Origin of the sequence: Aeromonas sp. QDB56, from assembly GCF_027705505.1 — a bacterium.
In the GTDB taxonomy this organism is placed as follows: Bacteria; Pseudomonadota; Gammaproteobacteria; order Enterobacterales; family Aeromonadaceae; genus Aeromonas; species Aeromonas caviae.
This window is the reverse complement of record NZ_JAPDBZ010000024.1, coordinates 1-40,704: the sequence shown is the minus strand read 5'-3', so window position 1 is coordinate 40,704 and position 40,704 is coordinate 1. Positions and strand designations below refer to the sequence as shown.

The 40,704-nt window shown below is 62.8% G+C and carries 33 protein-coding genes, 2 tRNA genes, 1 pseudogene and 1 other annotated feature; of the genes and pseudogenes, 16 read left to right on the top strand and 20 right to left on the bottom strand.

The window, feature by feature from the left end:
• The 6 genes and pseudogenes from OKB81_RS06135 to OKB81_RS06110 all read right to left on the bottom strand — a co-directional run.
• A pseudogene (locus tag OKB81_RS06135) lies at positions 1-130 on the bottom strand (IS5/IS1182 family transposase); the annotation flags it as partial.
• Positions 131-959: 829 nt separating this feature from the next.
• Entirely contained in the window at positions 960-1,382 is a 423-nt protein-coding gene (locus OKB81_RS06130; RefSeq protein ID WP_270667807.1) for a YybH family protein, read from the bottom strand.
• 124 nt (positions 1,383-1,506) lie between these two features.
• Complete coding sequence (thrC, locus tag OKB81_RS06125; RefSeq protein ID WP_104454503.1) at positions 1,507-2,781, bottom strand: threonine synthase; 1,275 nt, start codon at positions 2,779-2,781, stop codon at positions 1,507-1,509.
• Entirely contained in the window at positions 2,778-3,758 is a 981-nt protein-coding gene (gene thrB, locus OKB81_RS06120; protein WP_010673589.1) for a homoserine kinase, read from the bottom strand. The genes thrC and thrB overlap by 4 nt, the downstream gene beginning before the upstream one ends.
• Positions 3,759-3,771: 13 nt before the next feature.
• Complete coding sequence (gene thrA / locus OKB81_RS06115; RefSeq protein ID WP_216944492.1) at positions 3,772-6,231, bottom strand: bifunctional aspartate kinase/homoserine dehydrogenase I; 2,460 nt, start codon at positions 6,229-6,231, stop codon at positions 3,772-3,774.
• A gap of 57 nt (positions 6,232-6,288) precedes the next feature.
• Positions 6,289-6,422: a sequence feature (Thr leader region), on the bottom strand.
• A gap of 69 nt (positions 6,423-6,491) precedes the next feature.
• Positions 6,492-7,199, bottom strand: coding sequence for a tRNA/rRNA methyltransferase (locus OKB81_RS06110; protein WP_039039357.1), 708 nt, complete (start codon positions 7,197-7,199; stop codon positions 6,492-6,494).
• Positions 7,200-7,394: 195 nt separating this feature from the next.
• Here OKB81_RS06110 and aceK point away from each other — a divergent pair, with 195 nt between their 5' ends.
• The gene (gene aceK, locus OKB81_RS06105) at positions 7,395-9,122 is read left to right on the top strand and encodes a bifunctional isocitrate dehydrogenase kinase/phosphatase (RefSeq protein ID WP_104454506.1); all 1,728 of its coding nucleotides are present in this window, start codon (positions 7,395-7,397) and stop codon (positions 9,120-9,122) included.
• 102 nt (positions 9,123-9,224) lie between these two features.
• On the opposite strand, the gene OKB81_RS06100 is transcribed toward aceK, so the two are convergent.
• Entirely contained in the window at positions 9,225-9,614 is a 390-nt protein-coding gene (locus OKB81_RS06100; RefSeq protein ID WP_039039356.1) for an META domain-containing protein, read from the bottom strand.
• 166 nt (positions 9,615-9,780) lie between these two features.
• On the opposite strand from OKB81_RS06100, the gene OKB81_RS06095 reads away from it, so the two are divergent.
• Positions 9,781-10,257, top strand: coding sequence for a hypothetical protein (locus OKB81_RS06095; protein WP_270667814.1), 477 nt, complete (start codon positions 9,781-9,783; stop codon positions 10,255-10,257).
• Positions 10,258-10,260: 3 nt separating this feature from the next.
• On the opposite strand, the gene OKB81_RS06090 is transcribed toward OKB81_RS06095, so the two are convergent.
• Positions 10,261-10,740: a putative 4-hydroxy-4-methyl-2-oxoglutarate aldolase gene (locus OKB81_RS06090; RefSeq protein ID WP_048208766.1), complete on the bottom strand. Its 480-nt coding sequence runs from the start codon at positions 10,738-10,740 to the stop codon at positions 10,261-10,263.
• Between the two features lie 107 nt (positions 10,741-10,847).
• On the bottom strand, positions 10,848-11,246 hold the full coding sequence (locus tag OKB81_RS06085) for a DUF3293 domain-containing protein (protein ID WP_082180751.1): 399 nt from the start codon (positions 11,244-11,246) through the stop codon (positions 10,848-10,850).
• A 385-nt stretch (positions 11,247-11,631) separates the two neighbouring features.
• On the opposite strand from OKB81_RS06085, the gene arcA reads away from it, so the two are divergent.
• The gene (gene arcA / locus OKB81_RS06080) at positions 11,632-12,351 is read left to right on the top strand and encodes a two-component system response regulator ArcA (RefSeq protein ID WP_010673581.1); all 720 of its coding nucleotides are present in this window, start codon (positions 11,632-11,634) and stop codon (positions 12,349-12,351) included.
• 147 nt (positions 12,352-12,498) lie between these two features.
• On the opposite strand, the gene OKB81_RS06075 is transcribed toward arcA, so the two are convergent.
• Together OKB81_RS06075 and OKB81_RS06070 are read right to left on the bottom strand one after the other, a co-directional pair.
• Positions 12,499-12,573, bottom strand: a tRNA-Gly gene (locus OKB81_RS06075).
• Between the two features lie 94 nt (positions 12,574-12,667).
• Positions 12,668-12,741, bottom strand: a tRNA-Gly gene (locus OKB81_RS06070).
• A 201-nt stretch (positions 12,742-12,942) separates the two neighbouring features.
• On the opposite strand from OKB81_RS06070, the gene cydD reads away from it, so the two are divergent.
• The 4 genes from cydD to OKB81_RS06050 all read left to right on the top strand — a co-directional run bounded on the left by cydD (position 12,943) and on the right by OKB81_RS06050 (position 17,330).
• Positions 12,943-14,718, top strand: a complete 1,776-nt coding sequence (cydD, locus tag OKB81_RS06065) for a heme ABC transporter permease/ATP-binding protein CydD (protein ID WP_270663006.1) — start codon at positions 12,943-12,945, stop codon at positions 14,716-14,718.
• Complete coding sequence (cydC, locus tag OKB81_RS06060; RefSeq protein ID WP_270666143.1) at positions 14,711-16,456, top strand: heme ABC transporter ATP-binding protein/permease CydC; 1,746 nt, start codon at positions 14,711-14,713, stop codon at positions 16,454-16,456. The genes cydD and cydC overlap by 8 nt, the downstream gene beginning before the upstream one ends.
• A 107-nt stretch (positions 16,457-16,563) precedes the next feature.
• Positions 16,564-16,935: an Rcs stress response system protein RcsF gene (rcsF, locus tag OKB81_RS06055; protein ID WP_010673578.1), complete on the top strand. Its 372-nt coding sequence runs from the start codon at positions 16,564-16,566 to the stop codon at positions 16,933-16,935.
• A gap of 8 nt (positions 16,936-16,943) precedes the next feature.
• The gene (locus OKB81_RS06050; protein WP_010673577.1) at positions 16,944-17,330 is read left to right on the top strand and encodes a DUF488 domain-containing protein; all 387 of its coding nucleotides are present in this window, start codon (positions 16,944-16,946) and stop codon (positions 17,328-17,330) included.
• Between the two features lie 70 nt (positions 17,331-17,400).
• Here OKB81_RS06050 and OKB81_RS06045 read toward each other — a convergent pair whose 3' ends face one another.
• Complete coding sequence (locus OKB81_RS06045) at positions 17,401-18,396, bottom strand: NAD-dependent epimerase/dehydratase family protein (protein WP_270667819.1); 996 nt, start codon at positions 18,394-18,396, stop codon at positions 17,401-17,403.
• A 316-nt stretch (positions 18,397-18,712) separates the two neighbouring features.
• On the opposite strand from OKB81_RS06045, the gene tsaA reads away from it, so the two are divergent.
• Positions 18,713-19,417, top strand: coding sequence for a tRNA (N6-threonylcarbamoyladenosine(37)-N6)-methyltransferase TrmO (gene tsaA / locus OKB81_RS06040; protein WP_041214760.1), 705 nt, complete (start codon positions 18,713-18,715; stop codon positions 19,415-19,417).
• A gap of 71 nt (positions 19,418-19,488) precedes the next feature.
• Here the strand turns inward: tsaA and OKB81_RS06035 are convergent, their stop codons facing one another.
• The 3 genes from OKB81_RS06035 to OKB81_RS06025 are packed head-to-tail and all read right to left on the bottom strand — an operon-like array spanning position 19,489 to position 22,675.
• Positions 19,489-20,610 (bottom strand): beta-ketoacyl-ACP synthase III, encoded by a 1,122-nt coding sequence (locus OKB81_RS06035; protein ID WP_039039348.1) that lies wholly within the window; start codon positions 20,608-20,610, stop codon positions 19,489-19,491.
• Positions 20,611-20,665: 55 nt separating this feature from the next.
• Positions 20,666-21,829 (bottom strand): vWA domain-containing protein, encoded by a 1,164-nt coding sequence (locus OKB81_RS06030; RefSeq protein WP_270666150.1) that lies wholly within the window; start codon positions 21,827-21,829, stop codon positions 20,666-20,668.
• Positions 21,830-21,832: 3 nt separating this feature from the next.
• Positions 21,833-22,675: an AAA family ATPase gene (locus OKB81_RS06025; protein ID WP_049636619.1), complete on the bottom strand. Its 843-nt coding sequence runs from the start codon at positions 22,673-22,675 to the stop codon at positions 21,833-21,835.
• A gap of 163 nt (positions 22,676-22,838) precedes the next feature.
• Between OKB81_RS06025 and cysK the strand changes: the two genes are divergently transcribed.
• The 5 genes from cysK to OKB81_RS06000 all read left to right on the top strand — a co-directional run bounded on the left by cysK (position 22,839) and on the right by OKB81_RS06000 (position 27,634).
• A complete protein-coding gene (gene cysK, locus OKB81_RS06020) occupies positions 22,839-23,807 on the top strand; it encodes a cysteine synthase A (RefSeq protein WP_010673571.1) in 969 nt (322 codons plus the stop codon).
• A 443-nt stretch (positions 23,808-24,250) separates the two neighbouring features.
• Complete coding sequence (locus OKB81_RS06015) at positions 24,251-24,508, top strand: HPr family phosphocarrier protein (RefSeq protein ID WP_005303128.1); 258 nt, start codon at positions 24,251-24,253, stop codon at positions 24,506-24,508.
• Positions 24,509-24,552: 44 nt separating this feature from the next.
• Positions 24,553-26,280: a phosphoenolpyruvate-protein phosphotransferase PtsI gene (ptsI, locus tag OKB81_RS06010; protein WP_041213301.1), complete on the top strand. Its 1,728-nt coding sequence runs from the start codon at positions 24,553-24,555 to the stop codon at positions 26,278-26,280.
• A gap of 43 nt (positions 26,281-26,323) precedes the next feature.
• Positions 26,324-26,833 carry a PTS glucose transporter subunit IIA gene (crr, locus tag OKB81_RS06005; protein WP_010673569.1) on the top strand — a complete coding sequence of 170 codons (510 nt, stop codon included), beginning with the start codon at positions 26,324-26,326 and terminating at the stop codon, positions 26,831-26,833.
• 255 nt (positions 26,834-27,088) lie between these two features.
• A complete protein-coding gene (locus OKB81_RS06000; protein ID WP_270666151.1) occupies positions 27,089-27,634 on the top strand; it encodes a cytochrome b in 546 nt (181 codons plus the stop codon).
• A gap of 299 nt (positions 27,635-27,933) precedes the next feature.
• Here OKB81_RS06000 and OKB81_RS05995 read toward each other — a convergent pair whose 3' ends face one another.
• From OKB81_RS05995 to OKB81_RS05985, 3 genes are all read right to left on the bottom strand, one after another.
• The gene (locus tag OKB81_RS05995) at positions 27,934-31,689 is read right to left on the bottom strand and encodes an AAA family ATPase (protein ID WP_270805152.1); all 3,756 of its coding nucleotides are present in this window, start codon (positions 31,687-31,689) and stop codon (positions 27,934-27,936) included.
• Complete coding sequence (locus OKB81_RS05990; protein WP_270664952.1) at positions 31,686-32,912, bottom strand: exonuclease SbcCD subunit D C-terminal domain-containing protein; 1,227 nt, start codon at positions 32,910-32,912, stop codon at positions 31,686-31,688. Before OKB81_RS05990 ends, OKB81_RS05995 begins: the two co-directional genes overlap by 4 nt.
• 110 nt (positions 32,913-33,022) lie before the next feature.
• Positions 33,023-33,451, bottom strand: a complete 429-nt coding sequence (locus OKB81_RS05985; protein ID WP_010673565.1) for a GNAT family N-acetyltransferase — start codon at positions 33,449-33,451, stop codon at positions 33,023-33,025.
• Between the two features lie 179 nt (positions 33,452-33,630).
• Between OKB81_RS05985 and rdgC the strand changes: the two genes are divergently transcribed.
• Entirely contained in the window at positions 33,631-34,542 is a 912-nt protein-coding gene (gene rdgC / locus OKB81_RS05980; protein WP_010673564.1) for a recombination-associated protein RdgC, read from the top strand.
• Positions 34,543-34,698: 156 nt separating this feature from the next.
• Here the strand turns inward: rdgC and OKB81_RS05975 are convergent, their stop codons facing one another.
• Positions 34,699-35,316 (bottom strand): arylesterase, encoded by a 618-nt coding sequence (locus OKB81_RS05975; RefSeq protein WP_270664956.1) that lies wholly within the window; start codon positions 35,314-35,316, stop codon positions 34,699-34,701.
• A gap of 112 nt (positions 35,317-35,428) precedes the next feature.
• Here OKB81_RS05975 and ggt point away from each other — a divergent pair, with 112 nt between their 5' ends.
• Both ggt and ybaL read left to right on the top strand, forming a co-directional pair.
• A complete protein-coding gene (gene ggt / locus OKB81_RS05970) occupies positions 35,429-37,210 on the top strand; it encodes a gamma-glutamyltransferase (protein WP_254231628.1) in 1,782 nt (593 codons plus the stop codon).
• Between the two features lie 374 nt (positions 37,211-37,584).
• On the top strand, positions 37,585-39,216 hold the full coding sequence (gene ybaL / locus OKB81_RS05965) for a YbaL family putative K(+) efflux transporter (RefSeq protein ID WP_201996264.1): 1,632 nt from the start codon (positions 37,585-37,587) through the stop codon (positions 39,214-39,216).
• Between the two features lie 98 nt (positions 39,217-39,314).
• Here ybaL and OKB81_RS05960 read toward each other — a convergent pair whose 3' ends face one another.
• Positions 39,315-40,616 (bottom strand): sigma-54-dependent transcriptional regulator, encoded by a 1,302-nt coding sequence (locus OKB81_RS05960; RefSeq protein ID WP_270805150.1) that lies wholly within the window; start codon positions 40,614-40,616, stop codon positions 39,315-39,317.
• Positions 40,617-40,704 lie beyond the last annotated feature (88 nt).

The following is a 40,704-nucleotide window of genomic DNA, read 5'->3' as shown; positions in this document are numbered from 1 at the left end:
GCCCATGATGAGTCTGGCAATGCCACTGCTTGATAGTATGCTCGTCCATCCAGATGGTCAGCGACCCGCGTTGTACCAACGCTTGGTTATATTCTTTCCAGTTGGTGATGTTGTGTTTTGACTTGCCCATCGACTGTGCTCGGTGATTGATCCGGGAGATCAGATCACCACTTGGCTAGATAGTTCCCCGATTTGTGCAACAAGGCCGATCTCGACTATTTACAGCTTGGCAACGCAAGGTACAATTAAAATCGTACTTGGCGCCGCTCAACTGATCGATACTTGATCAACTAGCGCAAAGAATGATCATGCGTCGGCCCTGCCCGATCTCTGCCGCTGGAGAGTCCGATAGCATGATCATTGGCAGGGGGAAGACCAATAACAGGGCCAGGTAAAACATGATCCTGGCGATCATCAGGGGGGTTTTGAGGGACTGGGTCACTATTTTTCGGTACGGCCACATGATGGTTTGCTCCCTGCACTGTGGTGTTGTTGTTGTCGATAAGCCGCGCCGTCGAGGCATCTGCGGCTCTGCTCGTCCATGAACGGTGTCAAGCAGTACCCTGATTAGCAGCCACGGCAGACCGGGTCAACGGGCCACGGAGGGCCGGAAATGACCCACAGACAGGGTTGTGCTGCCAGGGGCGAACATAACAACCAGAGTGCAAACCAGATTCGTAAAAACGTCGCAGCAATCACTGTCAGCACACTTTCTTCCAGCAGGTTGTGAGGCACAACCAAAACGGGGAGTTGCGCCGTGGGCTGCGCTGTGATGCCCCCTCCCAGGCAGAGCGGTGCCCTGCGTGCGGCTCGGGTTCCCCGGCCTGGATGGCTTGGCTCTTGCTACTCAATCTGGCTACTCAATCTGACTAACCGGTCTGGCAGCACGGCCTTGATGCTGAGCCTTGATTACGCACGCTATACACGCACTCTGGCTGCACCGAGCCAGTGTGACTGCGCTAGTCGGTTGCAGGCCGATCGCCGGGCTGCTGCGCCCCCAGCAGCGTGGTGCCGTAGGAGTTGTCCACCGTGCAGCGCCACTGCCCGCCGGGCTCTTTGCGAAACACATAAGTGGCGCGCCGGGTCTCGTCGATCCACCCCTCCCCGACCGGGTAGCGCAGCCGGGTCTCCATGATCACCAGGGCATTGTCTGCCCCCTCGATCACCTCCATGGCCCCCTGGGTCACCTCAAGCTGACCGTCAAAGTAATCGGAGATGGCAGTGAAGGCGCGGCGGATGGCGGGAATGCCGCGCACTACCATGCCGGGTTTGACCACCAGGGCGGCGTCTTCGGCGTAGAAGGCCATCAGGGCGTCGAAGTCGCGCCGGGAGATGGCGGCGTCACAGGTCTCGATCAGGGTGCGCAGGGGATGCGGGCTCATGCCGTGCTCCTTGTTTCAGGGGGATCTGGGCGGGCTACCCGCCCAATACCGGACATCAATACCGGACATAAAAAATCCCCCGCTCTCGCGAAAAAGCGGGGGATCGTCAGCGTCTCATGACGGCTTAACCGAGCAGGAAGGCCTTGAGGCGGCCAAAGTCAGCGGGCAGATCGTGAGACAGGAGCGGCAGCGCGGCGTGCTTGGCGAGCGGGCCCGGCAGCGGTACATCCAGATTCAGGATCTCGTCTACCGACTCCTTGAACTTGGCCGGATGGGCGGTGCAGAGGAACACACCGACCTCGTCTTGCCCAAGCTGCTCGTTCAGCAGATCCCAGGCAATCGCCCCGTGGGGCTCGCACAGGTAATCCAGCTGATGCAGGCGCTGCAACGCATCCCGGGTCTGGGCATCGTCGCGCATCCCTGAGCCCAAGGTTTCCAGCGCCCAGCCCTTGCGACGGCACAGCTCTTCCACGCGCGGCCAGTTGTTGGGGCGGCTCACGTCCATGGCGTTCGACAGGGTCGCGACTGTCTGGTGCGGCTCCCACTGGCCGGTTTTCAGGTAGCGCGGCACGGTGTCGTTGGCGTTGGTGGCGGCGATAAAGCGCTTCACCGGCAGCCCCAGCGCCTTGGCGATGAGACCCGCGGTGAGGTTGCCAAAGTTGCCGGACGGCACGCTGATGACCGCCTTGGCGCGATCGGCTTTCGGCAACTGGGCCACGGCTTCGAAGTAGTAGCAAACCTGGGCCAGCAGGCGGCTGATGTTGATGGAGTTGGCGGAGTTGAGGCCGATGGCGGTCTTGAGCCCTTCATCGTCGAAGGCATCTTTGACCAGCGCCTGGCAGGCATCGAAGTCACCGTCGATGGCGAGGGTGCGGATGTTGCCGCCGAGGGTGCAGAAGAGCGCCTCCTGCAAGGGGCTTATCTTGCCCTTGGGGTAGAGGATCACCACTTCAATCCCCTCCAGGCCGTAGAAGGCGTGGGCCACGGCGGCGCCGGTGTCGCCGGAGGTGGCGGTGAGAATGGTGATCTTGTCATTGGTTCTGAACGCAGCCAGACACTGGGCCATGAAGCGGCCGCCGAAATCCTTGAACGCCAGGGTCGGGCCGTGGAACAGCTCGAGGGCATAGGTGCCATCTTTGAGCTTCACCAGGGGCGCCGGGAAGGTGAAAGCAGCATCGATAAGCTCGCTCACCTTGGCAGCCGGTACTTCGTCACCCAGCAGGTGGCTCAGGATGCGGGCCGAGCGCTCGGCCAGCGGCAGATCCAGCAGGGCATCCACGTCGGCCAGCGGCTCCAGGGTCTCTGGGAAGAACAGCCCCTGCTCGCGGCCCAGACCCTGACGCACCGCCTGCGCGAAGCTCACCTGTTCACTCTTGTCCTTGATGTTGTAAAGATTCATAGCTCGCTTCCTGTTACCCGTGCCCCGGCCATGTCCAGTTTGCAGACCCGGGCAAATCCATCTTCATTGCGCACGAAGTGCGCTTCCATCCACTCTTTCATGCGTTCGGCCTGGGCCAGATCCTTCATCACCACGAACACGGTGGGACCGGACCCCGAGATGCCGGTGGCCAGCGCCCCGTTCTGGGCCCCCTGGGCCCGCACCTCGTTGAAGCCTTCAATCAGGGCCGCGCGATAAGGCTCGGCGATCACGTCTTTCAGGACGCTGGCGGCCAGCCCTTCCTGGCGGCTGTAGCTGGCATGCACGAAGGCGGCAAGTCGGCGGCCATAGGTGAGGCAGTCCTGGCGACGATACTGGGCCGGCAGGATGGCGCGGGCGGCGGCGGTGGAGACCACGGTGCCCGGGTAGCAGACCACCCAGTACCACTCGTCAAACACCGGGATGCCCTGGCTGATGACGCCCCCCTCCTCCAGCACCAGCTGCATGCCGCCCAGATAACAGGGCGCCACGTTGTCGTAATGGACGGAGCCGGAGATCTTCCCTTCCATCTCCCCCATCAGCAGCAGCAGGTCGTGTTCATTCAGGGGCGCACCGTGGAAGGCGTTGAGTCCTTCCAGCGCCGCCACCACGCTGCAGGCGCTCGATCCCAGGCCCGAGCCCACCGGCAGGTTCTTCTCCAGCACCATTTCCAGCGGCTTGAGACCCAGGCCGCGCTTCTCAAGCGCCTCGCCATAGGCGACCCAGCAGTCGTGGAGGATGTTCTTTTTCGGGTCGTCCGGCAACTTGTGGGCGTAACGGCCAACGGAGGAGAGAGCGAAAGGCACCTCTGCCGATTTGACCTGGACGCGGTCACCCAGCAGGGAGCCATCCACGGGGGCGAGCGCCGCCCCCAGGACGTCAAAGCCCACGCTCAGGTTGGCGCTGGAGGCCGGGGCATAGGCCACCACGCTGCCGCCGATTTCTACATTCGGGTTCATCTCTGAACTCATGTTACAGCTCCTGCTTCCAGTTCTGGGTGCGCAGCACGTCGGCGAAGACACCGGCGGCGGTCACTTCGGTCCCTGCGCCATAGCCGCGCAGTACCAGGGGGATGGGCTGGTAATAGGTGGAGAAGAAGGCGAGCGCGTTCTCCCCGTCTTTTACCTTGAACAGGGGCTCGTCACCACCCACCGCCTTGATGGCCACCTTGCACTTGCCACCCTCGATGGAGCCGACGTAGCGCAGCACCTTGCCTTCACGCTGGGCCGCCGCGAACTGGTCGCGGAACCAGCCGTCGGCCTCGGGCAGGCGGGCCATGAAGGCTTCCACGTCGCCGCTCACATCAAAGCCCGGCGGCAGTGCCTGCTCCACCTCCACATCGGAGAGCTCCAGCGCCATGCCGGCCTCGCGGGCCAGGATCAGGAGCTTGCGAGCCACGTCCATGCCATTCAGGTCATCGCGGGGATCCGGCTCGGTGAAGCCGTTGCCGCGGGCGATCTGGGTAGCCTCAGAGAAGGCCATCCCCTCGTCCAGCTTGCCGAAGATGAAGGAGAGCGACCCGGACAGGATGCCGTCGAAGGCACGCAGCTTGTCACCGGCCTTGATGAGGTTTTGCAGGTTCTCGATGACCGGCAGGCCTGCGCCCACGTTGGTCTCGTACAGGAACTTGCGGCGGGTCTGACGGGCGGTGCGACGCAGCGCCTTGTAGTAATCCAGCGACCCGGTGTTGGCCTTCTTGTTCGGGGTGACCACGTGGAAACCGGCCCCCAGGAAATCGGCGTACTGGACGGCCACGGCTTCGCTCGAGGTGCAATCGACGATCACCGGGTTGATGAGGTGGCTCTCTTCCACCAGCTTCTTCACCGCCTCCAGGCTGAAACTGCCTTGTGCTTCCACCAGCTGTTCACGCCAGTTGGCGAGGGCCAGACCATCCTTGTTGACCGCCATCTGACGGCTGTTGGCGATGCCGACCACCCGCAGACCGGTGCCCTGCTCGGCCAGTACCGGCTGCTGGCGGGCAATCTGATCCACCAGGGCCGCACCGACGCCACCCACCCCGACCACGAAGAGATCGATGAACTGCTGGCTGCCAAAGAAGTTCTGGTGGCACGCCTTGATGGCTTCCGCCACCTTGCCGGAGCGCACGACCGCGGAGATGGAGCGCTCGCTCGACCCTTGCGCGATGGCGACGATGTTGATGGAGGCCTGGGCCAGGGAGGTGAAGAAGCGCGCCGCCATCCCCTTGGAGGTACGCATGCCATCGCCGATGAGGGAGATGATGGCCAGATCGGTCATGATCTCGAGCGGGTCCAGCAACTGGTTCTTGAACTCCAGCTCGAACTCGCGCTCCAGCACCTTGCGGGTCTTGTCGCTGTCGTAGCTGTGGATACAGAAGCTGACGCTGTACTCGGAGGACGACTGGGTGATCAGCACGATGCTGACCCCGGCGCGGGAGACGGCGGAGAAGATGCGACCGGCCATGCCCACCATGCCCTTCATGCCGGGACCGGAGACGTTGAACATGCACATGCCGGAGAGATCCGAGATGGCCTTCACCTTCAGATCGTCATCCCCCTGATCGACCCCGATGAGGGTACCCGGACCCTGGGGATTGAAGCTGTTCTTGATGAGGCAGGGAATGTGGAACTGGGCCACGGGGGCGATGGTCTTCGGGTGCAGCACCTTGGCACCGAAGTAGGAGAGCTCCATCGCCTCTTTATAGGAGAGGGTTTTGAGCAGGTAGGCGTCCGGTACCAGGCGAGGGTCGCAGTTGTAGCAGCCCTCCACGTCGGTCCAGATCTCGCAGCACTCGGCATCGACGCAGGCGGCCAAGACGGCGGCGGAATAGTCGGAGCCGTTGCGGCCCAGCAGCACGGTCTCGCCCTTGTCGCTGCCACCGGTGAAGCCCGGCATCAGGTAGAGACAGTCAGAGCGCAGGCCCTTGGCGGCGAAGCGCACCCGGGAGGCTTCGATGTCCACATGGGCTTCGAGGTAGCCGCCATCGGTGACCAGCAACTGCTCGGGCACGATGAGATCCAGCTCGAGGCCGCGCACCCGCAAGAGCTCGTGCATGAAGGCGATGGAGAGGTTCTCGCCACGGCTCAGGATGCGGGCCTGGACGTTGTCCGGGCACAGCCCCAGCAGACGGATACCCTGCATCAGCCGCTCGACCTGATCCAGCTCGGCGGTGAGACGGGTCTGCAGCGCCTTGTCATCCAGCGCAGGATAGGCGGCCTTCAAGCCGGCCAGCAGGCGGGAGAAGATGCCGTTGATCTCGAACAGGGTACTGCTTGCATCCATGCCGCGACTGGTCTGTTCCACCAGGGCGACCAGGTGATTGGTCACCTTGGCCGGTGCCGACAGCACCAGGGCCACCTGGGATTGGCCGTGGGTATTCACCGCGATATCGGCAACCCGCAAGAAACGCTCTGCGTCGGCCAGTGACGACCCGCCAAATTTCAACACTCTCATCGCTATCTCCCTGTATTCCCTGCAAATTGATCTGCTAATTGGTCTAAAAACAATCCAACAAAAAAGGCCCGTACTGGGTGGGTACGGGCCTTTTTCTGATTTCTGTGCTTGTTCGTCAGCGCATCAACCGGCCCCAGTGCCACCTGTGGTGGTACCGGTAATAATGGTGGTGGTGATGATGTTGGTGAATAGCTGCATGACGAACACTCTTGAACGAATCTGGTTGTTAGCAATACCGCGCCCGGCGAGGGGCTGTCAACCTAAACCTCCTTGCCAAACTTGCGGGCAAGGTCTTTGCAGAGCAGATGGAGCATATTGAGATCCCGCTGCGGCAGCATGGGCACTCGGTCCATCACCCATTGATGCAGTTTTTCATCCTGCGAAACTCCGAGTTCACCAAGCAATTCTGCTGTTTTTGATTTCAGCACGCGAACCTGCCCGGCACTCTCGAAATTTTCTGCTACGTCCTGCTCGTCGCTCACTTTCTGGTCATCGAGCAGCGGACTCAGCTCATAGGCATACAGCATGATCGCCTGACCCAGGTTCAGGGACGGGTATGAGACCTTGAGAGGCAGGTAGCTGATGAGATCCACCTGGGCGAGCTGTTCGTTGGAGAGTCCGGACTCCTCGCAGCCAAACACGATGGCCACCTTCTCGAGGGAGGGCTTGGCCCTGATCTGGTCGCGAATGTCCGCCGGGGTGAGGTAGTGCTGGTAGCGGCCGCGCTGCCGGGCGGTGGTGGCGACCACCAGATCCATGTCCGCCAGGGCCTCTTCCAGGGTGTCGAAGGCTTGCGCATCCGTCAGGATCTCCTGCGCCCCGTGGGCAACCCAGCTCGCCTCCTCCTCTTCGTGCACCCGGCTCCCCACCAGTCGCATGGCATCGAAGCCCATGGTCTTCATGGCGCGGGCAGCAGCCCCCACGTTGGCGGCACGGGCCGGCGACACCAGCACAAAATAGAGTTTCATCGGGTTCTCTCCAGGATGGGGCCGACGCCGCGAACTGCGGCGAACCGTCGGCAAAACAGGGGCGCAATCTACCGTTTATCCCGAAATATTGCCACTTGAACAGATGTTTGGATGTTGCCATAGTGGCCTTGGACGCGAGTCCGCCGCCTCAGGGCACTGACGCCATGGGCCCGACAGATCACAAGGAAGAGAGAGATGCAGCAGCCATTGGAGCAGGCGGTCGCCGAGACGATCCTGCAACGTTTTGAGTCGTTTTACAGCCGCTTTCTCGAGATAACCCAGGGCAGCAAGAGCCGTTTCGAGAACAGCGACTGGCTGGGGGTGCAGCTCGCCGGTCGAGAGCGCATCCGCCTCTATGATCACCATGTCGGCGCCACCACGGCGCAGATCAAACAGATGATGGGGGAGCAGCTGCCGACCCAGGCCCTGCTCAAGCAGGTGAAAGGCGCCTTCAGCGATCTCCTGCCCCGCTGCGAGAACTTCGAGGTGGCGGAGTCTTTCTTCAATTCCGTCTATCGCCGCATCTTCCGCCATCGCAACATCCGCGACGAGAACCTTTATATTCACCCCTTCGTGAGCCGGGGCGACAAGCCTGACCTGGGATCCTTGCTGCGTATCTATCGCACCGATCTCTCCCACCTGCCCCAGACCCTGAGCCAGCTGCTCGGGGATTACAGCTTCACCCTCCCTTTCGAAGACAAGCAGCGGGACATCATGGACATCCACCGCCATCTGGCAGAGAGCGGCCCGGCCATCCTGCACGAGGAGCCCTTCGCCATCGAGCTGCTCAGGGAGGTGTTCTATCGCAACAAGGGAGCCTATCTGGTGGGGCTCATCCGGGTGAAGGGCGAAGTCTATCCCTTCATCCTGCCCTTGCTCAGCACCGGTCAGAGCATCTATGTGGACACCGTCATCTTCGAGCCGGAGCTGGCCTCCATCGTGTTCGGCTTCGCCCGCGCCTACTTCATGGTCTATGCCCCGGTACCGGCGCTCTTTGTGGCCTTCCTTCGCCAGATCATGCCCCGCAAGCCGGACTATGAAATCTACAACGCCATCGGCTGCCAGAAGCACGGCAAGACCGAGCTCTATCGCCACTACCAGCAGCACCTGGCCCAGAGCCGGGAGCAGTTCGTCATCGCGCCCGGCATCAAGGGGATGGTGATGAGCGTGTTCACCCTCCCCTCCTACGATGTGGTGTTCAAGGTGATAAAAGACGAGTTCACCCCGCCCAAGGAGGTGAGCCACGAGCAAGTGAAGGAGAAATACCGGCTGGTAAAACAGCACGATAGAGTGGGCCGCATGGCAGATACCCAGGAGTTCACCAACTTCGAGTTTCCCCTCGATCGCATCTCGCCGGAGCTGTTGGCCGAGCTCAAGGCGGTGGCCCCCTCTGCGCTTACCCTCACCGCCGACAAGCTGGTGATCAAACACCTCTACACCGAGCGCAAGATGATCCCCCTGAACCTCTATCTGGATCAGGCGGACGAACAGCAGACCCGCCTCGCCCTGGAGGAGTACGGCAACGCCATCCGCCAGCTCGCGGCGGCCAACATCTTCCCCGGCGACATGCTGTTCAAGAACTTCGGGGTGACTCGCCACGGCCGGGTGGTCTTCTATGACTACGACGAGATCTGCTATATGACGGAGTGCAACTTCCGCCAGATCCCGCCGCCCCGCTACCCGGAGGACGAGTGGAGCGCCGAACCCTGGTATTCGGTGGCACCCAACGACATCTTCCCGGAGGAGTTCGCCACCTTCCTGCTGCAAAAACCCCAGGTGCGGGAGATCATGATGCAGTTGCACAAGGAGCTCTTCGACGCCAACTACTGGAAGATGCTGCAGAGCAACATCAAGGAGGGGATGTTCGAGGATGTCTATCCCTACCGGCGCAAGAAGCGGTTTCGCTTCCAGCGAGGGGGATGACCCGGCATCAGGCACAAAAAGGGACGCCATGGAGCCCCTTTTCACATTCTCCTGCACGCTGGCGCAGGGGTCGCCTGCGACAGCCTTTGACGAGATCCCGGCTTATTTCACGGCGTCAAAGGTCAGCAAGGTGGCCTTGTCGGCATCCTTGAGCACCAGCTGTTTGCCGCTGATCTGGAAGCTCGCCACCTTCTCCAGGGTCTGCAGGTAGTTCATCTCCTTGCCGGCCAGATCCCCCGCACACATCATGCGCGTCGAACCCATGGCGCCCAGCGTCAACACGCCGTCACCCTGCTCTGTGATGCCGCCAAAGTAGCGGTTGCAGCCGCCCTTGCCCGCCACCTTGTCACCGGCGACCTGCAGGGTGAAGGTATCACCGCTCGCCCCTTGCAGTTGCCAGGTCGATGCCTGCAATTGTGCCAGCGTGGAACCCGTAGTCATGGCGCAGCCTCCCAGGGCCAGAGCGGCCAGCAGGATCAGTTTGTTGTTCATCAGTTCACCTCGTGATGGAGCGTGTCGTAACGACACGGAGTGAGGGGCCTGTGTACCATGACTGCGGCGTCAATCAAAACTCTTTTATTGTGATCGGGGTTCCCTTTACTCCCCGCTGGCATGTGCCATGCTTGTAGTCCTGTTCGGACCCAGGGAGGGGAAACGAATGGTCAAGTCTCTCGTCATCGCCATGGCATCCAGCCTCGTCTTTTCGGCTCAGGCCGCCGACTGGAGTTTTCTCCAGACCGAATCGGACAACCCGCTCTACGTCAAAAGCTATTCCGGCGTACTGCTCGGCAACCAGAGCCACCTTGGCGACAACTTCGACCTCTGGCTCATCAATACCGGCTATCAATACCCGCTTCAGGATGACATCAGCCTCTACATGGAGGCCGGCCCCGCCATCGGCCGCCAAAGCGGGCAGGCCGGGTTCAATATCAGCTCTGGGGTGCGCTATCGCCTCTCCCCGTCACTCAACATCGGCAGCCAGCTCAAGCAACTGGAGGTGAGCAAGGCCAGCACCCTGGTTGAGCTCAACAGCAGCCTGCTGGTGACACCCTCCCTGGCCATCACCGCCAATTACGGACTCAGTGCCTTCAGCACGGAACACTTTCTCACTCTGGGCGTGGGCTTCAACTTCTGAGGTTCAGAGGAGCCTGGCGCCGCTCACCAGCACACCGTTGAGGTCGGCGTAGACATAGTCGCCGGGCGCTATGGTCACACCGGCAAAAGAGACCACGGTGTCCAGCGTGCCCAGGCCCCGTTTTTCGGTCTTGACCGGGCAGGGGGCCAGGGCCTTGACCCCCAGCGCCAGGGTCGCCAGCGTCCCCACATCCCGCACGGCACCATTGATGAGGATCCCCTCCCACCCCTGCTCCACCGCCTTGATGGCCAGCTGATCCCCGAGCAGCGCCCGACGCAGGGAGCCGCCCCCGTCGATCACCATCACCTTGCCATGGCCGGGACGATTGACCAGATCACGCACCAGGCTGTTGTCTTCAAAGCAGGAGAGGGTCACGGCCTCGCCGTAAAACAGCGCCTTGCCACCATAGTCCTGAAACAGGGGGTCAGCGATCCTAAGGGCATCGCCATGTTCATCGCAAAGGTCGGGCAGCAGGTCCAGCATGATCATCATCCTTCCATGGAGTGAAATGTGTCCGCTCATTCTTTCATCATGTCGGGGCGCTGACAATCCACCGGCCGGGTGCCCTGTGCGGATGGCGGGGGGCCATGTCAGCCCGAAGGCCTGAGCCGCCAGCGGGACGCAAGCGCCCCCAGATGACAGGGCGGCCCTTCCAGCAACACGGGCACCAGCCAGAGCTCTCCTTCACGCACCCAATAGAGGGCATTCTGGCCAAATCGGGCGGCCAGCCGGATCGCCTCTGGCAGCGAAAGCGGCAACAACAGCGACGCCTCCTGCCAGCGCTCATCCTCATCGCTCCCCCAGACCTCTCCCATGACGGGACACTCACCCACTTGCCGGACAAGGGCTCGCTGGCGACGGGCATTGCGGCGCAGCCCCACCCACCGGCTGGCCGGGTTCCAGGCCGTGACAATGGCATAGGCTGGGCAGCTGGGAGGCGCAAAGGGGGCGATGAAGCACACTTTTCTGTAGTTTTCCCACAAAGTCATGTCAACCACATGTTACATCCCATTACATTTATTAAGGGCGAAAAAGCGGGTCAGCCCAAGTATGATGCAGCGAACTCGGGGATTGACTTATATCAAAGCTGAGTTAAAAAGTTGCTATCTGACGGCAAAGAGTGTTGTTATGCGCCTGTTAACTGATAAAATGCAGCAACTTTTGTAATGGACTACCTCTCCGGGCTTCTCTTGTTCAGACTTGTTGAGAGCCCATGTACGGCACAGGGATGCTTGCCGACATAGTTACCAAATTCGCGATGATTCGACCTGATATTCATACCCAGGATGACGTAATAAATTTTCAGGACCGGTCGGATAACGCCAAAGAGTGTTAAAATTTCGATAATTAACTGATAAGAATCTGGGAATACTCATGCAAACACCACATATTCTGATCGTCGAAGACGAGCTGGTCACCCGCAACACCCTCAAGAGCATCTTCGAAGCCGAAGGCTACATCGTGCTGGAAGCCAACAACGGTGACGAGATGCACCAGGCCCTGACCAGCCACACCATCAACCTGGTGATCATGGACATCAACCTGCCGGGCAAGAACGGCCTGCTGCTGGCGCGCGAGCTGCGTGAAGACGACAACATCGCCCTGATGTTCCTGACTGGTCGCGACAACGAAGTGGACAAGATCCTGGGGCTGGAGATCGGTGCAGATGACTACATCACCAAGCCGTTCAATCCCCGTGAACTGACCATCCGTGCCCGCAACCTGCTGAGTCGCACCATGAACGTGGCCGCCGGTGGCGAAGAGAAGAAGCTGGTGGAACGTTATCTGTTCAATGGCTGGGCCCTGGACATCAACAGCCGCGCCCTGGTCAGCCCGGCTGGCGACATGTTCAAGCTGCCCCGCTCCGAGTTCCGCGCTATGCTGCACTTCTGCGAGAACCCGGGCCAGATCCAGACCCGTGCCGAGCTGCTCAAGAAGATGACGGGCCGCGAACTCAAGCCCCACGACCGCACCGTGGACGTGACCATCCGCCGTATTCGCAAGCACTTCGAGAGCGTGGGCGACACCCCGGAGATCATCGCCACCATCCATGGCGAAGGCTATCGCTTCTGCGGCGAGCTGGAGCAGGAGTAATCCTCCCCACTCCCGTGTTGAAAAGGCGCCCTGTGGCGCCTTTTCCATGTCTGCGCCTTTCAGCTTGGCCGCTCTGGCACTCTCGCCGGCATCAAAAAACAGACAACAAAAAGCCCACTCGCAGGAGTGGGCTTTTTGTGTGAAGACTGGAGCGGGCAGCGGGAATCGAACCCGCATCATCAGCTTGGAAGGCTGAGGTAATAGCCATTATACGATGCCCGCTAGGCATCAAAACTTGCTTGGTGTGATGGGGAATCCCCACGACAGACAGCCATCTGGCTGATATGGACAACGGCGCGTGCCGCTATCTGGAATGTGGAGCGGGTGATGGGAATCGAACCCACGTATGCAGCTTGGGAAGCTACCGTTCTACCATTGAACTACACCCGCGTCAGTGGCCTCTACTATATGCATTTTGCCGCCGAGCGCAATCACCGACCTCGCATTTTTTGCCATAAATCAAGCTGTTCGGCCAACTAATGAGCATGAAGCCGATTTTTCACACAATGATGTTCCTCCGCCCGGTTCTGCAAGGTTGCCAAGCCGTGGGGGCGACGATAGTCTTGCGCCACTCGTTTGAGGAGGGTGGTAATGGACAAGAACAGACAGAAACATCTCTATGGCTGGTTGCGCAAACAATCGGGCCATGGTCGGCGCTGGATCGGCATCTCCATCGCCTTCGGGCTGGGTCAGGGCGTCCTGATGGTGATGCAGGCCTGGTTGCTGGCGACCCTGCTGCACGGTTTCATCATCGAAGGCTCCACGCCGGAGCACTCCGCCCCCCTCTTCATCAGTCTGTTGCTGGTGACCCTGACCAAGGCGGCCCTGGCCTATGGCCGCGAGGTGGCGAGTTTCAAGGCGGGCAGTGCTGTTCGCCAGGCCATCCGCGAGCTGGTGCTCACCCGCCTCGCCAGGCTCGGCCCTGCCTATATCCAGCGTCGTCCCGCCGGTAGCTGGGCCAGCCTGCTGCTCGAGCAGATCGAAGAGATGCAGGACTTCTTCTCCCGCTATCTGCCCCAGATGGCCATCGCCGTCTTTATTCCCCTGGTGATCCTGGTCTCCGTGTTCCCGGTCAACTGGGCGGCGGGCCTCATTCTGCTCGGCACGGCCCCCCTCATTCCCCTCTTCATGATCCTGGTAGGGGTGGGTGCCGCCGATGCCAACCGCCGCAACTTCCAGTCGCTGGCGCGTCTCTCAGGCCACTTCCTCGATCGCCTCAAGGGGCTGCGCACCCTGCAGCTTTTCATGCGCACCCGGGCGGAAGGGGAGGCCATCCGCGATGCATCGGAAGATTTTCGCGAGCGCACCATGGAGGTGCTGCGCCTCGCCTTTCTGAGCACGGCCGTGCTGGAGTTCTTCGCCGCCATCGCGGTGGCCCTGGTGGCCGTCTACTTCGGTTTCTCCTACATCGATCACCTCAACTTTGGCAGCTATGGCGTCAAGGTCACCCTCTTTACCGGCCTGTTCGTGCTCTTCCTCGCCCCCGAGTTCTACGCGCCGCTGCGGGAACTCGGTGCCCACTATCACGCCAAGGCACAGGCCATTGGCGCAGCCGAACAACTGCTGGAATTTCTCGAGGCCGACGTGAGCGAACCCGCCTCCGGGACGCTCCCCTTCCATGCGGATGGCCCCGTCAAGGTAGAAGCCCGCAGCCTGGAAGTGCTGAGCGCCGAGGGCAAGGTGCTGGTCGGTCCCCTCGATTTCACGCTGGAAGCCGGCACGCGCACCGCCCTAGTCGGCATCAGCGGCGCGGGCAAGAGCTCCCTGGTCAATGCCCTGCTCGGTTTTGCCCCCTATCGCGGTTCCCTGTGCGTCAACGGAGTGGAGCTTCGTACCCTGGACATCAGCCAGTGGCGCCAGCAGCTAGGCTGGCTCTCCCAGAATCCCCAACTCTTCCACAGCTCCCTGCGGGACAACCTGCTGCTGGCCAGACCATCCGCCAGCGACGCCGAGCTGGAATCCGCGCTCAAGCGCGCCCAGGCCTGGGAGTTCGTCAATGAGAAAGGGCTGGGCTATCGGGTCGGGGATCAGGCGGGCGGCCTCTCCGTCGGCCAGGCCCAGCGCATCGCCCTTGCCCGTACCCTGCTCAAGACGACCCAGATGATGGTGCTGGATGAACCCACTGCCAGCCTGGATCGCCATTCTGAGCGAGCCGTCATGAGCGCCCTCGAACAGGCCGCACAAGGTCAGACCCTGCTGATGATCACCCACCGCCTCGATCAGCTCAGCCAGATGGACAACATCCTGGTGCTGGCGCACGGCAAGCTGGTGGAGCAGGGACGTTTTGCCGCACTCGGCGAGGCCCAGGGCCCCTTCGCCCGCCTCCTGTCGCAATCCCAAGGTTTCGGAGACTCTCTCGATGACTGATCTATTGCCGTTCCTGCGCCTTTATCGCCAGCACTGGCTCAGCCTCTCCATCGGCCTGCTGCTGGCCCTGGTCACCCTGGTGGCCGGCATGGGCCTGCTCTCCCTCTCCGGCTGGTTCCTCTCCGCCGCCGCCGTCGCCGGGCTGGCGGTCGCCACCCGAGACACCTTCAACTACATGACCCCTGCGGGGGGCGTGCGTTTCTTCTCCATCGTGCGCACCGCCAGTCGCTGGGGCGAGCGGGTCGTGAGCCACGACGCCACCTTCCGGGTGCTGACCCGGCTGCGGGTCTGGTTCTGGCAAAAGCTCTCCCCTCTCTCCCCCGGCTCCCTTGCCGGTTTTCGCCAGGCTGACCTGCTCAACCGTCTGGTGGCCGACATCGATGCCATGGATCACGTCTATCTGCGCCTCATCACCCCCATTGGGGCGGCGCTGCTGAGCTGCGCCGGGCTGGTCTTCTTCCTCTCCTTCTTCGATGGTCGCCTGGCGCTGACGCTGGGAGCCATTCTGCTCTTTGGCATGCTGGCCTTGCCCCTGGTCTTCTATTTTGCCGGGCGCGCGCCGGGCCGCCAGCTCATCGCCGAGAAGTCCAACCTGCGCACCCGCATGGTGGACTATCTGGACGGCCAGGCCGAACTGCAGATGTTCGCCGCCGCTCCCGAGGCGCTCACCGGATTGCAGCAGGCGGAGCAGGCCCTGATCCGGGCCCAGGCCCGCATGGCCCGCGTCAGCGGCCTGGCCGCCTTCTCGGTGCAGTTGCTGAGCGGCTGGACTCTGACCCTGATGCTCTGGCTGGCCGGTCACGGCGTCGGTGGCAATGCCCCTGACCCCATCACGGCACTCATGGTGTTCGCTACCCTGGCGAGCTTCGAGGCGCTGCTGCCGCTGGCCGGTGCCTTCCAGCACCTCTCCACCAGCCTCACCTCCGCCCGCCGTCTCAACGAGATCCTGCAAGAGGCCAAGGCGCCGGAGTGGGGCGCACAGCAAGCCCCCGCTGCCCAGGGTGCCGTGCAGATAAGCGACCTGCATTTCACCTATCCAGGCCAGGATGCTCCCGTGCTGCAAGGGTGCACCCTGCAACTGCATACCGGGGAGAAGCTGGCGCTGCTGGGGCAGACCGGCTGTGGCAAGTCCACCCTGATGGGGTTGCTGACCCGGGAATGGACGGCTCTATCGGGGGAGATCCTGCTCGATGGCAAGCCCCTCACCGATTACAGCGAAGAGGCGCTGCGCGCCTCCTGCTCCGTGGTGAGCCAGCGGGTCCACCTGTTTGCCGATACCCTGCGTGGCAACCTCACCCTGGCCGCCCCCGGAGCCAGCGACGAACGGCTCATCGAGGTGCTCACCCAGGTGGGGCTCGGGACTCTGCTGCGCGATGAGGGTGAGCAGGCCGAACAGGGACTGGATGCCTGGCTCGGGGATGGCGGGCGTCCGCTCTCCGGCGGGGAGCGCCGCCGCATCGGCATCGCCCGCGCCCTGCTCCACGATGCCCCGCTCTGGCTGCTGGACGAGCCCACCGAAGGGCTCGATACCCAGACCGAACGGGAGATCATGGATCTGCTGCTGACCCTGGGGGCGGATCGCACCCTGCTGCTCATCTCCCACCGCCTGCTGGGGCTGGAACGGATGGACAGGGTAGCCCTGATGGAAGAGGGTCGCATCCGTCTGTGTGCCCCCCACCAGGAGCTACTGGAAGATGATCACTACCGCAGCCTGCACCGGCGACTGGCCCCCGCCTGATCCGGGGTCGTCTCGCTACAATCCATTGATATGGCTAAAAATGGGGCTGGTCGCCATCGGCGACTGCCCCCTATAATGGCCCACTCGCCACCCAACAAGATGCCGATATGAAACGCCTGATCCTGATGATGCCCCTGATTGCCTCCGGTTGCGCCGACTTCGCCTTCAACAGCAATCTGGACAAGGAAAACTTCGACGAGTACTTCAAGCCGGGGAGCGTGCGGATCTACGAGCAGAGCGAGCTCGCCGACCTCAACTACCTCTACCTCGGCACCGTCGAGGGGGAATCCTGCCAGAGCGATGCCAATCAGGCGGTGCCCAATGCCGGTGAAGCCCGCACCCTGGCCCGCCGCCGCGTGGCGGACATGGGGGGTAACGGCGTCAGCTTCGACAAGTGCGCCGAGTTCAGCGACGTGCCCGGCTGCCTGAAGCAGGTGATCTGCTACGGTCAGGCGCTGAAAGTGGCCGAAGAGAAGTAAGTCCTGCCATGGCGATCGCCATCGTGCGACTCGGCAGCCCCCGCCTCGAGGATGAGGGGCTTCGCATCGGCACCGTGCGTCGCCCCCCTCGCGGCGTGCCCAAAGCGGCGTTCGCCAGCCAGGATTGGTACGACGTCTGGTTCCCCAATCTGGCCCCCAGCGCCGAGACCATGAAACTCGGTCAGACTGCCGACACCCCGGCCCGGTGGACCGCCTTCTGCAAGCAGTACAAGGCCGAGATGGCCACCCCGGCCGCGAAGCACGATCTGGCCCTGCTGGCCGCCCTCTCCCACACTACCCATTTCTCGGTGGGGTGCTACTGCGAACAGGAGTCCCGCTGCCATCGCAGTGTGCTGAGAACCCTGCTGGCCGAGGCGGGGGCATTGCTGCGCTGAGCCCCGTCATGGATGAACACCCCACATGAGAAGAGGGCACCCCGGGGTGCCCTCTTCTTTATGATGCCGGCTAGTACGCATTCGATGACAAGGAAACCTCCACTCGTCGTCGCAAGGCCTGTTCCTCATCAGAGGTCATGCCCGGCAGCGGCCCCCGGGGGTTGCTGGCAAGCCATACCACCAGATCGTCAACCGTCTCCTCCAGGGGGCGAAAGTTCAGCCCATGGACGATGGCGGCCTCGGCGCTGATGGTGCCATACCCTGCATACTCGGGCAGCTCGTTTGGCAGCAGCGTGGGATAGCTTTGCCAGGGCGCCACCCCTGCCGCCATCAGGTCACGCCAGGGAGCCCACTCGAGCTGCAAGGGGATCGCTGGCGTCAGCCGGGCAGCAAGACGCTCCACCCAGTCGTTCAGTGCGATGCCGGGCTTGATCAGGTTGAAGCACCCAGCGAGTCGCTGCTCGGCAGCCCGCAGCACGAACTCGGCGCAGTCGCGTACATCCAGGTATTGCAGCCTGTCCTCCCCCAGCCCCGGCAAGAGCCAGGGCCCGCCCCGCTGCACCCGCCTCACCCACCAGGCAAGACGAGCGGTCGGGTCAAAGGGGCCGCAGAGCACGCCGGGGCGCAGGGTGCACAGGCGATCTCCCCAGCGGGCGCGATACACCGACTCGCACAGCACCTTGAGGGGGCCGTAGTCGGTGGGCGTTCCTGCCATCTCGTGCAGGGGGGCCGACTCATCCATGCCGGGTTGGGAAAAATCGCGATAGACACTGATGGTGGAGATGAAGATGAGCCGATCGCAGCGCCCCAGCAGGGCGTCAGAGAGCCCTTCGGCCTGTTCGGGGCGATAGCAGCAGGTGTCGATGACCAGATCCCAGTGCCGCCCTTCGCCCCGCAAGGGGGCCAGGTCCCCGTCTCTGTCCCCGTGAAGCTGGGTCAGCTCCCGCCAATCCGGGTGCTGGCGGTGGCCGCGATTGAACAGCGTCACCTCGTGCCCCCAATCCAGGGCCAGCGTGGTCAGGTGGCGACCCAGAAAGCCGGTGCCGCCGATAATCAACAATTTCATCCCTGTCTCTCCTCTATGGCGCCCTCTCCTTGCAGCCCCTCCACGGGCAGCCGAAACGGCCATGGCCTGGCATGGTGAGCACACGTCCCAGGCACGCCCTGATGCCGCCAGGCATATCGTCATGGTGCGGGCAGCAGGCTCCTTGCCCACTCCCCCGCCACCCCTTTTGCCGCCCCACCCTACGCAAGTTGGCACCAGGACACAGCCCCCGGGCACCGGGTCTGGGATCGGGATCACAGGGGCTGCGTCCTGGTGCTCCCCCTGCGTTTTCGGCGTGCCTGTGCTACATTGCCCGGGTTTTCAGCCAGGATCCGCCATGAAGTTCGATATCGATACCCTAGGGATCATCCGCTCTCCCTACAAGGAGAAGTTCGCCATACCCCGCCAGCCCGGTCTGGTCAGCGCGGCTCGCGCCCGCCTCGAACTGCTTCCTCCCTATGATCAGCCCGATGTGCTGCGCGGCATCGAGCAATTCTCCCATCTCTGGATCAGCTTCGTGTTTCACCAGACCATGGATCAGGGCTGGCACCCGACGGTGCGCCCGCCGCGCCTCGGCGGCAACGAGCGGGTCGGGGTCTTTGCCACCCGCTCCACCTTCCGCCCCAACCCCCTCGGCCTCTCCGTGGTCGAGCTGCACGGGGTGGGACGTGAGCGCGGCAAGCTCTGGCTCGAGCTGGGCGCGGTGGACTTGCTCGACGGCACCCCGGTCGTCGACATCAAGCCCTATGTCCCCTATGCCGACAGCCTGCCCCACGCCCGTGGCGGTTTCGCCCCCGATGCCCCCACCCCGCCGCTGGCGGTGAGCTTCAGCGCCCAGGCCGAGCAGCAGCTCGCCCCCTGGCTCAAGGCCCACCCGGAGCTGCGTGAACTGGTGAGGGAGGTGCTGGCCCAGGATCCCCGCCCTGCTTACAAGAAGGGCAAGCCGGATGACAAGGTGTACGGTGTCAGATTGTTCGATGTGAACGTGCGATTTCAGATAAAAGAACCGCAATGTCAGGTACTGGCCATCGAACCCGCTTGAAAAAAGCCTCTCTGGCAGCATGAAAAAAAGCCACCCTCCCGGGTGGCTTTTTTATGGGCAAAACAGGGTGCTCAGCGCCGCTGCAGCAGCAGGCTGCCGATGGAGTAACCGGCCCCAAAGGAGCAGAGCACCCCGCGAGCCCCGCTCGGCAGATCCTGATTGAAGAGGTGGAAGGCGATGATGGAACCCGCCGAGCTGGTGTTTCCGTAGCGGTCGAGGATGACAGGCGCCTCCTGCTGGCTGGCGTCATGGCCCAGCAACTTGCGACCGATGAACTGGTTCATGGTGAGGTTGGCCTGATGAAGCCAGAGCCGGCTCAAGCCATCGGCCGCCCATCCCTGCTCCGCCAGCTGGGAGGCTATCTGATCGCACACCAGGGGCAGCACCTCCTTGAACACCTTGCGCCCCTGCTGGCGGAACAGCTTGTCGTCGCCGTAGCGGGTGCGCGGGCTGAGCCGGTTCAGGAAGCCGAAGTTGTTGCGGATGTTGTTGGAGTACTGGGTCACCAGCTTGCTGGCCACCAGTTGCCAGGGGTTGGCCACCTGGCAATCGGCCTCCCGCTCCAGCAGCACGGCGGTACAGGCGTCGCCGAAGATGAAGTGACTGTCCCGATCGCGGAAGTTGAGGTGACCCGAGCAGATCTCCGGATTGACCACCAGCGCCAGCCGGGCGGTGCCTGCCGCCAGCATGTCTGCGGCGGTCTTGATCCCGAAGGTGGCGGAAGAGCAGGCCACGTTCATGTCGAACGCCAGGCCGCTCGCGCCCAGATAGTGCTGCAATTCGATGGCCAGCGCCGGGTAGGGGCGCGGCATGTTGGAGGCGGCGACGATGACAAGATCGATCTCCCCCGGTTCACGACCGGCGGCGATCAGCGCCTGTTCGGCGGCCGCCACCGCCATCTCCACCATGATGGAGGGCTGATCGTCCGGGCGCTCCGCCATGAGCGGCTGCATGATGTCGGGATCCAGCACCCCCTCGCTGCTCACCAGATAGCGGCTCTTGATGCCGGAGGCCTTCTCGATGAACTCGCAGCTCGAGTGCTGTTTGGCAGGCAGCTGCCCTGCATCGATGGCGGAGGCGTTCTCCTCGTTGTAGAGATCCACGTACTGGTTGAAGGCCGCCACCAGCGCTTCATTGCTGACGGCAAAGGGAGGGGTATAGAGGCCTGAGCCACTGATTACGATAGAGGTCATCTTTGCTCCTGGCCGGGTGCAATCCCGGCTTGTCTGTTTTTTAGGGTTCAGAGGGTCACAGCTGGTCGATGGCCGCAGCCAGACCCGCCAGGGTCAGCGGGTGCATCCGCCCGCCGATCAATTCGTTCATCAACTTGATGGAGGGGTGCCACAGCCACTCCTGCCTTGGCAGCGGATTGACCCACACCATCTTGGGGAAATGTTGTTGCAGGCGCCCGAGCCACACCTGGCCGGGCTCCTCGTTCCAGTACTCTACGCTGCCACCTGGCCAGGTGATTTCATAGGGGCCCATCTTCGCATCCCCCACCACCATCACCCTGTAGTCGCTGCCGTAGGTGCGCAGCAGCCGCAGGGTATCGAACCGATCATCAAGGCGCCTGGCATTGTCCTGCCAGACGAAGTCGTAGAGGCAGTTGTGAAAATAGAAGAACACCAGGTGCTTGAACTCGTGGCGCAGGGCCGAAAAGAGGCGCTGCACCTCGGCCACATGGGCATCCATGGAGCCCCCCACATCGAAGAAGACCAGCAGCTTGACCCCGTTGTGGCGCTCGGGTCTGAGCTTCACATCGAGCCAGCCTTGCCTGGCCGAGCTTTGGATGGTGTCGTCGAGATCCAGCTCGTCGGGATTGCCCCGGCGCACCCAGCGCCTGAGCTTGCGAAGGGCGAGCTGGATGGCGCGCTGCCCCAGGGGCGAGTCGTCACTGAAGTTGCGAAAGTGGCGCGCTTCCCACACCTTGGTCGCCCGCCCGTGCTGGCCCTCTCCCCCCATGCGGATCCCTTCCGGGTGATAGCCGCCGTGACCGAACGGGCTGCTGCCCCCGGTGCCGACCCACTTGTTGCCGCCGGCGTGACGCTCCTTCTGCTCGTTCAAGCGCTGGTTTAGGGTCTTCAGCAGCTGGTCGAGCCCGCCAAGGGATTGGAGCAACGCCTTCTCCTCGGCGCTCAATAGCCGCTCGAACTCCTTGCGCAGCCACTCCTCGGGCAGGCTCTCCGGCAACAGGGGGATGGCGGCCAACCCCTCGTAATACTCGGCGAAGGCGCGATCGAAGCGATCATAGTGCGCCTCATCCTTCACCAGCAGGCAGCGGGATAGCTGGTAGAACTCGTCCATGTCGAGGCTGGCCAGTCTGGCTGCCAGCGCCGCGTGCAAGTCCAGCAATTCGCGCAGGCTGCAGGGGAGCTTGTGACGGCGCAGATGGGTAAAAAAGTCGATCAGCATGGGTCAGCTGCCGCGTCTGGCCAGAAAAGCGAGCTTCTCAAACAGATGCAGGTCCTGCTCGGTCTTGAGCAGGGCGCCGTAGAGGGCAGGCACCAGTTTGCCCGGCTCGCGGGTGCGCATCGCCTCGGGGGCGATATCGTCGGCCAAAAGCAGCCGGATCCAGTCCAGCAGCTCCGAGGTGGACGGCTTCTTGCGCAGCCCCTCTACCTCGCGCAGCTCGAAGAAGAGCTCCATCGCCTCACCGAGCAGGCTCTCCTTGAGGTTTGGGTAGTGGAGCTTGACGATGGCCTGCATCTCGGCCTTGTCGGGGAAGCGAATGTAGTGGAAGAAGCAGCGGCGCAGGAAGGCATCCGGCAACTCCTTCTCGTTGTTGGAGGTGATGATGACCACCGGCCGCTGGCGGGCCTTGACTCGCTCGCCGGTCTCGTAGACATCGAACTCCATCCGATCCAGCTCCAGCAGCAGATCGTTGGGAAACTCGATGTCCGCCTTGTCGATTTCATCTATGAGCAGCACTGGCCGCTGCTCTGCGCTGAAGGCCTGCCACAGCTTGCCCCGGCGGATGTAGTGGCCTATCTCCCCTACCCTGGGGTCACCGAGCTGGGAGTCTCGCAGCCGGGCGACGGCATCGTATTCGTAGAGCCCCTGCTGGGCCTTGGTGGTGGACTTGATGTGCCAGCTGATGAGCTCGGCGCCCAGGGACTCGGCCACCGCCTCCGCCAGCACTGTCTTGCCCGTACCGGGCTCACCCTTGATGAGCAGCGGCTTCTCCAGCACGATGGCGGCATCGACGGCCATCTTCAGTGCCTGTGATGCGAGATAGCGGTCGCTTCCTGCAAATCCCATGAGATCCCTTCCATTGGATGCCCAGGCAGCGGGAGCCCCCTCGGCAAGAGAGAATAAGTTCTATATGTTGTAATAACATATTGTTATAACGATTCGTCACTTCTCATTCAGAAACCACAGGGTAATCTTGTTTCATCGCCTTAACAAACACAGGGATAGCACCATGAGCAAAATTTTTGAGGACAACAGCCAGACCATAGGCAACACCCCGCTTGTTCGTCTCAACCGTGTTACCAAGGGCCGCGTGCTGGCCAAGATCGAGAGCCGCAACCCAAGCTTCAGCGTCAAGTGCCGGATCGGTGCCAACCTCATCTGGGATGCCGAGAAACGCGGCGTGCTGACCAAGGGCAAGGAGATCATCGAGCCCACCAGCGGCAACACGGGCATTGCCCTGGCATTCGTGGCTGCGGCCCGCGGCTATCCCATCACCCTGACCATGCCGGCCACCATGAGTCTGGAGCGCCGCAAGCTGCTCAAGGCCCTGGGTGCCAACCTGGTGCTGACCGAAGGTCCCCTCGGCATGAAGGGCGCCATTGCCAAGGCCAACGAGATCCTCGAATCCGAGCCGGGCAAGTACGTGCTGCTGCAACAGTTTGAAAACCCGGCCAACCCGGAAATCCACGAGCAGACCACTGGCCCCGAGATCTGGGACGCCACCGATGGCGAGGTGGATGTGTTCGTGGCGGGCGTCGGTACCGGCGGCACCATCACCGGGGTCTCCCGCTACATCAAGAAGACCAAAGGCAAGGCCATCGTCTCCGTGGCGGTCGAGCCCAGCGAATCTCCCGTCATCAGCCAGAAACTGGCGGGTGAAGAGATCAAACCGGGTCCGCACAAGATCCAGGGCATCGGCGCCGGCTTCATCCCGGGCAACCTGGATTTGAGCCTGCTGGACCGCGTCGAGCAGGTGAGCAGTGACGAAGCCATCGAGATGGCCCGCCGCCTGATGGAAGAGGAAGGGATCCTGGCCGGTATCAGCTCCGGCGCTGCCGTGGTCGCTGCCAACCGTCTGGCCGAGCAGCCGGAGTTCGAAGGGAAAACGATTGTCGTCATCCTGCCGAGCGCCGCCGAGCGTTACCTCTCCAGCGCCCTCTTCGCCGGTGTGTTCAGCGAGCAGGAATTGCAGCAGTAGTTGATCAGCCAACACCAAAACGACGGCGCTCCTCGGAGCGCCGTTTTCATTATGCGCTAAACTCTCTAGCCACCAGTGCCACTCGGCCCCTTATTTTTTGGGGTAAAATAACAAAATTGGATATGACAAAAAAAGCAGACATTCTGTGATAAATCTCATATCCTGTGCGGCGTCACGAGGTGTTTGCTGGCAAGGTATCACAAGGTAACAAAGTGTTATTTTTCGTTATAAAATAATTTCAGGCCAGTCCTGACGCGGCTTACAGCCTGATAGCGAAAAAATACCTGGCCACGACGCCGAATACTGCACAGAAAATTGACCTGGATTAAACCATTGCAGGTCTGATTTCGTTACTTTACAACATATCCATACTGACACGGTGAGACAGGAAGCCTCATTGGCGACCATCTCTCCAAACAATATCAATAATATGGGGTGAAACCATGTACGAGAAGTCTGTTGTTATTACTGCTGAAAACGGCCTGCACACCCGTCCTGCAGCTCAGTTCGTGAAAGAAGCCAAAGAATTCCAAAGCGAGATCACTGTGGTCTCCGGTGGCAAATCCGCCAGCGCCAAGAGCCTGTTCAAGCTCCAGACCCTGGGTCTGACCAAAGGCACCAACGTGACCATCCAGGCTGACGGCCCGGACGCTCAGAAAGCCGTTGAGAAGCTGGTTGCCCTGATGGACGAGCTGGAGTAATCCAGCTTTATTCCTCCCCCACAGTCGTTTTAATAGGAAGGATTATGATATCTGGCATTCTTGCGTCCCCCGGTATCGCATTCGGCAAGGCGCTTCTTCTGAAAGAAGATGAAATCGTTATCAATCAGGGCAAGATTCCCGCCGAACAGATTGATGCCGAGATCAACCGCTTCCTCGAAGCCCGCACCAAGTCAGCCGCACAGCTGGAAGCCATCAAAGAGATGGCCGGTCGCACCTTCGGTGAAGAAAAAGAGGCCATCTTCGAAGGCCACATCATGCTGCTCGAAGATGAAGAGCTGGAAGGGGATATCAGATCCTTCATCAAAGAACACAAGGCCTCTGCCGACAGAGCCGTTCACGAGGTGATCGAACAGTACGCCAAGATGATGGCCGATCTGGATGACCCCTATCTGCGTGAGCGCGCCACCGACTTCCGTGACATCGGCACCCGTCTGGTCAAGAACGTACTGGGCATCGCAGTTGTCAACCTGAGCACCATCGACGAAGAGGTCATCCTGGTCGCCAAAGACCTGACCCCGTCTGAAACCGCTCAGATCAACCTGAAATACGTGCTGGGCTTCGTCACCGACATCGGTGGCCGTACCTCCCACACCTCCATCATGGCCCGCTCCCTGGAGCTGCCGGCCGTCGTGGGCACCAACGACATCACCGAGCGCGTCAAGAACGGTGACATGCTGGTGCTGGATGCGATCAACAACCAGGTCATCATCAACCCGACCGCCGACCAGTTGAACGAAGCCAAGAAGTTCCAGGCCCAGTTCCAGGCCGAGAAGGACGAGCTGGCCAAGCTCAAAGACCTGCCTGCCATCACTCTGGATGGCCACCAGGTCGAAGTGTGCGCCAACATCGGGACCGTCAAGGATACCGAAGGCGCCATTCGCAACGGCGCCGAAGGCGTGGGTCTGTACCGTACCGAGTTCCTGTTCATGGACCGTGACGCGCTGCCGACCGAAGACGAGCAGTTCAAGGCTTACAAAGAAGTGGCCGAAGCCATGCCGGATCAACCGATCATCGTTCGTACCATGGACATCGGCGGCGACAAAGAACTGCCCTACATGAATTTCCCGAAAGAGATGAATCCCTTCCTGGGCTGGCGTGCCGTGCGTATCTTCTTCGATCGCACCGACATCATGCACGCCCAGCTGCGGGCCATCCTGCGTGCGTCTGCCTTCGGCAAACTGCGCATCATGTTCCCGATGATCATCTCCGTCGAAGAGTTCCGCAGCCTGAAGGCTACCGTGGAGACGCTGAAAGCCGAACTGCGTGCCGAAGGCAAAGCCTTTGATGAATCCATCGAAGTGGGTATCATGATCGAGACCCCGGCCGCGGCCGTGATGGCTCATCATCTGGCCAAGGAAGTGGATTTCTTCAGTATCGGTACCAACGACCTGACCCAGTACACCCTGGCTGTCGACCGTGGTAACGAGATGATTTCCGCCATGTACAACCCGCTGTCACCCTCCGTCCTGACCCTGATCAAGATGGTGATCGACGCTTCCCATGACAATGGCAAGTGGACCGGTATGTGCGGTGAACTGGCTGGTGACGAACGCGCCACCCTGCTGCTGCTGGGTATGGGTCTGGATGAGTTCTCCATGAGCGCCATCTCTGTACCGCGTATCAAGAAGCTTATCCGCAACACCAACTTCGAAGATGTGAAGGCCATGGCCGACCAGGCGCTGAGCTTTGCCACCGCCGCCGAAATCGAAGCGTGCGTAGATAACTTTATTAAGCAGAAGGCAGTCTGCTAAGATCGGCTGCAAACAGCGACAATCATCTCTAGGAGCTTTTACTATGGGTCTGTTCGACAAACTGAAGAAACTGGTTTCCGACGACAGTTCTGACACTGGCGGCATCGAAATCTTTGCTCCGCTGTCCGGCGAAATCGTCCCCATCGAAGATGTGCCTGACGTCGTCTTCGCCGAGAAGATCGTCGGCGACGGCATCGCCATCAAGCCGGCCGGCAACAAGATGGTTGCTCCGTGCGACGGCACCATCGGCAAAATCTTCGAGACCAACCATGCGTTCTCTCTGGAGTCCGACTCTGGTATCGAGCTGTTCGTTCACTTCGGTATCGACACCGTCGAGCTGAAGGGTGAAGGTTTCACCCGTATCGCTCAGGAAGGTCAACAGGTCAAGCGCGGTGACACCATCATCGAGTTCGATCTGGCCGTTCTGGAAGCCAAAGCCAAGTCTACCCTGACACCTGTGGTCATCTCCAACATGGACGAGATCAAAGAGCTGGTGAAGATGACTGGCGCCGTGACCGTGGGCGAAACCCCGGTGATCCGCATCAAGAAATAATGCGCCCTGGCCTGACGCCAGCGACCGCCAAAAACCGAAGCCTGGTGCTTCGGTTTTTTTTTTGCCCCTTCCATCTCCCGATACTCCATGGGCTCCCGCACAGGTCAGCATGACGGCAAACAGGCAGAAATGTTATCGAGATCAACACGGGCATAAGCAAGCCGAGTACCCTCAAGAGGGATACCTGCGGGTCCTTTGGTTCGATATGAGACGGGATGAAAAGAGATAAGCCGCTTAAGTGGCGAGGAGACAACGATGCTGAGAAATACCGAACAACGTTATGGCAGCCTGAGCATAGGGCTGCACTGGTTGACCCTGCTGCTGATGATCGCCGTCTATGCGCTGATGGAGTTCAGGGACATCTTCCCCAAAGGGTCGGCTGGCCGCGACCTGATGAAGGAGTTTCACTTCATGGTGGGTCTGCTGATCCTGGCGCTGGTGGTCGTGCGCCTGCTGGTGCGCGTGGGTAGCCCTTCACCACGTATCGTGCCCGAGCTCTCCCCCCTGATGCTCACGCTGGCCAAGCTCGCCCATCTGGCGCTCTATGGCTTCCTGATCCTCACCCCGCTGCTGGGCTGGCTGCTGTTGAGTGCGGGCGGCAAGCCCATCCCCTTCTTCGGCCTGGCGCTCCCCGCCCTCATCGCCCCCGACGACGGCCTGAAGGGTACCATCAAGGAGCTGCACGAGACGCTGGCCAACATTGGCTATGCTCTGATTGCCCTGCACGCGGCGGCAGCCATCTACCACCACCATGTGCTCAAGGACAACGCCCTGACCAATATGCTGCCCGAGCGCAAATAACCAGCGACGGGTTGCACACCAACAAAAAGGCCCCTGTGACAGGGCAATGCTGTTCACTTAAGAGAATTTGAGTTCCAGTCCACGTAGTATCAGGACAAAAAAGCGAGGGAGGCATGATGCCTCCCTCTTTCTATTGCAAGCCCCGCTGGATAAAGGCTGGAGGAAGATCGACTGGACACAGCCTTGCCCCCTCAACTCAAATCCAATTTATGAATAATCAGTCAAAAAAGTGCTTATCTGAACAGCATTGCCTGTGACAGGGGCCTTTTTGTTCATGGAGGGTCATGGGCGACACCTCGTCAGCCGGACAATACTACCCGGCTTTCGCCGCCGCCGAGGGCCTCCACCCGCACCTGCACGCCGATCCGCTCCACCAGGGTCTGCACGTGGGAGATGACCCCGATCTGGCGGCCAGCCGCCTGCAGGGAATCGAGGCTTGAGAGCGCCAGATCCAGACTGTCGGGATCGAGGGTGCCGAAGCCCTCGTCGATAAAGAGCGATTCGACCTGGGTCTGGCGCGACGACAGGCTGGAGAGGGCCAGCGCCAGCGCCAGCGCCACCAGGAAACTCTCGCCGCCGGAGAGGGAGTCCACCGAGCGCACCTCGTCCCCCATGTCGAGATCCACCACCTGCAGCGCCAGATCGGTGCCGGGCACCCGCTCCAGCCGATAGCGAGGCGAGAGCTCGGCGAGCTGGGCGTTGGCCTCCAGCAGCAGCCGCTCCAGCGTGAGGCTCTGGGCGAAGGTACGCAGCTTGGCGCCGCTGGCCGAACCGATGAGATCACAGAGCCGCTGCCAATGATCCGCCACCGCCTGCTGGGCAGCCAGCTCCTCCTGCAAGGTGCCCGCCTTGAGGGCCGCCGCCTCGGCCTGGGCCAGCGTGCTCTTGCACTGGAACAGCTGCTCGTCGAGAGTGCGGCAGTGCGCCTCCAGCGCCGTCAGCCGGCTGGCGAGCTCCTGTGGCGCCAACGCGGCCAGCTCGGGGTGATGCTCGCAGTAACGCTCTCGCTTGCTCTCCTCCAGCGCCAGCGCCCGCTGCCGCTCGGTCAAGCGGGTACGCGCCTCGGCGCGGGCATCCTCCAGCGCCTGCAAGGCGGCGCGGCGCCCCTTGAGCTCATCCGGGCTCATGGCCAGCAGGCGGCGCAGATCATATTCGGCGATGCCGAGGCTGCTGGCGTGGGCAGCCCAGCGCCCCAGCACCTCCCGTCGCCGCCGGCTGCTCACCTGCTTCTCCTGCTCCAGATGGCTGAGACGGGTCTTGAGCTCGGTCTGGCGCTCGCGCAGGGTGCGGGCCGCCCCCTGCATCGTCTCCAGCTCGCTGGCCAGTTGCTGCAGCCGCTGCTGCCAGCGGCTCTCGACCAGGGCAATCTCCTCCCCCCCCAGACAGGTGGCACGACTGGTAACCAGCCCCTGCCGTTGCTGTTCATGTTCCTTGTAGTCGCGCTCGAGCTTGTGCAGCAGCTCGCGCTGGGTCTGCAGACGCGCCTCCTGAGCACTCAGGGCCGGGGTAAGGCTGGCAATCTCGCCGGTCAGCCGCTCCCACTCGCTCTGGCCGTGCAGCCAGGCCTCGCAGGCCCGCTGCCACTCGCGCCACTGCTGGCTGCCCAGCCACTGACGCCAGGGCTGGCCTCCCATCTGCTCGTCGAGCCGGTTGCCCCCCTGCTCAAGGCGCTGGCGCAGGGTCGCTTCCTGCTCGCCCATCCCCTTCACCTCCCCTTCCAGGGCGATGCGCTGGCGATCGGCCTCCTGCCACTGCTGCTCGAACTGCTGGTGCTGGCTGGCCAGCTGGCTCAGCTGCTGGCGCACGGCCTGCAACTGCTGCTGCCCCTGCTGGGCCTCGCGCAGTTGCTGCTGGCTGCGGGCCAGCCCCTGCTCCAGACTCTGGCCGCGGCCGAGCAGGGTACTCATCAACTCGTTCCACTCGATCGGGCTCTGACGCAGCGGCAGCGGATGGCCCAGCAGCTCGGCACCGCCCAGCTGCTGCCAACGCTGGGTCAGCTGCTCGGCGCGCGTCTCCAGCTCAGGTAGATGCTGCTGACGCACTGCCAGCTGGCGGGCCAGCTCCTGGCGTTCGCTCTCGCACTGAATGTATTGGTGATTGAGCCGCTCCCACTCGAGCTCCAGGCTGCGGACGCGCTCCGCCAGCTGGCCGAGAATACCGGCCACCTGCGGCTGGCTCTGGTGATAGGGGTGCTCCTCGGCGCCGCAGAGCGGGCAAGGTTCACCGTCGCGCAGGATGTGGCGATGCTGCTCGAAACTGGCGATGGCACGGGACTGCTCCAGCGCGCGGCGTGCCTCGTCCCGTTGCAGGGCGAGCCGCTCGCGGGCCGGCGTCAACTCATCGCCGAGGATGGCCAGCTTGCCGAGCGCCTGCTCCAGCTGGGCGATCTCCTGCTGCAGGCGACCATGCTGCTCACCGTGATTGCGGCCATAGTCCGCCAGCTCCAGCAGCTGGCGCAGCTGGCCCAGTTGTTCGGTCTGCTGCTGCCACTGCTCCTGCGCCTTGGCCAGACGCCCCTCCCACTGCTGCTCCTGCAATTCGTGCTGCTGTTGCTGCAACCGGGTCTGCTCGCGCTGCCAGTAGTCGCGCTCCTGCTGCCCCTGCTCCAGCTGGTGTTGCAGTTGCCTGAGGGTGCGCAGCTTGTGCTCGCGCAGGGTGAGCAGTTGCTGCAGCCTGTCGGCATCCTCGGCCCAATCCTGCATGGCAGTGAGCAGCGGCTGCCACTGGCGGGCCACCGGCGCCAGCTCCTTGTGCTCCTCAAGCCAGGCGCCCCACTGCAGGTGCTGGGCCTTGAGCTGCTCCACCTGCTGGCGCTGCTGGCGCCAGCCCTGTTCCAGGGTGAGCTGCACCTCCCGCTCCTGCGACCCCTCCTGCTGGATCTTCTGCAGTTGCTGCTGCTTTTCCCGAATGCGGGTGTCGAGCTCCTGCGCCCGTTTGAGTTCGGGTTGCAGGGCTCCCCACTCGCGCTCGGCGGCGATCTTCTCCGCCAGCAGTTGCTGTTCGGTGAGGGCACTCTGCTGGGTCTGCTCCTCCAGCTTGCCAAGTTCGGGGCCAAGCTCGGCCAGTGCCTTCTCCTGCTGCTGCACCTCCAGGGTGAGGCGAGCCAGCTCGTCGTGATCGGCGCGGGCCACCTGGGCCTGCTCGGCGCGGGCGAACTCCTCCCGCTCGGGAGCGGCCGCACCGTGGGCCGCCTCCGCCGCGGCAAGGGCCGCCTCTCCCTCCTGACAGGCCTGCAACTGCGCAGCGATGCGGCCGTTGAGATCCCGCAAGTCCTGCATCAGTTGCTGTTGCTGCTGCTCGTGTTTGAGGCTGGTGGCGAGGCTGACCTGCTGGCTCACCCACTGCTCGCGGGTCGCCTCGTCCATCAGCGCCACGTCGCCGAGCCGCTGGCTGATGGCGGCAAGTTTCTGCTGCTCCTCCCGCGCCCGTTCATGGGTCTGGACCGAAATGGCGGAGTAGAGCTCGGTGCCGGTCATCCGTTCGAGCAGGGCCGAACGCTCGTCGGCGCTCGACTTGAGGAAGGCGGCAAACTCCCCCTGCGGCAGGATGACGGCGTGGCGAAACTGCTCCCAGGAGAGTCCCACCAGCTCGTCGATGCGATCCTGCAGCTCCCGCTTGCTGCCACTGAATACCTGGCCCGACGCCACGTCGGTCAGGCTGCGCTCCTGGGCCTGAAAGCGCCCCTCGGCGCGGTTGCGAGCCCGGCGCACCGCCCAGCGGGCCAGCCAGACACGGCCGTCACAGCCGCGAAACTGCACCTCGGCAAAACCGCTGGCGTGACCGCGGCTGAGGATGCCGCGCACGTCGTTGGCCTTGAGCTTCTCCTCGTCATCCATGCGGCCCACTTCGGCGACATTCTTGCGATTGGCGATAAAGCGCGGCATCTCGTCGTAGAGCGCCAGACAGATGGCATCGAGCAGGGTGCTCTTGCCAGCGCCAGTATTGCCGGTGATGGCAAACAGGCCGGCGGCCCCCAGGGCGCCACCGGCAAAATCGATGGTGAATTGACCGGTCAGGCTGGCCAGATTCTCCCCTGACAGCGACAAGATTTTCATTGGCTGGACTCCTTCACCTGCTCCAGGATCTCTTCAAACGACGCCACCAGCTCGGCCTCCGGCTCCCCGTCGAACTGACGCTGATAGCAGAGGCGAAACACCTCGGTGGGGGAGAGTTCATCGAGCCGGCGCTGGCCGGCACCGTCCGCCAGCCCCTGGCCCGAGCCCTGATAACTGGTCGTGATGCGGGCAAGACGCACCGGCTTGTCACCGATGGCGGCCAGCACGCGCTCGCGGATGCGGGCCTCGGGTTTGGGCAGCAGCAGCCGCACCTCGAGGAAGGGCTGCGCCTGCTGCGGGCAAGCGGGCAGCGCCAGCGCCTCGATGGCCTGGAGCGCCTCGTCAAGGCCGCTCTGGGGCAGCCGGATCATCTCCACCGCCCGGGGCACCGGGATCCGCTCAAGCTGGGCCAGCTTGCCCCCCTCAAACGTCACCTCCAGCACCTGATGGTTGTAGTTCGCCTCGGCCAGCGAGAGCGGCAGCGGCGAGCCGCTATAGTGCACTCCCTCGGCCGGGCTCTGCGCCAGGTGCAGGTGACCCAGCGCCGTGTAGTCGGCGGCGGCAAACAGCTCGGCAGGCAGGGCATGCTGGTTGCCGCCAAGCACCCGCCGCTCAGAGAGCTCGGAGAGCTGGCCCGCCGCCAGATAGGCGTGGCCCATGGCGATGAGGACCTGATCCGGATGGCAGCGCGCCCGCCCCTCGCTCAGCACCGCTTCATAGACCTGGCGCACCCCTTCGATGAGTCTGTCCTGCCCCTCGCTGAGCCCTTCCGGGCGCAGATCGCTGCTGCGCAGAAACGGCACGGCGGCGCACCAGGCGGCCACCTCGCCGTTCTTGCCTCGCAGCGGCACCAACAGGCGCTCGGTCTCGAGGCGCCCCTCGTCGTCCCGGCTGATGCTGCCCACCAGATGCAGATCGAAGGCGCGCAGCAGCTCGTGGGGAGCATCCAGCTTGGAGGGGGAGTCGTGGTTGCCGCCGATCAGCACCATCTCCAGTGCCGGGTGCTCGGCCCGCAGCCGTGCCAGGAAGCGGTAGAGCTGCTGCCAGGCACTGGCGGGAGGGTTGGCGGTGTCGAACAGATCGCCCGCCACCAGCAGGGCATCGATGTCGCGGGTCTTGATGGTGTCGGCCAACCAGTCGAGGAAGGCGGCGTGTTCGAAGCGGCGGTCGTGGCCGTGAAGCTGATGACCGAGGTGCCAGTCGGCGGTGTGCAGGATCTTCATGGAAAACGGCTCGATAAGGAGAAGAGAGCGGGGGCGAGGGCGCCCCGGGATGGAGACAAGATGAGGATGGTGCCCCCCGTTTTCAACCGGGGCAGCCCCAGACGTCAGATTCAGACGGCTTGGTAATGCATCTGGTACTGAAGATGGCCGGTGAGGGGATCGGGCACCTCCCCCCCGATTTCAAAGCCGTGGCGGCGGTAGAAACGCACCGCCGGCTCGTTCTCCACGAAGACCCGGGTATGCAGCTCGGCACATCTGGATCTGGCTTCCTGCAACAGGGCGTGCCCCACCCCCCGTCCCTGCCTATCGGGGCGCACGAAGAGTGCAGCCAGGTAATCATCCACCAGCGCCATGAAGCCGAGCAGGTCCCCTCGCTCCTCGAACACCCAGATGCGGGCGTGATCGAGGTAGCGGGTACGCAGCTCCTCCTGAGCCTGCCACCAGCAGGAGGCATCGACGAAATCGTGGGCCTGCAGGGAGGCCAGGAGCCAGATTTCGACGATCTCTTCCATGTCTTCCGGCCGACTCTGTCTCAACATGGTCGCCTCCTTGTCAGCAATGTGAACACTCGCAGTCTAGGGGAGTTGGGCCCGCTCCCGGGGGATCAAGATGGGGCCCTGTGAGGTCGATCGCCCTTTATTTAGCGAGAATGATTGGCTGATCACAAAGCGCCTCTCTAGTACAATGCCCGCCGGACAATCTAGAGACCGAGGACGCCATGTGGTTTAAAAACCTGCAGATTTACCGCTTTACCCGCCCCTTCGACCTGACCGTTGAGCAGCTGGAAACCCAGCTGGAAGCCTGCGCCTTCACCCCATGCGGCAGCCAGGACATCTCCCGGTTCGGGTGGGTCAAGCCCCTTGGCAAATTCGGCTCCACCCTGACCCACGCCGCCTCTGGCCACATCCTGCTGTGCGCTCGCAAGGAAGAGAAGATGCTGCCCGGCACCGTGGTCAAGGAGATGCTGGCGGAGAAGGTAGAGGCCATTGAATTCGAGCAGGGTCGCGCCCTCAAGAAGAAAGAGAAGGAGGCGCTGAAAGAGGAGATCATGCACACCCTGTTGCCCCGCGCCTTCAGCCGCACCAGTCAGACCTTCGCCTGGATAAACCCTGCCGACAACCTGATGGTGGTGGATGCAGGCTCAGCCAAGAAGGCGGACGATCTGCTGGCGCTCCTGCGCAAATCCATCGGCTCCCTGCCGGTGGTGCCGGTGGCCCTCAAGAACCCGCCCGAGATCACCATGACCGAGTGGCTCAACGAGGGCAACCTGCCCGCCGCCTTCACCCTGGAGGACGAAGCCGAGCTGCGCAGCGCCATGGAGCACGGCGGCATCATCCGCTGCAAGCAGCAGGATCTGATGAGCGAGGAGATCAAGAATCACCTGGCCAACGACAAGCTGGTGACCAAGCTGGCCCTCAACTGGGGCGAAACCCTGAGCTTCGTGCTGGGGGACGATCTCTCCATCAAGCGCCTCAAGTTCAGCGAAGAGCTGCGCGAGCAGAACGACGACGTCACCAGTGAAGATCCCGCCGCCCGCCTGGACGCCGACTTCGCCCTGGTCACCGCCGAGCTCTCCCAGTTCATCCCGGCCCTGTTTGCCGCCCTGGGCGGTGAAGAGCAGTCCATCTAAGCAAATTGGCTCAGCCTGATTGCAAAAAACCGCCTTCACGGCGGTTTTTTCATCTCCATCGGCACCGTCGCCGCGGGCTGGTCCCCTCCGGGGTAGCGCGCCGCGCCCCATTGATTGCGGCAGCATGGCGCACTGCCCCGGCAGCATGACACCTCGCTAGAGCGCCCCCCTTTCCTGCAACAGTCGATGAAATCGCTGCGCCAGGGTGCGGTAACCCTCGGCATTGAAATGCACCGCATCGGACTTCAGGGCCGGGTCTCGCAGCAACTCACCGATGCTGTCGTTGTCCAGCACCAGCCCGTACTGCTCTGCCAGCTCCTCGTAGAGGGGAGCGCCATCGGCAAACAGGGATTTTCGGGGCACCCCGACAAGCAGGATCTGGGCCCCGCTCCCCTGCACCGCCTCTATCATGGCAGCGAGATTGGCCTTGAGGGCCGCCTCCCCGCTGCCACGCAGGATGTCGTTGCCCCCCTCCAGCAGGATGACCAGAGCGGGTCTGTGCCGGGCCAGCAACCCGGGCAGGCGGGCCCTGCCGGCCTGGCTCAGCTCTCCGGACACCCCGCCATTGACCACGGGATGGCCGCTCAGGGTCGCCAGCACGTTGGGGTAGCTTTGGGACGGGCTCACCCCGCGCCCCTCGGTCAGACTGTCCCCGAAGGCGAGCAGGGTCTCCCCCTGGGCCAGCGGTCTGAAGGTCGGCTCCCCGCAGGCCGCCAGCAACAGGCAGAGCAGCCCCGCCATGCAAGGTTTCGCCAGCGTCCCCCGGTGTGTCATGAGCGCCTCCTTGATAGTTTTGTAACCATATGAGTATTAAGACAAACTTTTAATCAAGCTCCAAGTGTGACACATTTCGGCAGGTGAACAAGAAACCGACAAGGAGCCTGTCATGTCCCTCAACCCCCTCGGCCTGCTGGTCGCCCTCGGCCTGCTTGGCGGCTGCGCCTCCCAGGATGGCTTTCACTATGTCCCTCCTCCCCAGACCCTGATCGCCCCGGAGGCGGCCAGCGGCTGGATTGACAAGCCCGGCTGGCAGGGCCGTGACTTCATGGTGGCGGCGGCCAACCCGCTGGCGGTGGATGCGGGCTACCAGATCATCAAGGCGGGGGGCAGCGCCATCGATGCAGCCATCGCCGTCCAGCTGGTATTGACCCTGGTGGAGCCTCAATCCTCGGGCATCGGCGGCGGCTCCCTCATGCTGGTGTGGGACGGCAAGCAGGTGGCGGCGGTGGATGGCCGGGAGACAGCCCCCGCCGCTGCCACCGATCAGCTCTTCATGAAGGAGGGCAAACCCATGGCCTTCTATGAGGGGGTGGTGGGCGGGCGCTCCGTCGGCGCCCCCGGCACGGTGCGTGCCCTGGCCCTGGCGCACGAGCGCTATGGCAAGCTGCCCTGGGCCACGCTGTTCGAACCCGCCATCACCCTCGCGGAGCAAGGGTTCGTGATAAGCCCCCGCCTCGCCACCCTGCTTGCCAAGGATCCCTATCTGGCCGGGGATCCGGACGCCCGTGCCTACTTCTATCAGGCGGACGGCACTCCCAAGACGGCAGGTACCCGGCTCACCAACCCGGCCCTGGCCAGGGTGCTGCGTACCCTGGCAAGCGACGGCCCCGACGCCTTCTATCGCGGCTCGCTGGCCGAGGCCATGGTGGCCAAGGTGCACGCCCACCCGACCAACCCCGGGGTGCTGAGCGCCGCCGATCTCGCCAGCTACCAGGCCAAGCTGCGGGACGGGCTCTGCTTTGACTATCGCCAGAGCGAGATCTGCGGCTTCCCGACCCCCTCCTCCGGCACCATCGCCCTTGGCCAGATTTTCGGCATGCTGGAAAGCCGGGACATGGCCGCCCTCAAACCGGTACAGGGGGAGCAGGGTCAACTGGCCGCCTCCAGCGAGGCCATTCACCTCTACAGCGAGGCGGCACGCCTCGCCTTCGCCGATCGCAACCAGTATGTGGCCGACGGCGACGTCGTCGACGTGCCGGTGACAGGCCTGCTGGACAAGGGCTATCTGGCGCAGCGGGGGCACCTTATCGGCAACCGCTCCATGGGCGTCGCCCAGCCCGGCAACCCGCCACGGGCGCTGGCCAGGGGCCGGGACGCCACCCCGGAGCTGCCCTCCACCAGCCACATCTCCATCGTGGACAAGAGCGGCATGGCGGTGGCCATGACCAGCTCCATCGAGGATGGCTTCGGCTCGCGGCTGATGGTCAACGGCTACCTGCTGAACAACCAGCTCACCGACTTCTCCTTCACCTCGGTGGACGCCGCCGGCCTGCCGGTGGCCAACCGGGTGGAGCCCGGCAAGCGCCCCCGCTCCTCCATGTCGCCCCTGCTGGTGTTTGACAAGGCAAGCGGCGAGCTCGAGATGAGCCTGGGATCCCCGGGAGGCTCGGCCATCATCAACTACGTGGGCAAGGCGCTGCTCGGCACCCAGGATTGGGGGCTCGACCTGCAGCAGGCCATCAACCTGCCCAATTTCGGCAGTCGCAACGGCCCCACCGAGCTGGAGCAGGGGCGCACGCCCGACGCCGTGGTTCAGGGGCTCAAGGCCAGAGGGCACGAGGTCCTGCTTAACGAGCAGACCTCCGGGCTGCAGGGCGTCCAGCGCCATGCCGGCGGCTGGCTGGGGGCCGCAGACCCCAGACGTGAGGGGGTCGCCAGGGGGGAGTGATGCCCCTTCAGCACCCTCGTTCACCATGGAGGAGGCCAGCCTCCTCCATGCCGTGTGCTCATAGGTGTTCTCCCTTGCCTCCCAATATCATCATCGATTGTTTATTCCTGCCAATTTTTCTTTAACTGCACACTCTTTTCACCCAATCGCAATGCATTAAAGATGCTTTTCATCAAAACCAACGCAAAAACTGGAACAGTGTTGCTCATGGCATATAAATGCATTACTTTTCAATAGAAACGGCATCTGTTGCCCTCAAGATTTCCCCTTGATACGGCCAACTTCTGTCTCTTTCGCCCCCTGCTCATTGACAGCTGCCCTCTTCACCTTCGGGTGATCTGGTAGCCCCTGACTGCCATTAGCGAGGTGACGACATGGACCACTCACTCCCCCTTATCACCACCCTGGTAGGCGGCCTCGTGCTGGCCTACCTCTTCGGCATGCTGGCAAGCCGCCTGCGCATCTCCCCCATGGTGGGCTACCTCGCGGCCGGCGTGGTATGCGGCCCCTTTACGCCGGGCTATGTCGCCGATCTGCGGCTCGCCCCCGAGCTGGCCGAAATCGGCGTCATCCTGCTGATGTTTGGTGTCGGCCTGCACTTTTCCGTGAAAGACCTGCTGTCGGTGAAACACATCGCCATCCCGGGAGCCATCGTTCAGATAACCCTTGCGACCCTGCTCGGCCTTGGCCTCTCCCAACTGCTCGACTGGACCGTGACCGCCGGCCTGGTGTTTGGCCTGGCCCTCTCCACCGCCAGTACCGTGGTGCTGCTGCGCGCCCTGGAGAGCCGCGGCCAGCTCGACACCAACGAGGGACGCATCGCCATCGGCTGGCTCATCGTGGAGGATCTGGTGATGGTGCTGGCCCTGGTACTGCTCCCCATCCTCGCCAACCTGCAGCAGGGGGGCGAGGCACTGACCCCGGCCCAGGTGATGGCGGATATCGGCCTGACCCTGGCCAAGGTAGCTGCCTTCATCGCCCTGATGGTCATCGGCGGGCGACGCCTCATCCCCTGGCTGCTGGCCCGCACCGCCGCCACCGGCTCCCGCGAGCTGTTCACCCTGGCCGTCCTCTCCTGTTCCCTTGGCATCGCTTTTGGCGCCGTCAAGCTGTTTGGCGTCTCCTTTGCTCTCGGCGCCTTCTTCGCCGGCGTCGTGATGAACAGCTCCCATCTGAGCCACAAGGCGGCCAACGACACCCTGCCCCTGCAGGACGCCTTCGCCGTGCTCTTCTTCGTCTCCGTGGGCATGCTGTTCGACCCCGTCATCCTGCTGCGCGAGCCCCTGGCCGTGCTGGCCACCCTGTTCGTCATCGTGATCGGCAAATCGGTGGCCGCCTTCGCCATCGTGCGGCTCTTTGGCCACAGCCAGCGCACGGCGCTGACCATCTCCGCCAGCCTGGCCCAGGTGGGGGAGTTCTCCTTCATCCTGATGGGTCTCGGGGTCATGCTCGAGCTGGTCCCCGGAGTCGCCCGGGATCTGGTGCTGGTCGGCGCCTGTTTCTCCATCGTGCTCAATCCGCTGGTCTTCAACCAGGTGGAGCGTTGGCTGAGGCGCCATCCCGAGCCACGCACCGATGAGTCACCTCACCTCTGCCCCTTGCAGGGCCATGTGGTGGTAGTGGGCGCCGACGAGATAGGTCAGCACCTCATCCGGCAGTTGCATGAACAAGGCAGGGAGATGGTGGTGATCGACACCGACGAGCGACTGCTGGCCCCCTGGCGCGCCATGGGGATCACCTGTCTGGCGGGCCATCCCATCCAGCAGGATCTGCTGACGGCGGCGCTGCCCAACGCCAGCTGGCTGCTGATCACCCTGGATGACAGCCTGCTGGCCGGTGAGATAGCCATCAGGGCGCAGGAATACGGCGCCCTGATGCGCATCGCCGCCTGTGCCCACCAGCACGAGGAGGTGCATCATCTGCGCGTGCGCGGCGTGCATCAGGTGGTCAAGAGCGAGGAGGAGGCTGCGCGGCGACTCTGTCACCTCGCCATGGAGATGGCCTGAAGCTCATCGGAAGTAACGAGTCCCCACGACGGGGCCAGACAAGAAGCCCGGGCCTGCTGCCCGGGCTTTTTGCATGACGGGGCGATACTGCCGTCCCCTCACAGCAGATCGTGCTTGTCCAGCTGGCGATAGAGGGTGGCCCGGGAGATATCGAGCGTGCGGGCCACCTCCTCGAGCTGATCGGGGAAGCGGGCCAGCGTCCGTTGCAAGGCCTGACGCTCCGCCGCTTCGCGCACCGCCTTGAGCGAGCCGTCGAGCAGCAGGCTGTCCATGTTGGTCAGCTTCATGTCATCGGCTTCGATGAAGGGGCCGCTGCACATGACCACTGCCCGCTGAACCCGGTTGCGCAGCTCCCTCACATTCCCCGGCCAGCCATAGGACTGCATGGCCTGGCGCGCCTTGCGGGTGAAGCTGAGCACCCGCCCGCCCCGCACTTCCGCCAGAATGTCATCGGCAAGGAGCTGGATGTCTTCCGCCCGCTCGCACAAGGCCGGGGTGCGCAGGCGCACCACGTTGAGCCGGTAGTAGAGATCCATGCGAAATCCGCCGCTGGCCACCGCCTGCTCCACATCGATATTGGTGGCCGCGATGATCCGCACATCCACACGACGCGTCAGGTGGCTGCCCACCGCCTCTATGCACTGCTCCTGCAAGAAGCGCAGCAGGGTTGCCTGATCCTCCAGCGGCAGCTCCCCTATCTCGTCGAGAAACAGGGTGCCGCCATCGGCGGCCTCTATCTTGCCTATCTTGTGGTGCTGTGCCCCGGTGAAGGCCCCCTTGACGTGGCCGAACAGCTCGGACTGGATGAGCTGATGGGGCATGGCCCCGCAATTGACCGCCACGAAAGGGCTCTCCTCCCCGAACGTGCTGTAGTGCAGCTCCCGGGCCACCAGCTCCTTGCCCGTGCCGCTCGGTCCCGTCACCAGTACGGGCAGGCGGCAATGCTGCAACCGCACGATCTGGTCGCGCAACTGGCGGATGGGGGCGCTCTCCCCCTGAATGAAACGAAGCTGGGGTTGCAGTCGGGGGCGGTGTCGCCGGATGAGGCGCGCCATCCCCAGGGCATGTCCCAGGCTGTGGGAGAGCCTGTCTCTGTCCAGGGGAAAGGTGTGAAAATCATGAAAACAGGCTGCCAGCAAATTGCGAAGGGCTTCGCTGGCGAGACAGTCCCGCTGGATGAGGCCGATCCACAAGGCGCCGGAGTGCTGCGCAATCAGGTTGTAGAGGGCTTCGTGCTGCTGATGCTCGATCACCACCAGCACCAGGGGATAGTCCTTTTCCTGCAGTTTTTTCTCTGCCACCACCAGGGAGCTTGCCTGCTCCACCTGCCACTCGCCTTGTTCCAGCAGGCTTTCCAGTACGGCACATGAATTGATGAGCAACAATGCCGTTTCTGTCATAGGGACAACTCCCAGGGCGGGATCGTGAATGTTTTTTAACCATGTAAACAGGTTTGACCTCACGATCTGACTATGATCTTATGTGCTC

Bases quoted from the DNA above. Each gene is read 5' to 3' on its own strand.
- OKB81_RS06130 (WP_270667807.1), bottom strand. From the start codon at position 1,382: ATGAGCCCGCATCCCCTGCGCACCCTGATCGAGACCTGTGACGCCGCC.
- thrC (WP_104454503.1), bottom strand. From the start codon at position 2,781: ATGAATCTTTACAACATCAAGGACAAGAGTGAACAGGTGAGCTTCGCG.
- thrB (WP_010673589.1), bottom strand. From the start codon at position 3,758: ATGAACCCGAATGTAGAAATCGGCGGCAGCGTGGTGGCCTATGCCCCG.
- thrA (WP_216944492.1), bottom strand. From the start codon at position 6,231: ATGAGAGTGTTGAAATTTGGCGGGTCGTCACTGGCCGACGCAGAGCGT.
- OKB81_RS06110 (WP_039039357.1), bottom strand. From the start codon at position 7,199: ATGAAACTCTATTTTGTGCTGGTGTCGCCGGCCCGTGCCGCCAACGTG.
- aceK (WP_104454506.1), top strand. From the start codon at position 7,395: ATGCAGCAGCCATTGGAGCAGGCGGTCGCCGAGACGATCCTGCAACGT.
- OKB81_RS06100 (WP_039039356.1), bottom strand. From the start codon at position 9,614: ATGAACAACAAACTGATCCTGCTGGCCGCTCTGGCCCTGGGAGGCTGC.
- OKB81_RS06095 (WP_270667814.1), top strand. From the start codon at position 9,781: ATGGTCAAGTCTCTCGTCATCGCCATGGCATCCAGCCTCGTCTTTTCG.
- OKB81_RS06090 (WP_048208766.1), bottom strand. From the start codon at position 10,740: ATGCTGGACCTGCTGCCCGACCTTTGCGATGAACATGGCGATGCCCTT.
- OKB81_RS06085 (WP_082180751.1), bottom strand. From the start codon at position 11,246: ATGACTTTGTGGGAAAACTACAGAAAAGTGTGCTTCATCGCCCCCTTT.
- arcA (WP_010673581.1), top strand. From the start codon at position 11,632: ATGCAAACACCACATATTCTGATCGTCGAAGACGAGCTGGTCACCCGC.
- cydD (WP_270663006.1), top strand. From the start codon at position 12,943: ATGGACAAGAACAGACAGAAACATCTCTATGGCTGGTTGCGCAAACAA.
- cydC (WP_270666143.1), top strand. From the start codon at position 14,711: ATGACTGATCTATTGCCGTTCCTGCGCCTTTATCGCCAGCACTGGCTC.
- rcsF (WP_010673578.1), top strand. From the start codon at position 16,564: ATGAAACGCCTGATCCTGATGATGCCCCTGATTGCCTCCGGTTGCGCC.
- OKB81_RS06050 (WP_010673577.1), top strand. From the start codon at position 16,944: ATGGCGATCGCCATCGTGCGACTCGGCAGCCCCCGCCTCGAGGATGAG.
- OKB81_RS06045 (WP_270667819.1), bottom strand. From the start codon at position 18,396: ATGAAATTGTTGATTATCGGCGGCACCGGCTTTCTGGGTCGCCACCTG.
- tsaA (WP_041214760.1), top strand. From the start codon at position 18,713: ATGAAGTTCGATATCGATACCCTAGGGATCATCCGCTCTCCCTACAAG.
- OKB81_RS06035 (WP_039039348.1), bottom strand. From the start codon at position 20,610: ATGACCTCTATCGTAATCAGTGGCTCAGGCCTCTATACCCCTCCCTTT.
- OKB81_RS06030 (WP_270666150.1), bottom strand. From the start codon at position 21,829: ATGCTGATCGACTTTTTTACCCATCTGCGCCGTCACAAGCTCCCCTGC.
- OKB81_RS06025 (WP_049636619.1), bottom strand. From the start codon at position 22,675: ATGGGATTTGCAGGAAGCGACCGCTATCTCGCATCACAGGCACTGAAG.
- cysK (WP_010673571.1), top strand. From the start codon at position 22,839: ATGAGCAAAATTTTTGAGGACAACAGCCAGACCATAGGCAACACCCCG.
- OKB81_RS06015 (WP_005303128.1), top strand. From the start codon at position 24,251: ATGTACGAGAAGTCTGTTGTTATTACTGCTGAAAACGGCCTGCACACC.
- ptsI (WP_041213301.1), top strand. From the start codon at position 24,553: ATGATATCTGGCATTCTTGCGTCCCCCGGTATCGCATTCGGCAAGGCG.
- crr (WP_010673569.1), top strand. From the start codon at position 26,324: ATGGGTCTGTTCGACAAACTGAAGAAACTGGTTTCCGACGACAGTTCT.
- OKB81_RS06000 (WP_270666151.1), top strand. From the start codon at position 27,089: ATGCTGAGAAATACCGAACAACGTTATGGCAGCCTGAGCATAGGGCTG.
- OKB81_RS05995 (WP_270805152.1), bottom strand. From the start codon at position 31,689: ATGAAAATCTTGTCGCTGTCAGGGGAGAATCTGGCCAGCCTGACCGGT.
- OKB81_RS05990 (WP_270664952.1), bottom strand. From the start codon at position 32,912: ATGAAGATCCTGCACACCGCCGACTGGCACCTCGGTCATCAGCTTCAC.
- OKB81_RS05985 (WP_010673565.1), bottom strand. From the start codon at position 33,451: ATGTTGAGACAGAGTCGGCCGGAAGACATGGAAGAGATCGTCGAAATC.
- rdgC (WP_010673564.1), top strand. From the start codon at position 33,631: ATGTGGTTTAAAAACCTGCAGATTTACCGCTTTACCCGCCCCTTCGAC.
- OKB81_RS05975 (WP_270664956.1), bottom strand. From the start codon at position 35,316: ATGACACACCGGGGGACGCTGGCGAAACCTTGCATGGCGGGGCTGCTC.
- ggt (WP_254231628.1), top strand. From the start codon at position 35,429: ATGTCCCTCAACCCCCTCGGCCTGCTGGTCGCCCTCGGCCTGCTTGGC.
- ybaL (WP_201996264.1), top strand. From the start codon at position 37,585: ATGGACCACTCACTCCCCCTTATCACCACCCTGGTAGGCGGCCTCGTG.
- OKB81_RS05960 (WP_270805150.1), bottom strand. From the start codon at position 40,616: ATGACAGAAACGGCATTGTTGCTCATCAATTCATGTGCCGTACTGGAA.